47 protein-coding genes and 1 riboswitch (2 of these 48 cut by a window edge) are annotated in these 57671 nt (G+C 68.2%); of the genes, 13 read left to right on the top strand and 34 right to left on the bottom strand.

The genetic code is table 11. The annotated features are described in order from the left end of the window. On the top strand, positions 1 to 947 hold the 3' portion of the coding sequence (locus tag MSM1_RS15950) for an NAD(P)/FAD-dependent oxidoreductase (protein WP_213444236.1). 433 nt of this gene lie to the left of the window's left edge; 947 of the gene's 1380 nt are visible here — the last part of the coding sequence; the start codon falls outside the window, past its left edge; the stop codon is at positions 945 to 947. Positions 948 to 1064: 117 nt separating this feature from the next. Here MSM1_RS15950 and MSM1_RS15945 read toward each other — a convergent pair whose 3' ends face one another. Beyond that, positions 1065 to 1499 (bottom strand): PaaI family thioesterase, encoded by a 435-nt coding sequence (locus MSM1_RS15945; protein WP_213444234.1) that lies wholly within the window; start codon positions 1497 to 1499, stop codon positions 1065 to 1067. Between the two features lie 161 nt (positions 1500 to 1660). Here MSM1_RS15945 and MSM1_RS15940 point away from each other — a divergent pair, with 161 nt between their 5' ends. From MSM1_RS15940 to MSM1_RS15900, 9 genes are all read left to right on the top strand, one after another. After that, on the top strand, positions 1661 to 2083 hold the full coding sequence (locus MSM1_RS15940) for a BlaI/MecI/CopY family transcriptional regulator (RefSeq protein ID WP_213444541.1): 423 nt from the start codon (positions 1661 to 1663) through the stop codon (positions 2081 to 2083). 4 nt (positions 2084 to 2087) lie between these two features. Next, positions 2088 to 3044: a M56 family metallopeptidase gene (locus MSM1_RS15935; RefSeq protein ID WP_213444232.1), complete on the top strand. Its 957-nt coding sequence runs from the start codon at positions 2088 to 2090 to the stop codon at positions 3042 to 3044. Between the two features lie 41 nt (positions 3045 to 3085). Further along, positions 3086 to 4543 (top strand): NADP-dependent phosphogluconate dehydrogenase, encoded by a 1458-nt coding sequence (gene gndA, locus MSM1_RS15930; protein WP_213444230.1) that lies wholly within the window; start codon positions 3086 to 3088, stop codon positions 4541 to 4543. A 30-nt stretch (positions 4544 to 4573) separates the two neighbouring features. Then, positions 4574 to 6010 carry a GuaB1 family IMP dehydrogenase-related protein gene (locus tag MSM1_RS15925; RefSeq protein ID WP_213444228.1) on the top strand — a complete coding sequence of 479 codons (1437 nt, stop codon included), beginning with the start codon at positions 4574 to 4576 and terminating at the stop codon, positions 6008 to 6010. A 167-nt stretch (positions 6011 to 6177) separates the two neighbouring features. After that, positions 6178 to 7542, top strand: a complete 1365-nt coding sequence (locus tag MSM1_RS15920) for a hemolysin family protein (protein ID WP_213444226.1) — start codon at positions 6178 to 6180, stop codon at positions 7540 to 7542. After that, positions 7539 to 8591, top strand: a complete 1053-nt coding sequence (locus tag MSM1_RS15915; RefSeq protein ID WP_213444224.1) for a hemolysin family protein — start codon at positions 7539 to 7541, stop codon at positions 8589 to 8591. The genes MSM1_RS15920 and MSM1_RS15915 overlap by 4 nt, the downstream gene beginning before the upstream one ends. Before the next feature lie 287 nt (positions 8592 to 8878). Further along, on the top strand, positions 8879 to 11065 hold the full coding sequence (locus tag MSM1_RS15910) for a malate synthase G (RefSeq protein ID WP_213444222.1): 2187 nt from the start codon (positions 8879 to 8881) through the stop codon (positions 11063 to 11065). A 111-nt stretch (positions 11066 to 11176) separates the two neighbouring features. Continuing rightward, complete coding sequence (locus tag MSM1_RS15905) at positions 11177 to 13045, top strand: substrate-binding domain-containing protein (RefSeq protein ID WP_213444221.1); 1869 nt, start codon at positions 11177 to 11179, stop codon at positions 13043 to 13045. A gap of 94 nt (positions 13046 to 13139) precedes the next feature. Further along, on the top strand, positions 13140 to 14012 hold the full coding sequence (locus MSM1_RS15900) for a haloalkane dehalogenase (RefSeq protein WP_213444220.1): 873 nt from the start codon (positions 13140 to 13142) through the stop codon (positions 14010 to 14012). Here MSM1_RS15900 and gcvP read toward each other — a convergent pair. From gcvP to MSM1_RS15840, 12 genes are all read right to left on the bottom strand, one after another. Beyond that, a complete protein-coding gene (gene gcvP, locus MSM1_RS15895) occupies positions 14005 to 16875 on the bottom strand; it encodes an aminomethyl-transferring glycine dehydrogenase (protein WP_213444219.1) in 2871 nt (956 codons plus the stop codon). The two genes, MSM1_RS15900 and gcvP, sit on opposite strands and share 8 nt — an antisense overlap. 229 nt (positions 16876 to 17104) lie before the next feature. Continuing rightward, positions 17105 to 17202, bottom strand: a riboswitch (glycine riboswitch). 323 nt (positions 17203 to 17525) lie between these two features. Next, positions 17526 to 18185 (bottom strand): MerR family transcriptional regulator, encoded by a 660-nt coding sequence (locus MSM1_RS15890; RefSeq protein WP_213444218.1) that lies wholly within the window; start codon positions 18183 to 18185, stop codon positions 17526 to 17528. Positions 18186 to 18435: 250 nt separating this feature from the next. After that, on the bottom strand, positions 18436 to 18930 hold the full coding sequence (locus tag MSM1_RS15885) for a bifunctional nuclease family protein (protein ID WP_213444216.1): 495 nt from the start codon (positions 18928 to 18930) through the stop codon (positions 18436 to 18438). Positions 18931 to 19033: 103 nt separating this feature from the next. After that, positions 19034 to 19777, bottom strand: coding sequence for a MerR family transcriptional regulator (locus tag MSM1_RS15880; RefSeq protein ID WP_213444213.1), 744 nt, complete (start codon positions 19775 to 19777; stop codon positions 19034 to 19036). Further along, the gene (gene garA, locus MSM1_RS15875; RefSeq protein WP_213444211.1) at positions 19777 to 20250 is read right to left on the bottom strand and encodes a glycogen accumulation regulator GarA; all 474 of its coding nucleotides are present in this window, start codon (positions 20248 to 20250) and stop codon (positions 19777 to 19779) included. Before garA ends, MSM1_RS15880 begins: the two co-directional genes overlap by 1 nt. A gap of 151 nt (positions 20251 to 20401) precedes the next feature. Continuing rightward, entirely contained in the window at positions 20402 to 20797 is a 396-nt protein-coding gene (gene gcvH, locus MSM1_RS15870) for a glycine cleavage system protein GcvH (RefSeq protein ID WP_213444539.1), read from the bottom strand. 26 nt (positions 20798 to 20823) lie between these two features. Further along, positions 20824 to 21705: a DUF881 domain-containing protein gene (locus MSM1_RS15865; protein ID WP_213444209.1), complete on the bottom strand. Its 882-nt coding sequence runs from the start codon at positions 21703 to 21705 to the stop codon at positions 20824 to 20826. A 51-nt stretch (positions 21706 to 21756) separates the two neighbouring features. Further along, positions 21757 to 22089 carry a small basic family protein gene (locus MSM1_RS15860; protein WP_213444206.1) on the bottom strand — a complete coding sequence of 111 codons (333 nt, stop codon included), beginning with the start codon at positions 22087 to 22089 and terminating at the stop codon, positions 21757 to 21759. Between the two features lie 102 nt (positions 22090 to 22191). Then, positions 22192 to 23118 carry a DUF881 domain-containing protein gene (locus MSM1_RS15855; protein WP_213444204.1) on the bottom strand — a complete coding sequence of 309 codons (927 nt, stop codon included), beginning with the start codon at positions 23116 to 23118 and terminating at the stop codon, positions 22192 to 22194. After that, positions 23111 to 23797 (bottom strand): CDP-alcohol phosphatidyltransferase family protein, encoded by a 687-nt coding sequence (locus MSM1_RS15850; RefSeq protein WP_213444202.1) that lies wholly within the window; start codon positions 23795 to 23797, stop codon positions 23111 to 23113. The genes MSM1_RS15855 and MSM1_RS15850 overlap by 8 nt, the downstream gene beginning before the upstream one ends. Before the next feature lie 13 nt (positions 23798 to 23810). Next, positions 23811 to 26147, bottom strand: a complete 2337-nt coding sequence (gene secA2, locus MSM1_RS15845) for an accessory Sec system translocase SecA2 (protein WP_213444200.1) — start codon at positions 26145 to 26147, stop codon at positions 23811 to 23813. Between the two features lie 43 nt (positions 26148 to 26190). Continuing rightward, on the bottom strand, positions 26191 to 27834 hold the full coding sequence (locus MSM1_RS15840) for an acetolactate synthase (RefSeq protein WP_213444198.1): 1644 nt from the start codon (positions 27832 to 27834) through the stop codon (positions 26191 to 26193). Between the two features lie 155 nt (positions 27835 to 27989). Between MSM1_RS15840 and MSM1_RS15835 the strand changes: the two genes are divergently transcribed. Continuing rightward, entirely contained in the window at positions 27990 to 29912 is a 1923-nt protein-coding gene (locus MSM1_RS15835; RefSeq protein ID WP_213444537.1) for an ABC transporter ATP-binding protein/permease, read from the top strand. 81 nt (positions 29913 to 29993) lie between these two features. On the opposite strand, the gene MSM1_RS15830 is transcribed toward MSM1_RS15835, so the two are convergent. From MSM1_RS15830 to MSM1_RS15820, 3 genes are all read right to left on the bottom strand, one after another. Then, complete coding sequence (locus tag MSM1_RS15830) at positions 29994 to 30707, bottom strand: S1 family peptidase (protein ID WP_236056439.1); 714 nt, start codon at positions 30705 to 30707, stop codon at positions 29994 to 29996. Positions 30708 to 30849: 142 nt separating this feature from the next. Then, complete coding sequence (locus MSM1_RS15825; RefSeq protein WP_213444196.1) at positions 30850 to 31431, bottom strand: LysM peptidoglycan-binding domain-containing protein; 582 nt, start codon at positions 31429 to 31431, stop codon at positions 30850 to 30852. A gap of 480 nt (positions 31432 to 31911) precedes the next feature. Then, positions 31912 to 32688 (bottom strand): hypothetical protein, encoded by a 777-nt coding sequence (locus MSM1_RS15820; RefSeq protein ID WP_213444193.1) that lies wholly within the window; start codon positions 32686 to 32688, stop codon positions 31912 to 31914. A gap of 49 nt (positions 32689 to 32737) precedes the next feature. Between MSM1_RS15820 and MSM1_RS15815 the strand changes: the two genes are divergently transcribed. After that, positions 32738 to 34255: a plasmid pRiA4b ORF-3 family protein gene (locus MSM1_RS15815; RefSeq protein ID WP_213444191.1), complete on the top strand. Its 1518-nt coding sequence runs from the start codon at positions 32738 to 32740 to the stop codon at positions 34253 to 34255. 27 nt (positions 34256 to 34282) lie between these two features. On the opposite strand, the gene MSM1_RS23025 is transcribed toward MSM1_RS15815, so the two are convergent. After that, positions 34283 to 34474: a DUF5615 family PIN-like protein gene (locus MSM1_RS23025; protein WP_374101736.1), complete on the bottom strand. Its 192-nt coding sequence runs from the start codon at positions 34472 to 34474 to the stop codon at positions 34283 to 34285. A gap of 257 nt (positions 34475 to 34731) precedes the next feature. Between MSM1_RS23025 and MSM1_RS15805 the strand changes: the two genes are divergently transcribed. Continuing rightward, positions 34732 to 36471, top strand: a complete 1740-nt coding sequence (locus tag MSM1_RS15805) for an IS1634 family transposase (RefSeq protein ID WP_213440569.1) — start codon at positions 34732 to 34734, stop codon at positions 36469 to 36471. Positions 36472 to 37402: 931 nt separating this feature from the next. Here MSM1_RS15805 and MSM1_RS15800 read toward each other — a convergent pair. From MSM1_RS15800 to eccB, 17 genes are all read right to left on the bottom strand, one after another. Then, a complete protein-coding gene (locus tag MSM1_RS15800; protein ID WP_213444187.1) occupies positions 37403 to 38128 on the bottom strand; it encodes an MgtC/SapB family protein in 726 nt (241 codons plus the stop codon). Positions 38129 to 38701: 573 nt separating this feature from the next. Next, on the bottom strand, positions 38702 to 38932 hold the full coding sequence (locus MSM1_RS15795) for a hypothetical protein (RefSeq protein ID WP_213444185.1): 231 nt from the start codon (positions 38930 to 38932) through the stop codon (positions 38702 to 38704). Positions 38933 to 39170: 238 nt separating this feature from the next. After that, complete coding sequence (locus tag MSM1_RS15790) at positions 39171 to 39455, bottom strand: WXG100 family type VII secretion target (RefSeq protein WP_213440445.1); 285 nt, start codon at positions 39453 to 39455, stop codon at positions 39171 to 39173. A gap of 41 nt (positions 39456 to 39496) precedes the next feature. Further along, on the bottom strand, positions 39497 to 39793 hold the full coding sequence (locus MSM1_RS15785) for a WXG100 family type VII secretion target (RefSeq protein WP_213440446.1): 297 nt from the start codon (positions 39791 to 39793) through the stop codon (positions 39497 to 39499). A 90-nt stretch (positions 39794 to 39883) separates the two neighbouring features. Further along, a complete protein-coding gene (locus MSM1_RS15780) occupies positions 39884 to 41161 on the bottom strand; it encodes a PPE family protein (protein WP_213444183.1) in 1278 nt (425 codons plus the stop codon). A gap of 13 nt (positions 41162 to 41174) precedes the next feature. After that, complete coding sequence (locus MSM1_RS15775) at positions 41175 to 41471, bottom strand: PE family protein (RefSeq protein ID WP_213440448.1); 297 nt, start codon at positions 41469 to 41471, stop codon at positions 41175 to 41177. 707 nt (positions 41472 to 42178) lie between these two features. Next, the gene (eccA, locus tag MSM1_RS15770) at positions 42179 to 44011 is read right to left on the bottom strand and encodes a type VII secretion AAA-ATPase EccA (protein WP_213444181.1); all 1833 of its coding nucleotides are present in this window, start codon (positions 44009 to 44011) and stop codon (positions 42179 to 42181) included. Then, positions 44008 to 45210 carry a type VII secretion protein EccE gene (gene eccE, locus MSM1_RS15765; RefSeq protein WP_213444179.1) on the bottom strand — a complete coding sequence of 401 codons (1203 nt, stop codon included), beginning with the start codon at positions 45208 to 45210 and terminating at the stop codon, positions 44008 to 44010. Before eccE ends, eccA begins: the two co-directional genes overlap by 4 nt. After that, positions 45207 to 47021: a type VII secretion-associated serine protease mycosin gene (gene mycP / locus MSM1_RS15760; RefSeq protein ID WP_213444177.1), complete on the bottom strand. Its 1815-nt coding sequence runs from the start codon at positions 47019 to 47021 to the stop codon at positions 45207 to 45209. The genes eccE and mycP overlap by 4 nt, the downstream gene beginning before the upstream one ends. After that, the gene (gene eccD / locus MSM1_RS15755) at positions 46999 to 48507 is read right to left on the bottom strand and encodes a type VII secretion integral membrane protein EccD (RefSeq protein WP_213444174.1); all 1509 of its coding nucleotides are present in this window, start codon (positions 48505 to 48507) and stop codon (positions 46999 to 47001) included. Before eccD ends, mycP begins: the two co-directional genes overlap by 23 nt. Positions 48508 to 48794: 287 nt before the next feature. Further along, positions 48795 to 49697: an ESX secretion-associated protein EspG gene (locus MSM1_RS15750; protein WP_213444172.1), complete on the bottom strand. Its 903-nt coding sequence runs from the start codon at positions 49695 to 49697 to the stop codon at positions 48795 to 48797. A 93-nt stretch (positions 49698 to 49790) separates the two neighbouring features. After that, on the bottom strand, positions 49791 to 50075 hold the full coding sequence (locus MSM1_RS15745; protein WP_213444170.1) for a WXG100 family type VII secretion target: 285 nt from the start codon (positions 50073 to 50075) through the stop codon (positions 49791 to 49793). 50 nt (positions 50076 to 50125) lie between these two features. Beyond that, the gene (locus MSM1_RS15740; protein WP_213444167.1) at positions 50126 to 50422 is read right to left on the bottom strand and encodes a WXG100 family type VII secretion target; all 297 of its coding nucleotides are present in this window, start codon (positions 50420 to 50422) and stop codon (positions 50126 to 50128) included. A 108-nt stretch (positions 50423 to 50530) separates the two neighbouring features. After that, positions 50531 to 51745, bottom strand: a complete 1215-nt coding sequence (locus MSM1_RS15735; protein WP_213444165.1) for a PPE family protein — start codon at positions 51743 to 51745, stop codon at positions 50531 to 50533. An 18-nt stretch (positions 51746 to 51763) separates the two neighbouring features. Beyond that, positions 51764 to 52063 (bottom strand): PE family protein, encoded by a 300-nt coding sequence (locus MSM1_RS15730; protein WP_213444163.1) that lies wholly within the window; start codon positions 52061 to 52063, stop codon positions 51764 to 51766. Between the two features lie 423 nt (positions 52064 to 52486). After that, on the bottom strand, positions 52487 to 56686 hold the full coding sequence (eccCa, locus tag MSM1_RS15725) for a type VII secretion protein EccCa (RefSeq protein WP_213444160.1): 4200 nt from the start codon (positions 56684 to 56686) through the stop codon (positions 52487 to 52489). Further along, a protein-coding gene (eccB, locus tag MSM1_RS15720; protein ID WP_213444158.1) for a type VII secretion protein EccB crosses the window boundary here: on the bottom strand, positions 56683 to 57671 show its 3' portion. Its footprint extends 538 nt past the window's final position; only the last 989 of its 1527 coding nucleotides appear in the window; its start codon lies off the right edge, out of view; its stop codon occupies positions 56683 to 56685. Before eccB ends, eccCa begins: the two co-directional genes overlap by 4 nt.

Raw genomic sequence — 57671 nt, 5'->3', positions numbered from 1 at the left:
TGCGCGGGAGGATCCTGAGCGCGTTCGAACAGGCGGAGCGCTCCCGCGATCCGCAGCGCCGCGAAAAGCTGCTGACCTTCACCGTCATCGGCGCCGGGCCCACCGGGGTGGAGATGGCCGGGCAAATTGCCGAGCTGGCCCGCCATACCCTAAAGGGGGTTTTCCGGCACATCGATCCCACCAAGGCGCGGGTGATCCTGCTCGACGCCGCGCCCGCGGTGCTGCCGTCGATGGGCGACAGGCTCGGCCGGAAGGCGGCCACACGGCTGAAGAGATTGGGCGTGGAGATCCAACTCGGCGCGATGGTCACCAATGTCGACCGCGACGGTATCACGGTCACGGACTCCGATGGCACCATTCGCCGCATCGATTCGGCGTGCAAGGTGTGGTCGGCCGGTGTTTTGGCTAGCCCGCTGGGTCGTGACCTCGCCGAGCAGTCCGGAGCCGAACTGGACCGGGCGGGGCGGGTCAAGGTGCTGCCCGACTTGACCATTCCGGGTCACCCGCAGGTGTTCGTGGTCGGTGACATGGCGGCCGTCGAGGGGGTACCGGGGGTGGCGCAGGGAGCCATTCAGGGAGGCAAGTACGCCGCTAACACGATCAAAGCCGAACTCGCCGGCGCCGATCCGGCGCAGCGGGAGCCGTTTCGGTACTTCGACAAGGGGTCGATGGCCTCGGTGTCGCGGTTCTCAGCGGTCGCCAAGATCGGCCGACTAGAGTTCAGCGGCTTTCTTGCCTGGTTGGCCTGGCTGGTGCTGCACCTGGCGTATTTGGTCGGCTTCAAGAATCAGCTCACCACGCTGCTGTCGTGGACCGTGACTTTCCTGAGCAACCGGCGCAGCCAGCTGACCATCACCGAACAGCAGGCGTTCGCCCGCACCCGGCTCGAGCAGCTGGCGGTACTGGCCGCCGAGGAGCGCCGCGGCGAAGCGCCGAAAGCCGGCTAACCGAACGGCTTTCCGGCTTGCCGGCTTTCCGTGCTTTCCGGCTTCCTGGCTTTCCGAAACCCGGCTGCCTGATCACGGGACCGGCTGGCGCACGCGAGCGGTCGCAGGCGCCTCCGCTCAGCCGTTGGCGAGCTGCCGGTGCAGGTTCTGCAACCGCACCTGACCGCGGGCCACCACCCGATCGGTGGCGTCGCTGATGATCACCAGCCAAAGCTGCTGACGGCGCCCCCGGTGCAGCGGTGTGGCGGTGCCATACACCGTGCCCGAGCCGATGGCGCGCAGAAAGTCGGTGTTGTTGTTGACGCCGACGACGTTGCCGCCGCCCTGAGTCGCCAGCCAGGCGTAGGCCGCGGCGCTGGCCAGGCTCTCGATCATCGAGCAGTAGACCCCGCCGTGCACGATGCCCATCGGCTGCAACAGCTTGGGTGTCACCTCCAGCTGCGCCCGGGTGGCGTCGGGACCGATCTCGGTGAACACCAGCCCCAGTTCCCGGTCGAACGGCGTGGGGAAATCCGGGGGACCGACCGGGGTAAGCGACGACGGCACGCCCATGTGTTTACACCTCGGAGGCTCGAAGCGCCGCAGCCGGGTTCACCTCCACCCCGATGATCAGATCGGGCAGGATTGCCGGTTGCGAGTGCCCGCCGATACGACCGCCGGTAGTAACCGGGTAGGCTGGTTGTCACCGACCGGAAGATGAGTGAACTATGCCCATGCCCAAGCTGACGCGGTTGGGAGACCTGGAACGCTCGGTGATGGATCACCTGTGGTCCGCGCCGGCACCGCAGACCGTCCGCCAGGTCCACGAAGCGTTGTCTGCGCGCCGCGACCTGGCATACACGACCGTGATGACGGTGCTGCAACGGCTGGCGAAGAAGAACCTGGTTTCCCAGATCCGCGACGAGCGGGCGCATCGCTACGCGCCGGTGCACAGCCGCGACGAGCTGGTCGCCGGGCTGATGGTCGATGCGCTGGATCAGGCGGCGGACTCCGGCAGCAGACACGCTGCGCTGGTGCACTTCGTCGAGCGTGTCGGCGCCGACGAAGCCGACGCACTGCGGCGCGCGCTGGCCGAACTGGAATCCGGCCACCGGCAATCCCGCAGAGCGCCGGGTCTGGAGACCGAGGGAGGCTGACAGCGTGTCTGCGCTGGCCTTCACCGTCCTTGCGGTGCTGCTGGCCGGCCCGGTGCCGGCGGTGCTGGCGCGGGCGGCGTGGCCGTTGCGTGCCCCGCGGGCCACGGTGGTGTTGTGGCAGGCGATCGCGCTGGCCGCGGTGCTGTCGGCGTTCAGCGCGGGCATCGCGATCGCCAGCAGGTTGCTGATGCCGGGCGCCAACGGCAGGCCTACCGCCGGCGTCATCGGTGACATCGCCGGGCTCGGCTGGCCGCTGTGGGCGCTGTATGTCGGGGTCTTTATGCTCACCGTGCTGATCGGCGCGCGGCTGGCGGTCGCTGTTCTTCGGGTCGCCGTCGCCACCCGGCGGCGGCGAGCCCATCACCGCATGCTCGTCGACTTGGTCGGCGTCGCGCACGACGCGGCGCCCGCCTTGGGCGCCCGCACCCGAAGCACCCGCGACCTGCGCGTCTTGGATGTGGCGCAGCCGCTCGCCTACTGCCTGCCCGGGGTGCGCAGCCGCGTGGTGGTCAGCGAGGGGGCGCTGAGCAGCCTCACCGACGACGAAGTCGCCGCGATCCTCAGCCACGAACGCGCCCACCTGCGCGCTCGTCATGACCTTGTGCTAGAGGCCTTCACCGCGGTGCACGCCGCGTTTCCCCGAGTGGTCCGCAGCGCCTGCGCGCTGGACGCGGTGCGGCTGCTGGTCGAGCTGTTAGCCGATGACGCCGCGGTGCGCGCCGCCGGACGTACCCCCCTGGCTCGGGCATTGGTCACATGCGCGGCCGCGCAGCCCCCGGCGGGCGCGCTGGCCGCCGGGGGCCCCACTACCGTGCTGCGGGTGCGCCGACTGTCGGGCCGCGGCAACAGCGTGGCGTTGTCGGCGGCCACCTACCTGGCTGCGGCGGCGGTGCTGGTGGTGCCCACTGTGGCGCTGGCCGTCCCGTGGCTTATCGAACTGCGCCGGCTTTTCACCGGCTAGCCGACATGGAGGCCACCTCCGAAGGAGGCGCGACAACATACATGGGCTCGACGCAACCGGGCACTGACGCCGCCACCGCCCAGATCGGGGTCACCGGTCTGGGTGTGATGGGCTCTAGCATCGCCCGTAACTTCGCCCGGCACGGCTACACCGTGGCCGTGCACAACCGGTCGGTCGCCAAAACCGATGCGCTGCTGGCCGAGCATGGCTCCGAGGGCAGCTTCGTGCGCGCTGAGACCATCCCCGACCTGTTGGCTGCGCTGGGAAAGCCGCGTCGTGTGCTGATCATGGTCAACGCCGGGGAGGCCACCGATGCCGTCATCGACCAGCTTGCCGCGGCCATGGATCCCGGCGACATCATCATCGACGGCGGCAACGCGCTCTACACCGACACCATCCGCCGCGAGAAGGCGATGGCGCGGCGCGGTCTGCACTTCGTCGGCGCCGGCATCTCCGGAGGCGAAGAGGGCGCGCTGACGGGGCCGTCGATCATGGCCGGCGGATCCGCGGAGTCGTATGCATCGCTGGGCCCCATGCTGGAAAAGATCTCCGCCCACGTCGACGGTGTGCCGTGTTGTGCCCACGTCGGCCCCGATGGGTCCGGGCATTTTGCGAAGATGGTGCACAACGGCATCGAGTACTGCGATATGCAGCTGATCGGCGAGGCCTATCAACTGTTACGCGACGGCCTGGGGCTCAGCGCACCGCGGATCGCCGATGTGGTCGCCGAGTGGAACACCGGCGATCTGGACAGCTATTTGGTGCAGATCACCGCGGAGGTGTTGCGACAGCCCGATGCCAAGACCGGCAAACCGCTGGTGGACGTCATCCTCGACGAGGCCGAGCAGAAAGGCACCGGTCGTTGGACCGTCCAGTCGGCGCTCGACCTGGGCGTGCCGGTGACCGGGATCGCCGAGGCGGTGTTCGCCCGTGCGCTGTCGGGCGCGGTCGGGCAACGCCGGGCCGCCGTCGGGCTGGCGGCGGGCAGGCTGGCCGAGCGTCCCGGCGACCCCGACACGTTCACCGAGGACATCCGCCGGGCCCTGTTCGCTTCGAAGATCATCGCGTACGCGCAGGGCTTCAACCAGATCCAGGCCGGCAGCGCCGAATACGGCTGGGGCATCGCGCCCGGCGATCTGGCGACCATCTGGCGCGGCGGCTGCATCATCCGCGCGAAGTTCCTCGACCGCATCAAAGCGGCCTTCGACGCCGACCCCAACCTGGCCACCCTGATCGTCGCGCCGTATTTCCGCAGCGCACTCGAATCGGCGATCGACAGTTGGCGGCGCGTGGTGTGCACCGCGACCCAACGGGGTATCCCGATCCCGGGCTTCGCCTCGGCGTTGTCGTATTACGATGCGCTGCGCGCCGAGCGGCTGCCCGCCGCGCTCACCCAAGCCCAGCGCGACTTCTTCGGGGCGCACACCTACCGGCGGATCGACGAGCCTGGCTCGTTTCACACGCTGTGGAGCGGGGACCGCAGCGAAATACCGGCGTAGCCGATCTAATAGGGGGCGCGAGCGCAACCAATGAGGTTTTTGGACGGGCACCGGCCCGGATACGACCTGACCTACGATGACGTGTTCATCATGCCCAACCGCTCGGATGTGGCATCCCGATTCGACGTCGACCTGTCGACCCACGATGGCTCCGGGACCACTATCCCGGTGGTGGTCGCCAACATGAGCGCGGTGGCCGGGCGGCGGATGGCCGAGACCGTTGCCCGACGCGGCGGGATCGTGATACTGCCGCAAGACCTTCCGATCACCGCGGTCAAACAGACGGTGGATTTCGTCAAAAGCCGTGACCTCGTCGTCGACACCCCGGTGATCCTGGGGCCCGACGACTCGGTGTCCGACGCGACCGCGCTGATCCACAAGCGGGCGCACGGCGCGGCGGTGGTGGTTTCCGACGGCCGCCCGATCGGCCTGGTGACCGAGGCGTCCTGCATGGGGGTGGACCGCTTCACCCGGGTGCGCGATGTCGCGGTCACCGACTTTGTGACCGCCCCGGCGGGTACCGATCCGCGTAAGGTTTTCGATCTGCTCGAGCACGCCCCGATCGACCTCGCGGTGTTAACCAGCGCCGACGGCACGCTGGCGGGGGTGCTGACCCGCGCCGGGGCGATCCGCGCCGGCATCTACACGCCGGCCGTCGACGCTACGGGGCGGTTGCGCATCGGCGCGGCGCTCGGCATCAGCGGCGACGCCGCCGCCAGGGCCCAGGCCCTGGTGCAGGCCGGTGTCGACCTGGTGGTGATCGACACCGCGCACGGACACCAGGAGAAGACGCTGGAGGCGATCAGGGCGGTCAGCTCGCTGGAGCTGGGCGTGCCCCTGGCCGCGGGCAACGTGGTGTCCGCCGAGGGCACCCGAGACCTGATCGGCGCGGGCGCGAACATCGTCAAGGTCGGTGTCGGCCCCGGTGCCATGTGCACCACCCGCATGATGACCGGGGTGGGACGGCCCCAGTTCTCCGCCGTTCTCGAATGTGCCCGTGCAGCAAAAGAACTCGATGCCCACGTGTGGGCCGACGGCGGCGTCCGCCACCCGCGGGACGTGGCGCTCGCGCTGGCTGCCGGTGCGTCGAACGTGATGATCGGCTCGTGGTTCGCCGGCACCTACGAATCCCCCGGCGACCTGATGCGTGACCGTGACAACCGTCCGTACAAGGAGAGCTACGGAATGGCGTCCAAGCGGGCGGTGGTCGCCCGCACCGCCGCGGACAGCGCCTATGACAGCGCTCGCAAAGCGTTGTTCGAGGAAGGGATTTCGACGTCGCGGATGGGACTGGACCCCGACCGTGGCGGCGTTGAGGATCTGATCGACCACATCACCTCCGGGGTGCGCAGCACCTGCACCTACGTCGGCGCTGCGACGCTGGCGGAATTGCACGAGCGTGCCGTGATCGGCGTGCAGTCCATCGCGGGTTTTGCCGAGGGCCATCCGCTGCCCTTCGGCTGGTGACCCGCTCGTGGCGGAGGTTGGCGGTGGCGGCGGTGGTCTTCGCTAGCATGTGAGCTTCAAGCCGCAGCAACGCGCTGTGCGGCATCGAGCGAAAGGGATCACGTGCCGCAGGCACCCGTTGAGGCCGTGGGCTTCCGGGCCAAGCGGTCGCCCGGGTTATTGCACCGATGAACATCACCGTCACCGTGCTCAGCCTGATGGCTATCGCGGTGCTCACCGCGGGCACCGCGATGTTTGTTGCCGCCGAATTCTCGCTGACCGCCCTGGAGCGCAGCACCGTCGAAGCCAACGCCCGCGGCGGTGACCGCCGAGGGCGCTACCTCCAGCACGCACACCACACGTTGTCGTTTCAGCTGTCCGGTGCCCAGCTGGGGATTTCCATCACCACTTTGGCGACGGGCTACCTCACCGAGCCCATGGTTGCCGACCTGCCGCACCCGGTGATGGATGCCCTGGGGGTACCCGACCGGGTCGCGGACGGGATCACCGCGTTCGCGGCGTTGGCGGTCGTCACGTCATTGGCCATGGTGTTCGGCGAGCTGGTGCCGAAAAACCTCGCCGTGGCGCGCCCGCTTCCCGTCGCCCGTGCCGTCGTGGGCCTGCAGCTGGCGTTCGCCTGGCTCATGACGCCGACCATTCGGCTGACGAACGGAACGGCGAACTGGATACTGCGACGGCTGGGTGTCCAGCCCACCCAAAAGCTGCGGTCCGCCCGCTCGGCGCAGGAGCTGTTGTCGCTGGTGCACACCTCGGCGCGCAGCGGCACCCTGGACCCCACCACAGCGGGGCTGGTACGCCGATCACTGCAGTTTGGCGCGCTGACAGCCGAGGAGTTGATGACACCCCGGTCGAAAGTTGTGGCGCTGCAAACCGGCGACACCGTCGCCGAGCTGGCGGCCACCGCCGCGGAAACGGGGTTCTCCCGCTTTCCGATCGTGGACGGCGACCTCGATGACCCCGTCGGCATCGTGCACGTCAAACAGATTTTCGAGGTGGCTCCCGAGGAGCGCGCCCACACGCCGCTCACCGCTATCGCCAAGCCGGTGGCGGTGGTGCCGTCGACGCTGGACGGCGACGCGGTGATGGCCCAAATCCGCGGTAGTGACCTGCAGGCCGCGCTGGTGGTCGACGAGTACGGGGGCACCGCGGGCATGGTCACGATGGAGGATCTGATCGAGGAGATCGTGGGCGACGTCCGCGACGAGCACGACGACGCCACCCCCGATGTGGTGGCCGCCGGCGGCGGATGGCGGGTCTCCGGCCTGTTACGCATCGATGAAGTGGCCGCGGCCACGGGCTATCGGGCTCCCGAGGGCGAATACGAGACGATCGGCGGGCTGGTGCTGGCGCGGCTCGGCCACATTCCAGCCGTCGGCGAGACGGTGGAACTGGTGGCATTCGACCCGCAGGGGCGTGCCGATCACCCAGCGCACTGGCTGGCGACCGTGGTGCGGATGGACGGCCGGCGCATCGACCTGCTCGAGCTCCGGCCGGGTGGCGGGGGGAGCCGGCGCGAGCGGAGGCACCGATGACGGATGTGCTGCGCGTGCTGCTGACCGTCGTGCTGATTGGCACCAACGCGTTCTTCGTGGGGGCGGAATTCGCGCTCATCTCGGCGCGCCGCGACCGGCTGGGAGCGCTGGCCGAACACGGCAAACGCCGCGCCGTCACGGCGCTGCGAGCCGGTGAGCAACTTCCGCTGATGTTCGCGGGCGCCCAGCTGGGAATCACGGTGTCCTCGATCCTGCTGGGCCGCATCGGCCAGCCCGCGGTGGCCGATGTGCTGGAGCGGCCCTTGCGCGCGGCGGGGCTCTCCGATGGGCTGCTGCAACCGGTGTCGTTCGTGGTGGCGCTGGTCGTCGTGGTGACGTTGCACGTGCTGCTGGGCGAAATGGTGCCGAAGAATATCGCCATCGCCGGCCCGGAGCAGGCCGCAATGCTGTTGATCCCGCCCTATTTGGCCTACCTGAGGGTGGCCGGCCCGGTTATCCGGTGGTACAACTGGTGCGCCCGGGTAACTTTGCGGGCGCTGCGGGTGGCGCCCAAGGACGAGTTCGACGTCACCGTCTCCACCGTCGAACTCAGCGAGATGATCGCCGAATCGGTGTCGGAAGGGTTACTGGATCGCGAGGAGCACACCCGGCTCACCCGGGCGCTGCAGATTCGCAACCGCGTGGTCGCCGACGTCGCGGTGCCGCTGGCCGATGTTCGGGCGGTGCCGGTGGCCACCGAGGGCTCCGGACCGATGGTCGCAGCGCTCGAGCGAGCGCTGGCCGAGACCGGCTACTCGCGGTTTCCGGTGCAGGGCGCAGACCGCAACTTCGTCGGGTATGTGCACATCAAGGACGTGTTGGCACTCGCCGACGATCGGCACGCCGTGGTTGATCTGGCGGCGGTGCGCCCGCTGCCACTGCTCGGCGAGTCGACGCCGCTGGCGGAAGCCCTCTCGCAGCTACGCCGCACCAATAGCCATCTGGCGCTGGTGACCGCCGCGAACGGCGCTGTGGTCGCGATGGTGGCACTCGCCGATTTGGTGGGTGAGCTGGTCGGCGCCGCGGGTGACGGAACGCGCCAGGTCTGACGTGGCACGGGCCGGACGTGTCTCGGGTCGGGCGGAACTCCGCACCCGCTGCGGGCTGGATGACGTCAGCAACGACGAGTACCCTCCGATGGTCGCCGACCGGTGGGAACCCCGGAGGCGCCCCGACGGAGCGTTGCCAGCGGCCGGTTACAGAACATGCCCCGCCCCTTGGGGCGGTATCGCCGCCCGGTGTGACCTGCCGGAGCGGGGTTGCGAAACGTGGTGGTCGTGCCGCGGCCGGTAGGCTGAGCTAGTTGCCGGTGAGTTGCCGACGAGGAGGGTACTTGATGACCGATCGCGTGCCGGTGGGAAACCTGCGCGTCGCCCGCGTGCTCTACGACTTCATCAACAACGAGGCTCTGCCCGGTACCGACGTCGACCCGGACGGTTTCTGGGCGGGCGCGGACAAGGTCATCACCGACCTCACCCCCAAAAACCAGGAGCTGCTGGCTCGCCGCGACGAGCTGCAGGCTCAGATCGACCGGTGGCACCGCCACCACGTCATCGAGCCGCACGACTCGGAGGCCTACCGTCAATTCCTCACCCAGATCGGCTATCTGCTGCCCGAACCCGACGACTTCACCATCACCACGTCCGGTGTCGACGACGAGATCGCCGTGACGGCCGGCCCGCAGCTGGTGGTGCCGGTGCTCAACGCGCGGTTCGCGCTGAACGCGGTCAACGCCCGCTGGGGCTCGCTGTATGACGCGCTGTATGGCACCGATGTCATCCCGGAGGCCGGGGGCGCCCACCGGGGTGCCGGCTACAATCCCGTGCGCGGCGAGAGGGTAATCGCCTATGCCCGCAAGTTCCTCGATGACGCCGTTCCGCTGGGCAACGGCTCCTGGTCGGAGGCCACGGGTCTGTCCGTCGAGAGCGGCCAGCTGGTCGTCGCCTTGGCCAACGGGCTGCGCACCACATTAGCGACCGGCGGCCAGCTCGCCGGCTACACCGGCGAGCCCGAGACACCGGCGTCGGTGCTGCTGGTCAACCACGGCCTGCACATCGACATCCTCATCGATCCGCATTCGCCGATCGGCACGACCGACCGCGCCGGGATCAAAGACGTGATCCTGGAGTCGGCCATCACCACGATCATCGACTTCGAGGACTCGGTGGCCGCCGTCGACGCCGACGACAAGGTGCACGGCTACCGCAACTGGCTGGGCCTGAACAAAGGCGACCTGACCGCAGAGGTCACCAAGGACGGCAGGACCTTCACCCGCGTGCTCAACGGCGATCGCCGCTACACCGCGCCCGACGGCAGCATGTTCACCCTGCCCGGGCGCAGCCTGATGTTCGTGCGCAACGTGGGCCACCTGCTGACCAACGACGCCATCGTTGACAGCGACGGCAACGAGGTGTTCGAGGGCATCATGGACGCGTTGTTCACCGGCCTGATCGCGATCCACGGGCTGAAGGCCAGCGATGTCAACGGGCCGCTGGTCAACAGCCGCACCGGTGCCATCTACATCGTCAAACCGAAGATGCACGGCCCCGAGGAAGTCGCGTTTACCGGCGAGCTGTTCAGCCGGGTCGAAGACGTGCTGGGGTTGCCGCAGACCACCCTCAAGGTCGGGGTGATGGACGAGGAGCGGCGCACCAGCGTCAACCTGAAAGCCTGCATCAAGGCCGCGGCCGACCGGGTGGTGTTCATCAACACCGGTTTCCTGGACCGCACCGGCGACGAAATCCACACTTCGATGGAGGCCGGGCCGATGGTGCGCAAGGGTGCCATGAAAACCCAGCCGTGGATCCTTGCCTACGAAGACAACAACGTCGACGTCGGGCTGGCGGCCGGGTTCACCGGCCGCGCTCAGATCGGCAAAGGCATGTGGACCGCAACCGAGCTGATGGCCGACATGGTCGAGCAAAAGATCGCTCAGCCCCGCGCCGGCGCCAGCACCGCGTGGGTGCCCTCACCCACCGCGGCCACCCTGCATGCGTTGCACTACCACCAGGTCGACGTGCTCGCGGTGCAGCGGCAACTTGCCGGCCAGAAGCGCACCACCATCGACCAGTTGTTGAGCATTCCGCTGGCGAAAGAACTGGCCTGGGCTCCGGAGGAGATCCGCGAAGAGGTCGACAACAACTGCCAGTCGATCCTGGGCTACGTGGTGCGCTGGATCGACCAGGGCGTCGGCTGTTCGAAGGTGCCCGACATCCACAACATCGCCTTGATGGAAGACCGTGCCACGCTGCGGATCTCCAGCCAATTGCTGGCCAACTGGCTACGCCACGGGGTGATCACCGCCGAGGACGTGCGGGCCGGTCTGGAGCGGATGGCCCCGATGGTCGACCGGCAGAACGCCGGGGACCCCAACTACCGGCCGATGGCGCCGCACTTCGATGACAGCATCGCGTTTCTGGCTGCTCAGGACCTGATTTTGGCCGGGGCACAGCAGCCAAACGGCTATACCGAGCCGATTCTGCATCGGCGCCGGCGGGAGCGTAAGGCCCGCGACCACGCGTGATCGCTGGGCGCGGCGGGCCGGCCCGCCGCCTGGCTAGACTCGGAATGCAGCCGACAACGGGGCGAGCGATGGTGGGTCGACGGCGTCAACGGAGAGGAGTCGGACACCGGCATGGGTAGGCACAGCATGCCCGAGCCCGGGGATTCGGCCGGCGAGCCGTTTGACGCGGACCCGGATTTCCCCAACCCTGCCAACGGGCCGTTCCCGGCCGCGGCGCGGCCCACCGGCGGTCATCGCAGCGGTGCGCAGTGGCGCGGCGGCCACCGCGGCGAGGGCGGCCGACGCGGGGTCAGTATCGGGGTGATCGCCGCCCTGGTTGCTGTGGTCGTGGCGGTGGCGACGGTGATTGCCTGGCGCTTCTTCGGGATGGCGCTGTCCAACCGCGCCCAGCTGGCTGCCGGGCGCTGCGTCGGCGCCAAAGAGACGGTGGCCGTCATCGCCGATCCCGCCATCGCCGAAGCGGTCCAGGAATTCGCCGAACGGTACAACACGACGGCAACCCCGGTGGGTGACCGCTGCGTCGCGGTGAGCGTCAAACCCGCGGGCTCCGAGGCCGTCGTCAATGGCTTCCTCGGCGACTGGCCCGCCGACCTTGGCGCCCGCCCCGCGCTGTGGATTCCGGCCAGCTCGGTTTCGACGGCGCGGCTGACTGCCGCCGCGGGCCGGCAAACCGTCAGCGACAGCCGCTCGCTGGCAACCTCGCCGGTGCTGCTGGCGGTCCGGCCCGAACTCCGCCGAGCCCTTGCCCAGCAGACGTGGGCGACGCTGCCCGGCCTGCAAACCGCACCCGATGCGCTGGCGGCTTTGCACCTGCCGGGGTGGGGATCGCTGCGGCTGGCCTTGCCGGTCAGCGGGAACGGTGATGCCGCCTTTCTGGCCGCGGAGGCGGTTGCCGCGGCATCGGCGCCTCCCGGGGCACCGGCTACCACCGGGACCGGTGCGGCGCGCACCCTGGTTGACGCGCAACCGAAACTGCCGGACAACTCCCTGGCAGCGGCTTTGAACGCGCTGCTTGCGCCCGGTGACCCGGCCGTCGCGCCGGTGCACGCGGTCGTCACCACCGAGCAGCAGCTGTTCCAGCGCAGCCAGGCGACGCCCGAGGCTGAGAGCACGTTGAGCTCCTGGCTGCCGCCCGGGCCGGTCGCGGTTGCCGACTATCCGACGGTGCTGCTGCGGGGTTCGTGGCTATCGCCCGAGCAAGTCACCGCCGCCAGCGCGTTTGCCCGGTTCATGCACAAGCCCGACCAGCTCGCGGTGCTGGCCAAAGCCGGCTTCCGCGTGCCCGGCGTGAAGCCGCCCCCCAGCGACGTCACCAGCTTTGCGGCGCTACCCTCGACGCTGGCGGTGGGCGACGACCCGCTGCGCGCCACCCTGGCCGACGCGCTGACCGCTCCGCCGAGCGGGCCCGCCGTGATCATCATGCTGGACCAGTCGATGGCCACCGAAGAGGGTGGCCATACCCGGCTGGCCAATGTGATCGGCGCGCTGGGCGACCGGATTAGGGCGCTGCCGGCGACGTCGGTGCTCGGGCTGTGGAGCTTTGATGGCATCGAAGGGCGCACGGAGGTGCCCAGCGGTCCGTTAGACGAGCCCGTACACGGTCAGCCCCGCTCCCAAGCGCTGCTGGCCGCGCTGGACAACCAGCATTCCATCCCCGGTGGAGCGGTGTCGCTTACCACTTTGCGGTTGGTTTACCGCGACGCGCTGGCCAATTTCCAGTCGGGCCGCCCTAATTCGGTGCTGGTCATCACCGCCGGACCGCACACCGACCGAACGCTGGACGGGCCGGGGCTGCAAGCCTTCATCCGCCAAAGCGCAGACCCGGACAAGCCGGTGGCGGTCAACATCATCGACTTCGGCAGCGACCCCGACCGACCGACCTGGGAGGCGGTGGCCCGGCTCAGCGGCGGCGGCTACCAGAACCTGGCGACCTCGGCCTCTCCCGAGCTGGCCGCGACGGTGGCCCGCTTCTTGGGCTGACAGCCAGCGGCTCTCGCCCCCCGGTGCGCCGGTCTCGGCCGATCCGCCCCGCCGCGGGGTCGCTGATAGCATCGCAGCGACACCTAGGAGCGCGATGAGTGTCGATTTCACCCCCGATCCTCGGCTGTATCCATTCGTGTCACGCTGGTTCGACAGCACCAGGGGCCGCCTGCACTATGTCGACGAGGGCCCGACTCGTTCTCAAGGCCCGCCGATCCTGCTGTGCCACGGCAACCCGACCTGGAGCTTTTTGTACCGCGACATCATCATCGCGCTGCGCGACCGCTTCCGCTGTGTCGCACCGGACTACCTCGGTTTCGGGTTGTCCGAGCGCCCGGCGGGATTCGGATACACGATCGCCGAGCACGCGGGGGTGATCGGCGAGCTGGTCGATCATCTCGGCCTCGACGGCTACCTGACGATGGGTCAGGACTGGGGCGGGCCAATCAGCATGGCGGTCAACGTGGCGCGGGCGGATCGGGTGCGCGGCATCGTCTTGGGCAACACCTGGTTCTGGCCGGCGGACACGCTACCGATGAAGGCCTTCGGCGCACTCATGTCCAGCCGCCCGATGCAGTACGCGATTCTGCAGCGCAATTTCTTCGTCGAGCGGCTGATTCCCGCGGGCACCGGCCGCCGGCTCAGCGCCGCGGTGATGGCGCACTACCGGGCGGCCCAGCCCAGCCCGCAGGACCGGGTGGGCGTGGCGCGCATGCCCACCGAGATCCGGGCCGCCCGGCCGCTGCTGGAACGGCTCGCGCGGGACGTGCCCGCCGCGCTGGGCGCCAAGCCCGCCTTGCTGGTCTGGGGTATGAAGGATCCGGCATTCCGGCCCGGTCCGATGATTCCGCGGATGCGCGCCGCCTTCCCCGACCACGTCGTCGTGGAGTTGCCCGGCGCGAAGCATTTCATCCAGGAGGACGCCCCCGACGCGATCGCGGCGGCGATCGCGTCGCGGTTCAGCTGAGCTGTGAGGCGTACGACGGCGCCTGCGGCCGCACGCAAATGAGGTTGCGGTCGCCGTAGGCGTTGTCGATGCGGCGCACCGGCGGCCACACCTTGGGGCGGAAGGCTTTGCCGAGCGGGTAGGCGGCCTCTTCCCGGGTGTACGGGTGATCCCAGTCGGACACCAGCAGGCAATCGGCGGTGTGTGGCGCGCCCCGCAGCGGGTTGTCGTCGACGGGCCACCGCCCCGCGGCCACTTTGTCGACCTCGCCGCGGATCGCGATCATGGCCTCGCAGAACGCGTCGACCTCGGCCAGGCTCTCGCTTTCGGTGGGCTCCACCATCAGCGTTCCAGGCACCGGGAAGCTCATTGTTGGTGCGTGAAAACCGTAGTCCGCCAATCGTTTGGCGACGTCGTCGACGGTCACGCCGGTGGCCTTGGTGATCGGGCGCAGATCCAGGATGCACTCGTGGGCGACCATCCCGTTCTCCCCGGTGTAGAGCACCGGGTAGTACCGGTCGAGCCGGCGGGCGATGTAGTTCGCCGCCGCGATCGCGGTCAGCGACGCTGCCCGCAGGCCGGCGGCACCCATCATCCTGATGTAGGCCCAGCTGATCGGCAGGATCGACGCCGACCCGTAAGGCGCCGAGGCCACCGGGCGACCCGGCGGCAGCTCGGGGGCATACGGATGACCCGGCAGAAACGGCGCCAGATGCGCGCGGGCCACCAGCGGTCCGACGCCCGGGCCCCCGCCACCGTGCGGGATGCAGAACGTCTTGTGCAGGTTGAGATGACTGATGTCGCCGCCGAATTTCCCGGGCCGGGCCAGGCCGATCAGCGCGTTGAGGTTGGCGCCGTCGACGTAGACCTGCCCGCCGGCGTCGTGGACGGCGGCGCAGATCGCGGCGATGTCGCGTTCGTACACGCCATGGGTGGACGGGTAGGTGATCATCAGCGCGGACACCCGGCCCGCGTGCTCGTCGATCTTGGCACGCAGATCATCAAGGTCGACGTCACCGTTGCCGCGGCAGGCCACCACGACCACCCGTAGCCCGGCCAGCGCCGCCGACGCGGCGTTGGTGCCGTGCGCGCTCGACGGAATCAGGCAGACATCGCGGTGCGGTTCGCCGCGGCTAGCATGATAGCCGCGGATCGCCAGCAGGCCCGCGTACTCCCCCTGCGAGCCGGCGTTGGGCTGCAGCGATACCGCCTCATAGCCGCTGAGCTGTGCGAGCCAGCTGCCCAGCTGGTCGATGAGCTTACGCAAGCCCACGGTGTCGCCCGCCGGGGCGAACGGGTGCAGCCGCGCGAACTCCGGCCAGGTGATCGGCTCCATCTCGGCGGCGGCGTTCAGTTTCATGGTGCACGAGCCGAGCGGAATCATGCTGCGGTCCAAGGCGATGTCCTGATCGGCAAGCCGGCGCAGGTAGCGCATCATCGACGTCTCGGTGCGATAGCTGGTGAACACCGGGTGCGTCAGAAACTCCGACGTGCGGGTGGCGATATCCGGGCCGTGGAACTCCCGCGCCGGCCGGGCCCCGAACGCGGCCAGCACGGCGGTGACATGCTCGTCGGTGGTGGTCTCGTCGCAGGCGACCGATACGTGATCGTCGTCCACCTTCCACACGTTGATACCGCGCTCTTTGGCGGCGGCCTGCACCTGGGCGGCCCGCCCGGGAACCCGGGCCAGCACGGTATCGAAGAACGCCGGATGCGCCACCTCGATCCCGGCTTCGGTCAGCCCGGCGGCCAGGTGACGAGCATGCGAGTGTACGCGGCGCGCAATGGCGGTCAGGCCCTCGGCGCCGTGGTAGCTGGCATACATCGCGGCCATCACCGCGAGCAGCACCTGCGCGGTGCAGATGTTGCTGGTCGCCTTGTCCCGGCGGATGTGCTGCTCACGGGCCTGCAACGCCAACCGGTAGGCCGGCGTTCCGGCGGCGTCGACCGAGACGCCCACCAGCCGGCCGGGAAGCTGACGGGTGTAGGCGGCGCGCACCGCCAGATACGCGGCATGCGGCCCGCCGAACCCCATCGGCACCCCGAACCGTTGCGTCGTCCCGAACGCGACGTCCGCCCCGATCTCGCCGGGCGGGGTGATCAGCGTCAGCGCCAACAGGTCCGCGCCGACGGCGACCAGTGCGCCGCGGTCATGTGCCTGCGCCACCAACCCGGACCAGTCGGTGATCCGGCCGCTGGCGCCCGGCAGCTGGACGATGACGCCGAAGAACTCCTCCCCTGTCGGCAGGCCAGCACGCAGATCGAGGGTGACGATCTCGATGCCCAGCGGCTCGGCGTGGCCGGCCAGCACCGCCGCGCTCTGGGGGAACAGGTCCACGTCGACGGCCAGCCGGTGCGACCCGCCCCGCGCGCTGCGGTGCATCAGCGTCATCGCCTCGGCGGCCGCACTGGCCTCGTCGAGCAGCGACGCGTTGGCGACCTCCAGGCCAGTGAGGTCGCACACCATCGTTTGAAAATTCAGCAACGCTTCCAGCCGACCCTGGCTGATCTCCGCCTGGTAGGGCGTGTACGAGGTGTACCACGCCGGGTTTTGCAAAATGCCTCGCCTCAGCACCGGGGGCGTAATGGTGTCGTAGAAGCCCTGCCCGATCATCGACACCGCGACGGTGTTCTCATCGGCCATCGCACGCAGCTCGGTCAGCGCCTGGGCTTCGCTGGCAGGCGGCGGCAAGTGCTCCAGGCCGGGTGCCGCACCGGTGTCGGCCGGGGTGTCGAGGATGCTCGCGGGCAGCGCTTTGACCGCCAGGTCGTCGAGGGTGTTAACGCCGATGACGGCGAGCATGGCCGCGATTTCCTCACTATCCGGGCCGATGTGCCGGTCGGCGAATGCGCGGGGGGCGGTGACAGAGTCCGGGTCGGCCATCGAAACTCCTGACGTCAGAGCGGAACCACCACCGGCTGGCTACCCGGCTCGCCCCCCAAGCGGGGATACCCGCGGGCCGTGCGGCCCCCGGGTTCGCCGAGTGCGCCGTGTCCCTCTCCCTCTGTCGTCGACCCGCGCCGGGTGCCTGAGAGATTCGACCACTGATGCCTGGTCTTTCCCCATCGGCGGGTGACCCGAGCACGCGGGCCACCGCTTTCCAGAGGCATCGAAGTCTGGTGCGGTCCGGGTGCCTGAGAGGTTGACGGAGAGGTGCTGCTCCTTCGGCGTCCGTGGCTGGCCGTCACGGAACTCTCCCGCACCAGCGCGATGCGAAGGCGATTTTACCCACCGGTGGTGCCGGCAGGACTGGGCGGCGGTATAGCAGCGGTCCGCCGCCATGCCGGGCTGACCGCGCTGAAGACGGGAACCGTGCTCACGGGTACCCCCTCCACCGGATCGGCTCCGACGCCGTGGGTTTGCTACGGATCATCACCCAAGACGGCGCGCAGCACGCAAGAGCGGCAGCGATCCGCCGGGTAGCCGATTGCGGGCGATCGGCCGGCGCAGTCGGCCACCGTCGTGCCGACATCGTCGAGGCGGCGTTCGTCACCCAGTGCGAAATCCAGTACGGCGGCGTCCGCCGGCCATCCTCAGCCGATCTTGCGGTCGCGGTGTTTGCGCCGCGACGCGAGCTCATCCTCTGGGGCCGCGATCGACTCGCCGCCGTCGGCGCGTTCTCCGGGAAAGTCCGCAATCACACCGGTGAGCTCGCGCATCGCACCAGACACCGCGATACCGAAGACTCCCTGCCCGCCCTGCAGCAGATCGACGACCTCCTCCGCGGACGTGCACTCGTAGACGGTCGTGCCGTCGGAGAACAGGGTGATGTTGGCCAAATCCTGGACGCCACGCCGGCGCAAATGATCGACGGCGACCCGGATGTTGTGCAGTGAGATCCCGGTGTCGAGCAGCCGCTTGACAATCTTGAGGACCAGCAGGTCCTTGAACGAATAGAGCCGCTGGCTGCCAGAACCTGCCGCGCTGCGGATCGACGGCACGACCAGCGAGGTGCGCGCCCAATAGTCCAACTGGCGGTAGGTGATTCCGGCTATCTGACAGGCACTCGGGCCTCGGTAGCCGACCAGCTCATCAGGTATCGAATCGTCGGGGAACAGGCCGTCTTGCACGGGCTCGCTCGGGACCGGGGCGGTCCCGTCACGGTCGGCCGCGGTGTCCTCGGGGCTGGGTCCGGCAGCGGCGTCTGAGTGGTCCGCAAACTCGAGCTGGTCTTGATGTGGTTGCTCGCCCACGGTGTTTCCTCTCGGCGATCGCGCTCATCGTCACTGGCTGCCCCGGCAGTTGCTCAGGCCCGAGTGCTTGAGAGCATACGCTTTCCGACGAGCCGTCTGCTCATCATCGCCCTCAAAGTATGGCGATCCTTCGGGTTGCTCACCGCTATCCGCGGGGCGTGTCGGCTGCGCTGTCGCATCTGAGACCCATCCGTGATGCGGCGCGTGGGTTTGTCCGCGACCCGCACCCCGCCGTTCGGTGGCCAGGGTGTTAGGTGGCCTTGAAATCGTCGGGCGACACGCTGTCGAGGAACTCCTTGAACTTCTCCACCTCGTCCTCCCGGACAGCTCCAGCGGACTCCGCGTCGGTACTGTCCGGGATAAGTAGGCCAGCCTCGGCGAGTACCGCCTCCTCAACATAGATCGGCACACCGACCCGCAGCGCGATCGCCACCGAGTCCGACGGTCGCGCGGACACCCTGATGTTCCGGTCGAAGATCAGATCCGCGTAAAAAGTGCCCTCCTGCAAATCGACGATCCGCACCTCCTTAAGCGAATGCCCAAGCGCGGCAATAACATCGCGGATCAGGTCATGTGTCAGAGGCCGGGGCGGCTCCACGCCCTGCTGCTCGAGCGCGATGGCTGCGGCCTCCGCCTGGCCGATCCAGATCGGCAGGTACCGGTTCCCATTAGCCTCGCGCAGCAGCAGCACTGGCTGGTTCTGCGGCTGCTCGACGCGAATGCCCACCACGCGAACTTCACCCATCTGTGCCCTCCGCATATGCTGCCTGTCCGAGTCTGACCTGGTGTCGCGGTGCGGCGCACTCACCGAACCATCGAATACCAAGCCGTCACACGAAGTCTAGTCCTCAGCGGTGAAGAACGTCGCGAACAGCCGACTTGATCAGCGCCGTGTGCAACGTGATGGTCAGCGCGGCGACCTCACGCGCCAACTCATCGGCACGGTCACGCGCACCGGCCTTGCCGGCCTTGACCACCGGCCCGACGATCTGCGCGATCAGGTCGGATTGCCGATCGGCCGCCGAGCGAAACGCCCGCAGGTGCCGTGGCTCGACGCCGTATTCCGCCAACGCCCGGGCGCATTGCAGGATGACGACCGCGTGTTCGTCGAAAAACCCGGCCGGACCCGAGGTGACCACCCCCGCCTTCAGCAGTGCGCTCAGCAGCGCCTCGTCCACCCCGGAGCGCGCCAGCAGGTCTTCCCGGCTCAACCGCGTGCGAGCGGGTGCCACCGCCGCGGCGTCGGATCCGGCGTCCGCGCGCGAACCGCCCGCCACCGATACCAATCGCGGCATCCCATACGATGATCCGGTTGGGGGTAGCTCACCGTCGGGCTGGGCATCCAGTTGCGCTTTGATCACCTTCAGCGGCAGGTAGTGGTCTCGTTGGGCGGTGAGGATGAAGCGCAGCCGCGCGCAGTCGTATGCGCTGAACCGTCGATATCCCGACGCGGAACGCTGGGGTGTCAGCAGCCCCTCGGCTTCCAGGAAACGAATCTTGGACACCGTGATATCCGGGAAGTCCGGGCGCAGCAGCTCTAGCACCGCCCCGATCGACATCCCGGCCAGTGCGGGGCCGTCGGGAGCGGTCACTAGTGTGCGGATCCCTGGTCGTCGGCGGGCTTCGGGCCGGTCAGAAACACCAGGCGGAACTTACCGATCTGCACCTCGTCACCGTTGGCCAGCACTGCCGAATCAACCGGCTCGCGGTTGACGTAGGTGCCGTTGAGGCTGCCCACGTCGACGACATGGAACTCGTTGTTCTCCAATCGGAATTCGGCGTGACGACGGCTCACGGTGACGTCGTCGAGGAAGATGTCGCTATCGGGGTGCCGGCCGGCCGAGGTAATCGGTTGGTCGAGCAGGAAGCGTGATCCCGCGTTGGGCCCCCGCTTGACGACCAGCAGCGCCGAGCCCGGTGGCAGTCCCTCGACCCCGGATACCGCGCTTTCCACACCGGCCTGCGCGGGCGCCTCCAGCTCGCTGAGGAAATCGGCGCGGAACACCGATGTCGTCTCCACGGTGACTTCCTCGGAGGTCCGGTCGCTGTCTTTCTTCTCCGTCACCCGCTGCTCCTTACTGACCGCCTCGGCGTTGTCTGCCGGGTCCCTCGGCTGGCTTCCCATCGGCTTTGCTGCCGATGTGTCGACCGTACCGCGCGCCGGTGCGCAATGTGCCCACCACCACACGACCGGCGGCCGGCCGGGTCTGCGCTGCTCATTCGGTCAGCGTGCCGCGGTAGGCCTCGGCGTCCAGCAGGCTCGCGATACCCCGCTCGAGGGTGTCGCCGTCGGCTTGCAAGTCGATCAGCCAGCCCGCGCCATACGGGTCGGAGTTCACCAGTTGCGGGCTGGTTTCCAGATCGCTGTTGACGGCAACCACTTTCGCGGTGACCGGTGCGTAAAGGTCCGAGACCGACTTGGTCGACTCCACCTCACCGAACGATTCGCCGGCCGTCACCTGCGTGCCGACCTCGGGCAGCTGCACGAACACGACGTCGCCAAGCGCCGATTGCGCAAAATCGGTGATCCCAACCCGCACCGTGTCCTCGCCGGTGCGACGAACCCACTCGTGTTCGGCGGTGTAGTAAAGGTCGGGCGGGATAGTGGTCACGGTGATCCTGTTCTGGTCGCTGGTACTCACTTGACGGGCTGAGCGTATTGGTGCGATTTCGGTTGCCGCAAGGCGGTCACGTCCACTCGGTCTGCCTGCTGTATCGACATGTGCCCACCGACACGTTTCACGTTATCGACCGCGCCGCCGGGAATGTTCATCGCCGCGGCCAGTGTCGGCGGATCGCCAATCGCCAGAATCGAATACGGCGCGACCAGCGTCTTCCCGTCGATCCTCAGCGCGCCGGCGGCGCCGCTCACCCAGGTGTCCACGCCCACGCGCACGGCCTGGTGCCGGTCGCCGATCTGGATTGCCTCGGCGCCGGCGGCCCGCAGCTCGTTGATCACGTCGAGCATGGTCTCTGCCGACACGCCCGATCCCGGGTCGGTGATCGTCATGCTCACACCGCGCCCGGTGGCGCCGACGGTACCCGCCAGGATGGACAGGGCGGCCAGGCGCGCCTGGGCGTGTTCGATGGCGGCCTGATCGCTGCTGCCCGCCGCCCGCAGCGAACTCAAGGTGCGCTGCAGCTCGGCCACTTCGGTGTTCAGCGCGGCCTCCCGTTGCCGCAGCGAATCCAGCAGCACCAGCAAATCGGCTGGCCGCGCCGTTTGCAGGGCATCACCGGAGGCGTTCTGGCGGACTTGGGTGACAATGGCGATGCCCAGGATCAGGCACAGCAGCACCACCAGCGCGCCGAACACCGGCCGAGAGCGGCGCGCCGCGCCGGGCAATCCGCTCCACCGCAGGCCCCGAGGCGCGGCCCGCGGGTAATCCGGGGGCAATTCGTGGCGACCATGCTGCGGGCCCGCCGCATCGGGTGTCGCGCCGGCGCGCTGCCGGACAGCGCCGTCGCCGTGCTCATCGTCGGGTTGCGGGCCATCCGGTGGCCCGGCTTGCTGGCTCATGGTGGGCTCACTTCTCTCCCGTTGCGCTCACGTCCCTCACGCCCCAAACACTCACGCCCCAAACAGCCGGCGCCGCAGCGCTGCGGTGTTACCAAAGATGCGGATTCCCAGCACCACGATGATCGCCGTGGACAATTGGGTGCCGACTCCGAGCTGGTCGCCGACGTAGACGAGCAATGCCGCGACCACGACGTTGAACACGAATGACACCACAAAGACCTTTGAATCGAAGATCCGCTCCAGGTAGGCCCGCAGCCCGCCAAACACCGCGTCCAAAGCCGCCACCACCGCGATCGGCAGATAGGGCTGGATCGCCTCGGGAACGCCGGGGTGGAACACCAGGCCCAGCACAATGCCGGCGATAAACGCCGCTAACCCGATCACCGCGGCCGACCCCGCTGCCCGAGGTGACCGTCTCCGCCCTTGAACCCCGCCGGCGGCGGGTGGCACATGGGTGTCATGCGAATCACTTTCACGCGGTTTCTCTCACCGAGGCACAATCTGTTCGGCGAACTTGACATCCCGGTTCGCTCCGGCCGGGAGCCTGAGGTCCGGCCCGACACTCACGTTGACACCGACACCGTAGGAGACCTCCAGCAGCCGCAGGCGCTGCAACCCGGAGCTGCGTTCGAAGACGTCCGGCATAGTATGCGGCGGGCCGACCGCGAGAATCGTATACGGGCTGCTGATCGCGGTATTGTCCACCAGGATCGCCCCACCCGCCTGGCGAATGGTCACGTTCGGCCCGATCCGGACTCCGCCGACGGAAATGGCCTCAGCGCCACTGGCCCACAACGAGTTGACGACAAGCTGCAAATCCCGGTCCAAAATGACCAACCGACTACCGGCCACGCGCTGTTTGGACACATCGGAAAGGGTCGGGCCCACGCCCGGATCGGTCACGGTCACCTTCAGGCCGGGGCCGATGACGCGGGCGGTGGCGCCCGCCAGACGCAGCGTGTCGAGGCGGGCCAGCAGCCGCTGACCTGCGGTGTTGGCGGCGAGCTCCTGCCGTTGCAGATCGTCGACTCGGGCTGCGAGGGCGCCGCGACGCGCGGCCAGCTCATTGGTGGCCGACTGAGCGGAGCGCACGCTTTGCCGCAACACCTGCTGCTCCGCGCGCACCCCCGGAGCCATCGAGCGCGCCTGCGCGGCCGCGGCGGCGACGACCGCGGCCACCAGCAACGCGGCCAGGGCCTGCCAGCACCACTCGCGCACCCGGGCCCGCCCGGCCGGGGCTGTGTCAGCCCGCTGGCGCCGAGCGGCCGCCGCCTGGTAGCCGGGATCAAGGTGCTGCGACAGCAGGGCCCGCAGCAACGAGGGCACCGGGAGCCGCCGCGACCGTGCGGCCTCATGCGCCCCACGGCCAGCAGCTGAGTCATAGCCGCCAAGCATCGGGTCCGGGTCAGCCATCGTCATTGGGTCCTTCCCGTCGGCCCCTCGGCCCCGGATGCCGGCGGGGCGCAGCGCCCGGATGTGCCGGGCGACCAGGCCGCCAGCGGGTGCGGGCGGCCACCGTGGGCATCGTGCGCACGACCGCGACCACCTGCGTCGCATACAACACCAGCGCCCACAGATACATATACAGGCCCCAGATCAGCGCCGCCCAACCACAGGCCAGCAGCACCCGGCTCCACAACCCGTCCAGATGACCCAGCAGGATCAGGGGGAAGGCGCTCATCAGCCCGAAGGTCGCTGCCTTGCCGACATAGGTCACCGGCAATGCGACGAGCCCACGGCGGCGCAGCGTCGGTAGGGTCGCGGCCAAAAGCCCGTCTCGTGTCAGCAGCGTGATGACGATCCACCACGGAACAAGGCCGCGCATCCCGAACGCGATCGGCACGGTCACCAGGTAGAGCCGATCGACCGCCGGGTCCAGCAGCACCCCCAGTCTGGAGGCTTGGCCCAGCGCCCTGGCGATTTTGCCGTCCGCCCAATCGGAGACACCGCTGACGGCCAGGATCACCACCGCCCACACGTCGGCGTGCGCGACCAGCAGCGCGTAGACCAACACCGGGATCAGCGCCAGACGAACCGCGCTGAGCGCGTTAGGCACCGTCAGCACCCGGTCGTGCACGGGCCCGGGCTCCATCGGCAATCAGGCCTTAGCGGAATACCCCGGGCAGACTCAGCACCGACAGCGCGTCGTCGGCCAGCGGGTTGTCTCGCACCATGTAGGTCCACGTTGACGTGGGCCGCGCCAGCTTGGAGAGATCCACCCACGGCTCGTCGTCCAGCACATTAGCGGTTTCGAACGTCTGCTGGGCGGCCTCGATCGCGTTGGCGGCCAGGGAGGCGAACGCGTCGACCGCCATCCGGTGAAACTCGTCAAGCGGGTTCTGCCTGCCCAGGGCGCGCAGATGGATGCTCTCCCGGATATCGGCCAGATACGCCAGATGATCCGCCCAGCCGCGGTCCAGGTGATAGAGCATGATCAGTCGGCAGACCTTCTCCAGCTGGTCTTCCGACAGGTGCTCGGCGAGTTCCCGGTACCGCTCGGCTGACAGCTCGGCGAGTTCCTCACGCGCGGCGGGCGTGCGCAACAGGGTGTCGCGGCGCTCGACGATGATGGCCCGCTGCTGGGCGATCAACTGGTTGTAGCGCCAGGTGTTGGCGTGCACGTCAAGCAGTTTGCCCTCCGCGACACGCTGGGCATGGTCAAGCAGGCCCGCCGCCTTGGGGCTGATGACCCGGCCGTTCTCGTCGGTTTGCCGCGGCAGCTTGTGCTGCTCGAGGTTGGCCGCGGCGACGTCGTCTTCCCAGCTGGAGAAGAACACCGACGAACCCGGGTCGCCCTGGCGACCGGCCCGGCCGCGCAGCTGATTGTCCAGCCGCTCGGTGTGGTGGCGGCCGGTGCCGACCACGTGCAGCCCGCCCAGTTCGGCCACCCGGTCGTGGTCGGCCTCGTCGGAGCCCCCGAGCCTGATGTCGGTGCCGCGCCCGGCCATTTGGGTGGACACCGTGACGGCGCCTAATTTGCCGGCCTCGGCGATCACCCGCGCCTCCTCGGCATCGTTTTTGGCGTTGAGCACCGCCGCGGGCACCCCGCGACGCAGCAGCCGCCGGTGCAGTTCCTCGGATTCGGCCACGTCGCGGGTGCCCACCAGCACCGGCTGCCCGGTCTGGTGCACCTCGATGATGTGCTCGACGATCGCGTCGTTCTTGGCGGCCGCGGTGATGTACACCCGGTCGGGCTCGTCCTCGCGAATGTTGGCGGTGTTCGGCGGTATCGGGGACACGCCGAGGCCGTAGAACTGGCGTAGCTGCTCACCGGCGGCCAGCGCGGTTCCTGTCATGCCGCACACCGTCGGGTAGCGGTTGATCAGCGCCTGCACCGTGATGGTGTCCAGCACCTCGCCGGTCTCGGTGGTCTCAATGCCCTCCTTGGCCTCCACCGCGGCCTGCAGGCCATCGGGCCAGCGCTGCAGCGCCGCGATGCGTCCACGGGACGCGTTGATCAGCTGGACCGCGCCGTCGCGGACGATGTAGTGCACGTCGCGCTGCAACAGCACGTGGGCGTGCAGCGCCACGTTGACCTCGGTCAGCGTGGTGCCCACGTGCTCTTCGGAATACAGATCGATGCCGCCGAGGGCCGCCTCCACCCGCTGCGCGCCGGCTTCGGTGAGGTGCACGTTGCGGTTGTCGGCGTCGGTGGCAAAGTATTTGTCGGCGTCGGCATCGCTGACCAGCTCCCCCACCAGCCGGATGATCTCCGGCCGTGGTGTTTCCCGGTGGGTGGTTCCGGCCAGAACCAGCGGCACCAGCGCCTCATCGACCAGCACCGAGTCGGCTTCGTCGATCAGCGCCACATCCGGGTTGGGCGACACCAGGTCGGCGACGTCGGTTACCAGCTGATCGCGCAGCACATCGAAACCGATCTCGTTGACCGAGGCATACGTGACGTCGCAGGCGTAGGCGGCGCGGCGCTCCTCGGCGGTGGAGTCGGCGGCGATCCAGCCGACCGTTAGGCCCAGCGCCGTGATCAACGGGCCCATCCATTCGGCGTCGCGGCGGGCGAGGTAGTCGTTGATGGTGACGACGTGCACGTGGCGGCCCGCCAGGGCATAGCCGGCGGCCGCGATGGCGCCCGCCAGGGTTTTGCCTTCCCCGGTGGCCATTTCAATCACGTCGCCGGCCAGCATTCGCAGCGCGCCCAGCAGCTGCACGTCGAACGCCCGCAGCCCGGTGAACCGCGCGCCGGCTTCCCGGGCGATGGCGAGGAACTGGGGGATATCGGGGGATTCGGCGAGCGTGTCCAGCTGCAGCAGCTGCGCCGCCTTGCGCAGCTGCTCATCATCAAGCTCTGCGGCCTTCTCACCGTATTCCGCCGCAGCGCTTACCCGGGCGAGGGAACGGCTGAGATTCTTCTCCGTGGTGGCGCCGAGCAGCCGCCAGAATCGGCCGCTCAGCCGCCCCGGCAGGACGCTGGTGGTCTTGGGCACAGCACAACGGTACGCGGGCCCGCCGGGCGGCCGCCGCCGGCCGTCAGGCGAGGGTGGACCGGCGCGGGTAGGCCACGGCGGGGTCGGTGAGCACGTTGACGACGGCGGGCCGGGAGCTGGCGAAGGCGCGTTCCAGCGCGGGGCGAAGCTGCGCGGGGGCCGTGACCAGCTCGCCATGGCCGCCCAGGACGCGCACCACCTCGTCGTAGCGGGTTCCCGGGCGCAGGCCGGCAACGACCGAGTAACCGTAGAGCGCCTCCATCGCGTGCTTCTCCAGGCCCCAGATGCCGTTGTTGCCGATCACCGACACCACCGGCACGCCGTGGCGGACCAGGGTGTCCCATTCCATGCCGGAAAATCCGAAGGCGCCGTCGCCCTGCAGCAGCACGACCTGACGCTCGGGGCGGGCCAGTTTGGCGGCCAGCGCGTAGCCCGGTCCGGAGCCCAGGCACCCGAACGGGCCGGGATCCAGCCAGCATCCCGGGACATAGCTGTCGATCACCCGGCCCGCGTAGGACCCGAAATCGCCGCCGTCGATCACCATGATGGCGTCGCGGTCCAGCAGCGGCGCCAGCCCGGCGTATACCCGCATGGGGTGCAGCGGAATCCGCTCATCGGACAGCTCGGCCCGCTCCAGGTTGCGCGCGGCGGTCTCCGCCTCCCGCAGCTCGCCGATCCAGTCCCGGTGGTCGCCCCGGCCGCCGTCGGCCAGGGCCGCAAGGGTCGCGGGCAGGTCACCATAGAGCGCGGCCGCCACCGGCCGCGGATGCTCGCGGCCCGGGTGGGTGCGGTCGGCGACAATGAGCTGGGTCTGTGGGCCGAACACCCCGCCAAAACCCAGCCGAAAGTCCATCGGCGCCCCGACCACCAGGGCAACGTCAGCCTGGCTCAGCGCTTTTGCCCGCACCCGCGAGAACGCCAACTCGTGATCGGCGGGCACCGCACCGCGGGCCATCCCGTTCATCAGCACCGGTATGCGGCGCTCCTCGGCGAGCCGCCGCAGCGCCGCCTCCGCGTGGCCCCACCAGACGTTGGTGCCGGCCATGATCACCGGCCGGCACGCCCCGGCCAGCAGGCTTGCCGCGCGGTCGAGAGCGTCGCCGTCGGCTGCCGGCGCGGGCGCCAGCTCGGCCAGCGCCCCGGGACGGGGGTCGGTAGCGCAGGGCGAGAAGACGTGATCCAGCGGGAAGTCGACAAACGCCACACCGGACGGGGCGGTGACCGCTGCCCGCAGCGCCTCGTCGACCAGCCGCCCGGCGTCATCGGCGGACTGCGCGGTGGCCGCGAACCGCGCCAGCGGCGCGACAAACGGCACGTGGTCGACCTCCTGGAGCGACCCCATGCCCCACCGCGCCGCGGGCGCCCGGCCGCCGAGCACCACCAGCGGGGAGGCGTTCTGCTGAGCGGCCGCCATCGCGCTCATCCCGTTGGTCACACCGGGTCCGGCGGTCAGCGCCACCACGCCGGGGGTCCGCGTGATCTTGGACCAGCCCTCGGCGGCAAAGCCCGCGGTCTGCTCGTGGCGGGTGTCGATCAGCCGGATGCCCTCGCTGCGGCAGCCGTCGTAGATGGCGAACAGGTGGCCGCCGGATAGGGTGAAGACCGTGTCCACACCGCTGGCCCGCAACCGCTGCGCGATGAGCCGGCCGGCGTGCACGGTCTGGGTGGGTGCGGTGTCGGCAGTCATTCCCGCAGCCTATCCACTCGCGGCGGCGTTGCTGTTTGAGAGCGGCGTTTGCTAACGGCCGGCCCGCTCGGTGACGGTACCTTCGCCCCTGGATGATCGATAAGGCGCCGTGTTGACGCCTAACCCACCCGGACAGCCACGAGGAGATGTCGAAGTTGGGCACCAAGCCGTTCACACCGTCCATCGACTGGGGCCACGCTCTGGGCGACTCGTTGTGGTGGATCGCCCAGGCGTGGGCGATCAGCGCTGCCTGTGTTTTCGCGGTACTGGTTGCGCTCCGGTATGCGACGCGGTGGGGCCGGCAGTACTGGCGGATCACTCGCGGCTACTTCACCGGCGGCCCACGCGCTGTCGGCGTGTGGCTGATGCTCGGCGTGCTGTTGCTGTCGGTCATCGTGGCGGTTCGCCTGAGCGTGCTGCTCAGCTACCAGGGCAACGATTTGAGCACCGCCGTGCAAAAAGCCGTCCAGGGTTTGGCCTTAGGCGATGATGACGTGAAACGCTCTGGGATCCACGGCTTTTGGATGTCGCTGGAGATTTTCTGCGTGCTCGCGGCGATCTTCGTGGCCCGGGTGATGGCCGATATCTATTTGACCCAACGTTTCATCATCGCGTGGCGGGTCTGGCTGACCGATCATCTCACCAACGACTGGCTGGACGGCCACGCCTATTACCGAGATCTGTTCATCGACAACACCATCGACAATCCCGACCAGCGCATCCAGCAAGACATCGACATCTTCACCGCAGGCGCTGGTGGCACGCCGAACATCCCGTCGAACGGAACGGGAAGCACGCTGCTGTTCGGCGCCGTCCAATCCGTGGTGTCGGTGATCTCGTTCACCGCGATCTTGTGGAACCTCTCGGGGCGGCTGAGCATCCTCGGCGTCGATATCCCGCGGGCGATGTTCTGGGCCGTGCTGGTCTACGTGCTGGCGGCGACGATCATCGCGTTTTGGATCGGGCGCCCGTTGATCCGGTTGAGCTTCCGCAACGAGATGCTCAACGCCGCGTTCCGGTATAGCCTGGTGCGGTTACGGGATTCCGCTGAGGCCGTGGGTTTCTGGCGTGGCGAGCGAGCCGAGCGCTCCCAGTTGTGGCAACGTTTCACCCCCGTCATCGACAATTACCGCCGCTACGTGCGTCGCACCATCGGATTCAACGGCTGGAACTGGTCGATGACGCAGATCATCGTTCCGCTGCCATGGGTGATCCAGGCACCGCGGTTGTTCGCCGGAAAGATCCAGTTCGGCGATGTCACCCAAACCGCGATGGCATTCGGAAACATCGAGGAGTCGCTATCCTTCTTCCGCAACAACTACGACGCGTTCGCCGCTTTCCGCGCGGCCATCATCCGGCTGCACGGGCTGGTCGACGCCAACGCCCGGGGCCGCGAACTGCCGGTGCTGGCCACCGCGGCCAGCACCGATGGCTCCGTTGAGCTCGACCACGTCGAGGTGCGCACGCCCACCGGCGTGCAGTTGATCGATGGGCTTGACATCCGCCTCGAGCCGGGCGAATCGCTGGTGATCACCGGCCCCTCCGGGAGCGGCAAGACCACGCTGCTGCGCAGCCTCGCGGAGCTGTGGCCCTACACGTCGGGGACGTTGCGCCGCCCCGACGGCGACAATGAGGCGATGTTTTTGTCCCAGCTGCCGTACCTGCCGCTGGGCAACCTGCGTGCGGTGGTGTCCTACCCGAGCCCCCCCGGGGCTATTCCCGACGACGCCCTGCGTGACGCGCTGGTCAAGGTGGCGTTGGCTCCCCTGGCCGACCGCCTTGACGAAGACACGGACTGGGCCAAGGTGCTCTCCCCCGGCGAGCAGCAGCGCGTCGCGTTTGCCCGCATCCTGCTCACCAAACCCAAGGTGGTCTTCCTAGACGAGGCCACCTCGGCGCTCGATGAGGGGCTGGAGTTCGCGCTCTACCAGTTGCTGCGCAGCGAATTGCCGGACTGCATCGTCGTCAGCGTCGGCCATCGGCGCACCCTCGAGCAGCACCACGAGCGCATGCTGACGCTGCTCGGCGCGGGCGAATGGCGGTTGAGCAGGGTCGAGGAAGAGCCGGCGCGGGTTTAACCGGCCCGCGCCCGCGATGCCTGGGATCTGGGTCTGTAGACCCCGCCGGCCGCGATGATCTCGCGGGCCGGGTGCGAGCGGCTAACGCCCGGCTAGGCTTGGCTCGGACGGCGCGGGCGCCCGGCGCAAGCCGGTCAACACCCCGACATCCTCACGGACCTGCTGGGAGACCGTCGACCAGGACACCGCCGCGGGAAACTGGCCCCACACACTGTTGAATATTCCGACGATCCTGGCGGCACCGGCGCCGTTGGTCACATAGACCGGTCCGCCCGAGTCACCCTTCTGGCTCACGATGCCGTGCGCCATGGTGAACCACCCGTTGTTGACGCGTTCGACAGTTCCGCAGCTCTCGCCGGTGATGACCCCGAAATGGCAGACGCCTTCCCCGGGCTCGACCACCAGACCCGGCTCGGACTCCAGCGGCCGCCCGACGGGCAGGACGTTGTTTGCCGTCACATCGTCAACCAGCACAATCGCCTCATAGTCGGCGATCAACTGATCACTGCCCACGGTCGAGCCGCTCGGCGTATTGTCCCGGAAAGTCGCGAGGTGGCCGATGATATGACCGTCCTTGTCGGCCACCTGCTCGCCACCGCGGCAGTGACCGGCGGCGAACGCGACCTTCAGCCCCGGGTCGACGTAACCCAGGGTGCACACCTGGTTGCCCTGGCGGATTTCCATTCCCGGGAAGACCAGCACGGCATCGGCGTTGACCGGCGTCGCTGACACTGCGCCCGCGAGCAGCGCCGCGGTCAGTGCCACCGCGGATGCATGCGTCGCCGGGCGACCCATTATCGACTCCATTGCGTCGGGGCCGGCGCAGCGACCGGCCGAATGGCCACCGGGGTCACGATTCCCCACGTTAGCGCCTTCAGCCCGAACCGGCGTGAGCATCCGTCCCGGTTTGGCTGGGTCGGGCAGCAGCGATACCAGGTCAGGGAATGGTCAGCACCTGTCCGGGGTGAATCAGATCAGGGTTGGCGATGCCGCTGGCGTCGGCGATCACCTGATACTTGCTGCCGTCGCCGTAGAAGCGTTCCGAAATCGCCCACAGCGTGTCGCCGGCGACGACGGTGTACGTTCGGGGCGCGGTGGGCTCGGCCGCGGGTGCCGGCGCCTCGGGTTCGGGGGTCGGCTCTTCGGCGGCGGGGGCTTCGGCTTCGGGCTCCGGTGGCGGCGGGGCATCGGTCTCGGTCTTGGTCGACCATGCGGGCCCGTCGGCGGCGTAGAGCACCAGGTTGCGGTCGTCCTGCAGGACGAGCCTGACGTCCTTCTTGCCCTTGGTGTTCGTGGCCCAGACCGGTTTGCTCGCGGTGTACAGGACGAAGTTGCCGTCGGGCTGTACCTCGGCGCGCACCACGTCTTGACCGTTGGTCCCGGTCGCCCAGATGGCTTTGCCGCGCACGGCCAGCACCAGGTTGCCGTCGTCTTGCAGGGTCAGCGTGTAGGCGCCGTTGCTCGAGGTGAGAGATTCTCCTTTGACCAGCTTATGTCCTTGAGTAAGCGTGTCTCCCACGGCATTTCCTCCTTGTCGGCGCAATCCGGCCAACTACCGGCCAGGCGTCGTTGCTTATGCACGACCATGGCGAGCTTACTGATGTCGCCAATCCCCGGGATGGTTTCGGCTCGATGCAAAGGAAACCGGCCGCCACACGGTTGATGAACATTGGTTGATGAACATTGGCGGTGCGCCGGCGGCGCCGTATCCGCGACAACGAGGCCGGCTTGAATGACGCCGCGTCCCGCTCGCCGACGTCCGGGTGGGGGTTGCGCTGATGCCCCGGTTTCGGGCGCGGCGATATCGGACTGCGCCACGCGGCGGGTGTGCAAACTCGGGACCCGGCGCAGCGCCTTGCGATGGAACTCGCGTGGTTGCAGATAACGCCCAGACGACCGCACCGAAGCCGGCGGATCCCAGCGACAAGCGACGCGCGCGTGAGACACCGTCCCGCCGGGGAAGGCGCCTGCCAGCAGCGCCAGCAGCGAGTCGAGCGCATCAGTCGAACAGGCTGCCCTGGGTGCCCTTGTCGGCGACTTGCCTGGATGCCCACCCTCGGATGGACGCGTCTGGATCGTTTTCCGCCAGCGCCTGCACCAGCTCCTCCTGGCCGTCGGCAAGCAGCCATTCCAGGGCTGCTTTGCGGGGCGCTTTATGTCCCCACGCGAGCGCCGCGTTCAGCACTGCGTCCGCCTGATCCGGCTCGAGATGGTCGACTACGCGTACGGCTCCGGTCACCACGGCCGCCGCGTCGCGCGCTGGCAGTGACCGCGCATGATCGAGCACGTCGCCTGCGCGCGCTCGGTGTCGCGCGAGCAAACGGCCCGCTGCCCAGGCCCGTAGCGGCGGCCACACGTTACGGTGCGCGGTCACGGGGGTGTTCGGATCCACGAGGATGATCCGGCCCGGTCCCGGTGCGCCGAGGTCGTACTCGACGACGCTGGTGCCGACCCACCAGAACGGGTGCCGGTAGCGCACTACCCGTTCGCTCCACAACAGCAGGTCGGCAAGCCGGTCCTGGTCATCATCGTCGAGAATCCCCGAATCCATGATGCCGGCAACCACTTTCTCGCTCCCGTGGGACCACCGCCAGTCGGTGCACAGCAGTAAAGCGGAGTCGAAGGCGCCCGGCTCACCGCCGTGGTGGAGTCGCCGGAAGGCATCGACGGCGACCGCTGGTGGCACCCGGCGTCCGCCCGTACCGGCCACCAGCAGCCGCCACAGGCTCAACGGGTCGGTGATATCGGCGATCTCCATCGACACCGGTTCAGCCATCCGTCCATCTTGACAGCGCCGCGCACGACAATGAACTACCGTCGTCGGCGTGGCGAACGACGACGAAGTCCAGCGGATCATCAAGGAGGCCCTGTCGGAACTCGGGCCCACCGATGTGCAGGCGCTCGCACAGCGCCTAGCCTCGGCTGGCATGCCGTCGGTCGAGCAGGTGCTCGCCGCGACCAAGCCACCGTCATGCCGCAGGCCACGCCGCGGGGAGCCGGTGACGCTTCGGGTCCGCGTCGATCTGGTGGGAACCACGCCGCCCGTATGGCGGCGGCTCGAACTCGCATCGGATCTCTTCCTTGACGAAGTGCATGAGATCATCCAGGCCGCTTTCGGCTGGACGGATTCGCACCTGCACCAGTTCGGTTGCGGCCCACATTATTACAGCCGTGAGACGGAGTACTATCTGTGCCCGTTCTCGGTCGCCGACGGTGACGCCGAGGGCGTGCCGGAAGAAGAGGTGCGGCTCGATGAGGTGCTGGTCGACGTCGGCGACAAACTGTTCTACACCTACGATTTCGGCGATGACTGGCAGCACGTCATCCGGCTCGAGGCCGTGCTGGACCGTTACGAGTCGACTCCGCGGTCGATCTGCACCGGCGGGCGCCGCCCCGCTCCCGCCGAAGACTGCGGTGGCATCGGCGGTTACGCGCTGCTGGCCGCGGCCACCGATCCAGCGCACCCCGATCATGCGGCAGTCCTTGCCGAGTACGCCGAACTCTATGGCCCCGATGCTGATCCGTACGGCTGGGCGCCGAAACCGTTCGATGTGGACGTGGTAAACGGTGTATTGGCCGATCTCGGTGCTATCGCCTCCCGGCACGAGATCCCCAGCCCGTTACGGGATCTGCTCGATGCGATGCGGATTATGGATGGGCGGCATCGGCTGCGTCGTCTGCTGGGCAGCGCGCGACTGGGCGATCCGGTGCTCATCGGCGCCGACACCGCCGCCGCGGCGGTACGCCCGTACGCGTGGCTGCTCGAGCGCGTCGGCGACGACGGCATCAAACTCACCCAGGCTGGCTACCTGCCACCGGTACATGTCGCAGCCGCATTCACCGAACTCGGGTTCGACGACGTGTGGATAGGCGCGGGCAACCGCGAGGACCTCACCTATCCGGTGTTGGACCTGCGGCGGTCTGCGCAGCGGATCGGGTTGCTGCGCAAGCGTCGTGGCTGGCTGGTTGCGACCGCGCGGGGACGGGCGCTGCGTACCGACCCGGTCGGGTTGTGGTGGCACCTCGCGGAGCGGACACCGGTCGCGTCCAGCAACCGGTGCGTGCACCAGGCCGGGCTGCTTTACCTGGCCGCGGTGGCGGCCGGGATCGCCGGGGACCACGAGAGGATCGTCGCGGAACTGCTCGGCGCGCTCGGCTGGATGCGCGGCGACGGCTCTCCGATCACGGCGGCGTCGGCGGCTGCGGTGACCTCCGAGGTCGCTGCCACGCTGCGCCGGATGGGCTTGTTGCGGCGTGGAGGATCCGCCCTGGACCAACCGGAGCGGCCGACCAGGACTGCGGTTGAATTTGCCCGCGCCGCGCTGACAGCATGGCCGCGATAAGCCGCGATAAGACAATCCCCGGGACCTTCACGGTGTGATCGCGTCCAGGCATCGCGGCCTGTGTTGCTGTCGGCGCGCCAGCAAGGTGCCAAAATCAGTGTCAGCGCTGATCAGCACGCGCCCCTCGGCGGCAGCCAACGCGATGACCGCATCATCGGTCGCACTGGCCAATCCACGATCACGAAGATGAACGACGTCGGACCGGCCTCGATGAGAAATCTGGACAGTGCAGGCGAAGATTCTCGTCCAGCAACGGTTTCATGCGCTCGGACGCAGCGGCGACTCTCGCTCCCGCACTGCCTCAGCCGCGTAGCACAGACCCGACTTCCGCAGTTCGTAGGCATATTTCGGGGTAGCGCGGAGCGATTGTGCTGGTAGGAGGCTTGCAGAGTCACCGAAACGGCGGATTCGTGTAGGCACACGAGTTCCGGCGTGTCGCTGGACTTCACCAGCGAATATGTGCTAGCAGTGTAGGGGTGTACCTGCGGGAGACGAAGCGGCGCAACCGCGACGGGTCGACGGTGTCGTATCTGCAGCTGGCGCACAGCGAACGCCATCCGGTCACCGGGGTGCCCTCGGCGAAGGTGATCCACAACTTCGGCCGCGCTGACACCGTGGACCGCGACGCGCTGGCCCGACTGGTCGCCTCGATCTCGCGGTTCCTCGACCCGGCACAGGCGATCGCGGCCGCGCACACCGGCGAGATCGAGATCTTGGACTCGCGCCGCTTCGGCGGGGCATGGGTGCTCGACCAACTCTGGGACCGGCTGGGTGTGGGCGCGGCGCTGCGCCGGGTCGCCGCGGACCGGCGCCTGGACGCCGCGACCGTGGAGCGGGTGCTGTTCGCGCTGGTGGCGCAGCGGGCGCTGGAACCGGGCAGCAAGCTGGGCGCCACACGGTGGGTCGCCGAACGGGTCGCGATCGCCGAGTGCCCCGGGTTTTCCGATGACGCGGCGTATCGGTCGATGGACTTTTTGCTCGCCGCGCTAGGCGAGATCGCCGCGCAGATCTTCGATTCGGTCGCGCACCTGCTCAACCTGGACGTCGACATCGTCTTCATCGACACCACCTCCACCTACTGGGAGGTCGATGTGCCCGACGAACTGGCCGACCTGGCCCCCGAACCCGAGGTCGACGACGGCACCGCGAAAGCGGTCGAGCGGGCCGCGCGCCGGTTCGGCAAGTCCAAGGACCACCGCGACGACCGGCCTCAGGTGGTGATCGCGATGGCGGTGACCCGCGACGGAATCCCGGTGCGCTGCTGGACCTTTCCCGGCAGTGAGAGCGATCAGCGGATCATCCGCACGGTCAAAGACGATCTGGGATCGTGGAATCTGCACCGGCTGGTGTGGGTGGCCGACGCCGGGTTTGCTTCCGCGGCCAACCGCGCCTATCTCACCCGCGGCGGCGGGCACTACATCCACGCCGAGAAGCTGCGCCACACCAACGCCGAGGCCGCCGACGCGCTGGCCCGCCCCGGCCGTTACCACGACGTGGCCGACAACCTGCGGGTCAAGGAGATTCGGGTGGCACCCGGCGGCGGCAACAACGAGGGGGTGCGTGCGGAGCGGTTCGTGGTGTGCCACAACCCGGATGCCGCCGACCGTGACGCAGCAGTGCGTGAGCGGCTCATCGAGCACCTCTCCGGGCTGATCGATGGCTCGGACGCCTGGCCGAAACGCAAGCGCGACGAGTTCGTCGGCTCCTTGAAGGGCAAGCCCGGGCTGCGCAGGCTGTTGCGGCGCACCAAGACCGGGCTGCTGCGCATCGACCGCGCCGCCGCCCAACGTGAAGCCCACTACGACGGCAAGTGGCTGCTGCGCACTTCCGACCTCACGCTTACCGCCGAGGATTTGGCCGCCGCCTACAAGCAGCTGCTCGCGGTGGAACGCGGCTGGCGCGACGCCAAGAGCTCGCTGGGGCTGCGCCCGGTCTACCACCACCGCGAGGACCGCATCCGCGCTCACGTCCAACTGTGTTGGCTGGCACTGCTTCTCATCCGCGTCGCAGAAACCCGCACCGGCGACACCTGGCGCAATCTGCGCCACGAACTCGACCGCATGCACCTGGTCACCTTCGCCACCGCCGACGGCCGCGTGGCGCAACGCTCCGCCCTCACCGGCGATCAGAAAACCATCCTCGCCGCGCTCGACCTACCCGAACCACCCAAGTACCTCGCCTTCACACCCGGCATCGACGCCGCCGTCGCCGACTGACGAACCCCGCCCGGATCGCTGGCGTCGTGTAGTAACACGACCCAAATCGGCTCATCCCACGTTTGCGCTAGTAAACGCCCAAATCCGGCGATCCGTGTGCCCACTATCTGCGGAAGTCAGGACAGAGCTTCGGCGACATCCTCTTCCTCGCTCTTGCGCATCACCTACGTGGCCTCGCCCAGCGCCCTGCTCCCCAGGACCGGTCAACGCTATCGTGCTGGCCACCAAGCCGACCGGCGTCTAGGTCATCTGCGAGCTGGCAGGCCAGCTCGATGCGATGGTCCCCTCGGGTTTCCGGCATGGGATGTCATCCCGGACGGTGATCGAAAGATGCTGTTCGGACAACGGAATTGAGACCAGAACCGGGATGTGCGTAAGGGGGCGGGCAGCGCCGCGCGTCGCTGTCGTTGAGACAGGCAGGCGGCGAGGGGATCCCTGGTGTGGTGCGCGGGTATGACGACGGCTCGCTGATCGCTCAGCGACCGGTGGTGCGCTATCGGCCGGTCCGGGTAGCGGTCCGATGACTATCTGTGTGTCGAGGGCGTGCTGTTGGTGTTCGCAGCCGGCAATGTGGCCGCCGCGCGCATGGAGGAGAAACACCTATCGGTGACGCCGTGTCAGCAAGGGGCGCCCGATGCGTCGTCGCTACGCTGGCCCCAATGTCATCAGCGACCTGTTCGCTAGGCCGACGTTACCGCTGCGGATTGCTTGGTACGTCAGCGTTCTCGATCGCGACTCGGCGGGTGCGGTATACACCGGGGGCTGCAACCGCGAAGTACTGGCTACTGGCGTGCGGAGCGAGCGGCAAGACGCCGAAGACGACCATCAACACCCTACCGATCTATCCACCCCTGCCCCGCGACCGTGCGGCCTTGCCGGCGACCGCCGCGCTGGCTCTGCAGGAGCGACCGACGCTTGGACCTGACTGCGGTTAGCCCGGATGCACCGGTGGCGGTGGGTCGCTTGAATCACCCGCATACCACTGCACCGCGTAAATGCCGGGCTGCAGGGAGAGCTCCGCGACGAGTCGCTCAAGCTTGGCCGGAGCGTGGCCGTCCATAAGCAAATGCGCTGTCAATGCGACGTTTTCATCGTCCGCGCGGCCGGTATGGATACCGCGCAAGATGAGGTCGTTCGCGCTGGTGTGCTGCACGATCTGGGCACGCGCATATTTTTCGGATTTGGGGCGACAAATCAGCTGCACCTGGTACGGCTGCTGCTCCTCATCTTCATCGACGGGGTTGCCAGGGTCGATCAGCCGGCCCAGCGGGCGTCCCAGCAGGTGCACGGCGATGATGGTCCCGGTGGCGATCAACGCGAACGCCAGGTGCCCGCCGGCAGCCAGCACGCCGACGGCGGCCGAGCACCAGAGAGTGGCCGCGGTGTTGAGCCCCCGAACGGTGAAGCCTTGACGCAGGATTACCCCGCCGCCGAGAAACCCGACGCCCGACACTACATAGGACGCCACCCTGGTGGGGCTGCTGTCATTGGTTGCGGCAGCGTAGAGCACGAATAAGGTCGCTCCCGTTGCTACCAATGTGTTGGTGCGCAGCCCGGCCATCCGAGCGCGCCACTGGCGTTCGAGTCCGATGAGCGCGCCGCAGCCCAGCCCCACCGCCAGGCGTAGCGCGAAATCGACGACGCTCAGCGTATGCATCGGACGCTTTCATTTTCGGCCCACAGCGCGGTCTGCCCACCGTGCGGCATGCGGGCGGTTGCTGGCTCACGCCGGTTGTGCGCGCATCCATTCATGCTATCGTCACCGAAAGTTCATTTCGCGGTCACCACTTCCGGCGGCTTAACCGACCGCCGATGGTAAGTCCTAGGCAGACAAGGCTTTTGGTGGAATTTCAGCATGGTCGCAAGGCGATTGTATTTTCGGCACTCGTCTGACATCGTAGACCCGGGAACGCAAAGATCGCAGCCCGTCACACAGCACCGCGGCTAGTGATCACCCGAGGCCGGTGTCGAGCCAAAGTCTCAGGCAACATACACGTCGCCGATCACATGGTGTACCGGCTGCGGGTGCGGCGCCGTGACAGCGACAACGCCGAATCTATGGCGGCTACGCAACGGGAATAGTTGGGCAAATAGCGCGTAAACTCCCTATGCGGCAAAGGTATTTGGGAATAAAACGGTTGAGCCGATTGATGGGTGCCATCAATCGGCCCGGTTGGGTGTGTGGTTGTGGGTGCGGCGCCTGCGGGTGTGGCCGGCGGTGTTGTGACGGTTAAAGGGTGAAGGTTTGCGGTCCCACCATGGGCCAGGGCGAGGCCGGCACGACGCTGCGTTCCACCCGGTGCACCACCGACTGCCAGGCGCTGGGTGAGTAGTGGGTGGTGGTTTCCTCAAAGCCATCCACACGTGACACCGTCACCACACCGGTGGCCGGGTTCAGGTCGAAGACATCGCCTTTGGATTCCTGGATTTCTGACCCATCAAGCAGCCGGATCACATACATGGGGGTGTTCCTTCTTTCTTGCTTACTGGCTTTTTGGCTTTTGCTTTTTGGCTTTCTGGTTTTTGTTGTGTTCGTGGTGCCGCGGTTGGGTGCTGGTGGTGCTCACCCGCGGTGGGGCCCCGGTTTTCGCCCCCGGTGATGGTGAGGCGCCCGCCGCGGCGATTGTGGTGGTGTGGCGCTGTGGTGGCGCGCTCGCCGCGGCGGGGCCGTCTGGGGGCTATGCGGGTGCCCGCCGGGGTTAGGCCCAGCTGGCGCCCACCGCGCTGTCGGTGCTGGCCATGTTGGCGCTGGCGGCTTGCACCTTGGCGCCGTGGGCGTTGGCCTGGTCATAGATCACCTGAAAGTTGCGGCCCAACTGGGTGATGAACTCCTGGCAGCCCGCCGAGCCCGCGCCGCCCCAAAAATCCCCGGCGGCCAGCACATCGCGGATGATGGCCTGATGCTCGGCCTCCATGGCGGCGGCCTGGGCGCGAATCAGCGCCCCGTGGGCGTCCACATCGCCGAACTGGTAGTTGATCGTCATGGGTGTTCTCCTAACGTGTTAGTGGGTTACTCGGTGGGCTACTAGCTGCTCAGCAGGCGCTGGGAGGCCAGCTCTTGGGTCTCGTAGTTGTTGGCGTCGCGGATCAACCCGTCACGCACCCCGTGCAGCATGGTGACGATGTTGTTAAACGCCTGGTTCATCTGCCCCATGGTGTCGTAGGAGGCCACCTCGGCGGCCCCGCTCCAGCCCGCCCCGGCGATGCTTTGGGTGGAGGCCCACATCTTGGCGGCCTCCCCCTGAACGGTTTGCGCGTGGCCCTCAAAGCGGGCCGCCATCGCGCGCATCTGGTCGGGGTCGGTCATAAAACGCATCGGCATTTTCTTATCTCCTTATCGTGTTGAGAAATCGATTCGACAGTTTCGACAGTGACGACGTGTGGATTGGCTCGAACTGGATGACCCCCTTCCTCATCCGGCCGCCGGCGGGTGCGGAACCACCGACAGCTGGAACCCGTAGCGAGGCGCCGGACCCCCGGCCACCCCCCGCCCAAGCCCCCCCACCAGCGGCACCCCGCCGAGCATGTCGGCCGGCCCACCCGCGGCCTGCGGCACCCCCGAGGGGAGGGCCTCCGGCAACGCCGTGGCCGGTCTTACCTCCGCCGGGATCGCCGCGGCCCAACTGCGCGGCACCGACAACGCCCCGATCGAACCGGCCCGGCCCAACCCGGCCGCCACCGGCAGCCCACCGGCCACCCCGCCCAGCCCGGTGATCGGGGGCATGTTGTTGACGATGCTGGGCAGCGCCGCAGCCGCCTTGGCGGCCGAAGCCGCTGGCTTAAACAGACTCTCACCCTGGCTAAGCTCCCACCCCAGGTCGTTGATGACGTTGTGCTCATCGCCGATCAGGGTGCTGCCCATCGCCGCCGGGCTGGAAAAGCCCAACTGATTCATCAGCGAATTAGAGCCAAACAGCGAACCCAGCAGCGAAGAGGACGCGGCCGTCTTAGACGCGGTGGAGGCCGCCGTGGAGGCCGTGGTGGCGGCGCTAGTTGCCGCGGACGAGGCCGTGGTGGCCGCCAGCGGCGCGGTGGATGCCGCCGTGGTGGCCAGCGGGGTGCTCATCGCGCCCAGCGTGGCCGGGGCCGCCGACAGCGTCTGGATCCCCGAGGCCCCGGCGGCCTGGCCGGCCGCGGCCGCCGGGGCGGCCAGCGCGGCCCCGGTGGTGGTCTGCGGGGCCGGGCTAAAGGTGGGCAACGCCGACGTCGCGGCCAGCGCGGCCCCCTGATAGGCATACATCGTGGCCGCGTCCTGGGCCCACATCTCCAAATACTGGGCCTCGGTGGCCATGATCGCCGGGGTGTTTTGCCCCAAGAAATTCGTGGCGATCAACGCCATCAGCAACGCCCGATTGGCCGCGATCACCGGCGGGGGCACCGTGCCCAAAAACGCCGCCTCATAGGCCGCCACCGCCGCCTGCGCCTGCGCGGCGCTCTGCTCGGCCTGCGCGGCGGTGCTGCTCATCCAGCCCACATACGGGGCGGCCGCGGCCGCCATCGCCGCCGACGCCGAACCCTGCCAGGCGCCACTGGTCAACCCCGAGACCACCGACCCATAACCGGCCGCCGCCGAATACAACTCACTGGCCAGCCCATCCCAGGCCGCCGCCGCCGCCATCAGCGGGCCCGCCCCGGGACCGGCATACATCAACCCGGAATTAATCTCTGGGGGCAACACCGCGAAATCCATCCCCAACACCCCCTCACAACGCCGCGGTGTTGGCGGCCTCGGTGGCCGCATACGAGCCCGCGCTGGCCCCCAAGGTGGCCACGAACAACTCATGCACCGCCGCGGCCTGCGCCGCCACCGCCTGATACATGCCCGCGTGCGCGACGAACTGGGCCGCCGTCAACACCGACACCTCATCGGCGGCCGCCGGCACCACCGCGCTCGTCGGGCCCGCCGCCGCGCCGTTCGCGGCGGCCACCGCCGACCCGATACCACCCAAATCACCGGCCGCCCCAAGCATCATCTCCGGCTCGGTAAACACAAAAGACATCGCAGTTCCTCTCCTTAATCATCCAGCGCCCATCTGCCAAATTCGGTTGCGCTATTCAAGTAGTCGCCCCCCACCACCAAAGAGTTCCCCACCCAAACACCACCACCCCCACACCCCGCAAACCACGCGACAAAAAGGCGCGAATTAAACTGCACTACAACCGATTTCAGCGACAACGACGGGTGCTGGATACTGGCCGAAAAGGGCCAACAATTACGCCCTGTCCGTTAATTCGATGACCACCCGCCATCAAATAGTAAACGTCAATAAAACGTCGGGATAAATTCAGTCGACAACGATCTCACGGCAAAAAGGCGGCGGGACCAGTACGGGTGGCCTCACCGCCGCGGGACGATGGCAATTCCGTTATCACCACGCCGGCTCCGTGTTCGCCCGGGCTCACCCCACCAGAGCCGCCGTCGACGAAGCACCCGGTTGATGCTCACCGGCGGAGCGCTCCTGCCGGCTGCTAGCACCCCACTCGTCGTGACCGCCGGCCAGCGACGGCCTCGGGCCCGGTCCGGTTCGCCACCGGGCCGCCGTTCGCCGGAAACGCCGCAGACCCGGCTCACACTCAAATCCAGGTCAAAGCCCAAGCACGTCACGCTGGCAACCCCTGTCTGCCAGCAGCCCGCTGACAACAACTTTTAGGAAGCCTTCAGGCTTGAAGCACCCCCTAGGCACCGGCAGGCACCCGGTAGGAGCCTCTAGGTGTTCTTCTTCTCGGCCACGGCCGCGGCGAGGCCTTCGGCGAGATCCTCGCGAGTCAACTCTTTGAATCGGCGCAATTGGTCCTCGCTGAACTCGCTGACATCGCTGGCCAGCATGGCATCGAGGTCCTCGTCGTCGAGGCGGAAGCTGCGGTGGTCGCGGGCCTTTTCCACCACATTGCGCACAAACCCGGCATTGCCGAGCACGTCGATGCCCCGGATCAGGTCCCCGTCCTCGGAGATGCTTTCGTCGAGATAGAACTTGGTGTACGACGGGCGCAACACCTCGACCGCCTCATCGGTGACGACATCTTCGTTTTCCCGGCTCATCAGCTTAGTCAGCGCGATCAACTCGTCGGGGGTGTAGCTGTAGAACTCGATCACCGTCGAAAACCGGCGGCGCAGCCCGGGATTCACCTCCAGCATCCGGTCCATCGCCTTGGCGTAGCCCGCCCCGAACACCACCAGCTCGTCGCGATGATTCTCCATGTAGAGCAGCACGGTGTTGATGATCGCGTTGCCATAAGGGTCGCCTTGGTGATAGCCGCGCTCGTGCAGCGTGTGCATCTCATCGAAGAACACGGCGCCGCCCAGCGCCTCCTCGAGCATCTCCTCGGTGTTCTTCTCGGCATCGGCCATGTAACGGCCCAGCAGCTTGGAGCGGCTGGTTTCCACCACCATCGGCTTTCTCAGCACGCCCAGCCCGCACAGCTGCTTGGTGAACGCCCGGGCCACCGACGTTTTCCCGGTCCCGGGCGGGCCCAGCAGCAGGGTGTGCCGCGAGGTCACCGGCACCGGCAGGCCCATTTTGGCGCGGGCCAAATTGACCTTCGTCGTCGACTTGATGAGCCGGATTTCACGTTTGGCTTTTTCCATGCCCAGCATCGCGCCCAGCTCGGCATCTCCTTCGGCCAGGTACTTTTTGGCCATCTCGGCGTGCCGGGCGGCCTCGGTCTGCTCCCGGGTGGGCGCGGTAGCGGGATCCCAGGGATCGGTGCGGGCCTCGATCGTTTCCGGGTCGGTGAGCACCAGCCGATAGTTGGGGTTGTCCAACGCTTCACGGGCGGGGCCGAACTTGGCGTCACGTGAATATACCCGCCGCAGCAACTCGACGGCCTCGTCCTCGCGGCCCAGATGCCGCAGGCACATGCCCTGGGTGTACATGGCGACATTGGCCGCACCGGGCACTCGATCCCCTTCGATGGCCTCCTCCGCGCGCCGGCAGGCTTCCTCGAAGACCCCCAATGAGGCCAGCGCCGTGGTGGCCATCGCCGCCCCCGCCGCTTTCAGCTCCGGCTGTCGCCAGGGTGTGGCCGCCGGAAACTGCGCGAGCACATCCGGCCAGCGGCCGGTGCGGAAGTACAGCAGGCCGCGCACATACCTGACCAGTTCGACATCCGTCGGGTTGCGCGGCTCGGCGGCGTCGAGCAGCCGGGACGCCTCCTCATAGCGTTTCGCCTGCGCCAGCACCGCGGCGTAGCCGGCTGCCAGTGACTCCACGGTGGTGATCGCCAACTGCAGGAAAAGCCCGTCGGAAACCTGCGGGTGAAACTCCAAATCCGTGAGCCCCAACCGGCGGATCTCCCAACCGAACGTTTTGACCGCCGCCCAGGCGCCGGCCAGCACCTCGAGGCTTTGGTCACCCGCCAGCACCCGCGCCAACCAGGCATCACACATGCCCGGATCGATGCTGGTTGCGGTGGTGAACATCTGCAACGCTACTTGCGGGTTGTTGCTGGGCCGTAGCCCGTTGACGGAAATACCGGAAGCCAGCAAACCCGCCACCATGGCGTTGCGGGCATCTACCGCGGCCATCTGGGGGCTGCTCACCGGCGCGTTCCCACCCCACTCATCGACTGTGCCGTACCCACCGGCACAGCCAGCTCATCGTCGGCGCCTAGTGTCCGCGCCGGCACCGCCAGTCGCGGACGCCATGCGGGAACCGGCAGGCTGGCGCACACCGCCGCCAACTGGCGGCCGCTGAGCCGATTCAGCCCCTCCCAGACCGTCCTGGGCAGTGGCTCGCTGCTGTGATAGCGCACCCACGCGGACACCTCGGTCTGGCCATCGGTGGGCGTGAGCCGGACCGTCAGCACCGTGGCCTCGGCGTCGGGCGCCCACAGCTGAGCCAGCGTCTCGGAAGTGATGTCAGGCGGTGAGACCCAGAAGCTGGCCACGAACTGCGTCGACCGCGCCGATACCGTGGAGTTAAGGCGGCTTCGACGGGCGCGAACGTGCGCCGGTTGCAAACCCGCGAGCACGGCGACGTCCACGGCGGCGATCTCCTCGGCGGTCAGGGGCCGGGCCGCACATCCGCTCCTGTCGAGTTCGTGCGCGAGGCGCTCAGTGGCGGCGGCCAGCGTGGATGCCACCGAATCCCGGGCCACCACCGCGGCAAGGTTGCGCTGCGGGTCCATTCGCAACACCAGCCAGGTGCTCCGCTGATCCTGCGGCGAGGGGTTTTCTCCGGTACGAGGGCCATCGGAGCCAGTGCGGTCCGTGGTGGCGGGCCGTGTGTCCACCGAGATGATGTCGATGCCGTCCAGGAGCAGATCGAACTGGCGCAGCCCGTCGGCGACCGCCGCCACCGGCAACGTGCCCGACGACGCCTTCGGTTGGCGATGACGCCCCGCCGGCACGTCGTAGCGTCCCTGCACGGCGATCACCGCGGCCAGCCGCCCCCGGTATTCGCGTATCCCCACCACGTCGCGGGCGAAGCGGTGCCGATGATCGATCGGGGGGGTTCGCCCTGCGACCAGCATCACCTCCGGGTCGGCGAACCGATCGAGCGCCCGCGCGACCATCACCGAGCTGAGCGGGTTACCCCGGTAGGTGACGGTGGCAACACCCGTCACCAGCACCGCGAGCCCCACACCCGCCCACCACGCGATGTGGTGGGCCTGCCAGGCGTCCGGCAAGTGGCTGACCAGGGCCAGCAGTGCCACGTCGATAAGAAACACCGCCGTGAGCCGGGGCCACGACAGGGCCAGCCCCCACCCGTGCTGCGCTTTTCTTCTTGGCTCGCTCATCGGCTCCTCGCTGATCGCCGCATCACCATCGCACCACCGAACACCACACCGGCCACCAACACCACGGCCCCAAGCCCCCCAGCGGCCACCCACACCGGGGTCATATCCCGGGCGGGCGCCGGCGGCGGAAGCTTCAGCGGTGCCGACAACCGGTTCGGCGGCCGGATCGGACCGTCGGGCACATCCCAGGTCAGGGCCGCGACCGGGTCTACAACCCCGTAGCCGACCTGGTTGTCCACCCCGCGGGCCGGCGGCCTGGCCGTGCGAATTAACCGGTTGATGACCTGATGTGACGACAGCTGCGGATACTTCGCGCGAACCAGCGCCGCCACCCCCGACACGATCGCGGTCGCAAAGCTGGTGCCCGCCGGCACCAGTAAGGAGTTGTTGGGACCCTCGATCGCGTTGATCAGGCTGTCGTCGCGGGGTGAGAACCCTTCGATGTCATCACCCGGCGCGGCGATGGACACCCACGGTCCGGCCATGCTCACATTGCTCATCGGCGCGCCGGTCGAGTCCACCGCCCCCACCGTGAGCACATAGTCACTGAACCAGGCGGGGGTTACCACCGTGTCCACACCGCTCCAGTCCCGCGGATCGTCCGGCCGCAACGGGTTGTAGACCGGGTTCTGCTTGCAATCGCGCTGGCTGGTGTCACCGGCAGCGGCCACAATCACCGCGTCTTTATCGACCGCGGCGTACCGCACCGCAGCCCCCAGGTCCGGGTGGTGGATGATATTGCGCACGCTCATGCACGTCACCCCGGAAATGTTGATCACCCGGGCGCCCATGTTGGCCGCATGCACGATCGCCCGCGCCATGGTTTCCATGTTGTTGATTTTTTGCGCGGTCTGCGGATCCTGGCTGCCGGTGAACGGGTCTTTGGGGGTGAACGCCGCGCTGGACTGGCGGATCGAGATCACCTCCACGTCCGGGGCTATCCCGGTGAACGCGTCAGTTGGCTGCCCCGGTGTCGCTGCCGCGGGCGCCGCCGGCGGTGCCGGCGATGGCGGGGCGGGAGGTTCGGGCGGCGCCGGGTCACGCGGGTGCGGGTTGTCAACGCCGTGCACGTGCCCGCGCTCGGAATAGCCGGGCAACACCGCCTTGCCGTGCCCGCCATAGGCGCTGGGCGCCTCCTCCTCCGACGGCGGGCCCACCTTCTCCGTCACCGGCGGTGGGGGCGGCAGCCAGGGGGCCGGCGGCGGGGGCTGCGAGATCCGCACCGTCTCGGGCGGGGGTGGTGGCGCCGGCTTCAAGGTGACGGTCTGCGGGGGCGGAGGCGGCGGAGGAGCCTCCGGTGTGGGATAGGTCTGGGGGATCCGGATGTCTGGCGCGGCCGGCACGGCGGTCGCCGGTTCCGCCGCGAGCATCGAGGCCACGAGCGTGCCGTGGGCGTCGCAATCCGAAAGCCCGTCACCGCCGGCCATCACATAGTCCCCACCCGGTACCAGATGCGGCAGTCGTGGATGGGGGGCGACCCCCGTGTCGATGACGGCGACCTTCACTCCGCCGCCGCGGCCGAACTGCCACGCGGCGGGCAAGTTCAGCATGGCCAGGTATTTCGGGGGCACCTGAAAATTGGTGCCCGGCAACACCCCGACTTCGGTGCAGTACGCGCTCTGCCGCATGGGCTGCAGGGGCCCGGGCGGGTCGTCCGGCGGCATCGCGGCCGGATCGATCGTCGGCGGGGCGATCGCGTTCGCCGCCGGAGCGCCGGCCACCGTGCTCGTCACCACCAAAATCGTTGCTGCGGTCGCTGCGGCCGCGCGGCCGTGCCGCAGCCAGCTGCTAGCGGTAGCGGATCGCTGCATAGACATTCATCAACCACAAGGCGAGCGGGAATATTGGCATGAGGCAGAGGTATTCGATCCATTCCACAAACTTGCGGAACAGCGGGCTGTAGATCGTGTTGGGCACCACCGCGGCAGCCGTCAGGCCCGCTGCAGGCAGTAATACCAGGATCGCCACCCCGGCTGAAAGCGTCAGGGGATCCGCCAGGACCATCACGTAGCGGGTCACCACGCCAGCGACAATCAGCACCGCGGTCGCGGCCAGGGTGATCGCCTGCCAGCGGTCCACGTAGGAGCGCCCGCGCAGCAGCAGAAACCCGGCGGTGAACACCGCGAGCAGCACCGGCAGCCACCGCTGACCGGCGTGCGGATCACACAGCCCGGTGAGGCACACCAGCACCAGCACGCCCAGTCCCGCCAGCAGTCCCAGCAAGAATGAGCGCGCACGCTGGGCCTCTAGCACCACGGCACGGACCGACGCCGGGCTTTCCAGTGTCGGGGTGCCGCCTTCGGACTCCACCACGGTGGTCGGCAGGTCCGGGCGGGCCTCGAACACCCAGCGGCTGGTCGCCGAGGGAAACACCGGCAGCCGGATGCCGGCCAAATATCGGGCCAGCGCCGGGGCACCGTGATAGCCGAGCACACAGGCCAGTAGCACACAAGTCATCAGTGTCACGGGGCCGGTCATAAACGCCATTCGCGCCACACCGACCAGCGCCGCCGCCACGCTGATGGTGACGATCGCGGTGTAGAGCCCCAGGCGGCGACCGGTCGCGCGGACTATCGCCAGGGCGCCGACGCCCAGCACCCCGAAGCCCAGCGCCGCCTGTGGCGCGCCAACCGGTCCCGGCGGCGCGGCCGCCGCCGCCACCGCCAGCGCCCCCAGCCCGCTGAACAGGATGACATCACCCACCCGGCGAGCGGGCACCGTCTCGGAGCGCATCAGGATCACCGTGGCCACCGTCAAGGTCAGCGCGGCGATCACTGCGGTGTAACCGGCCGGCAGCCAGGAGTCAAGGTGCCAGCGCCACCAGCCCAGCAAAGCCGTCGCCAGCAGCACCCCGGTCGCTAGCATCGCCGCACCGACCTGCACCGCGACCACCGGGTCGATCGCGGTGAAATGCTTCCTGAGGTTGATCGCCACCGCGGTGGAGATGTGCTCGACGACTTCGGCCCGGCGTTCGGTGTCCTCAACGAACCTCAGCCACAACCGGTCCCCGTCGTAGACGTTCTGCTCGGTCAGTGACTGCGCGGGCCGCAGTGGCGTGCCGTCAACCAGGCACAATGCCCAGCGGCCGCGGCCCTTCGCCTCCAGCGGGGCCACGCCCAGCTCCTGCAGCCGGGTGTTGACCACGTCCCGCAGCGGGTCGATCATCACCGACACCGGGGCGTCGGCATCCAGCAGCACCGGCACCTGGACATCGGCGGCCATGATGGCCAGCATGGTCGCCCGTGGCGACGAGACGGCTTCGGCTCCGGGTTGCGGTGCTTCGATTACCGCGGTCATCGTGCCACCGCCTGGGTCGTAGCGAACGAAGGCGACAAGAAGCGCGGCGCCGTTCGGCCCGGCGGACGGGACACGCCCGCCTCGATGGTGCGCTCCGGCCGCAGGTGCAGGTCGAGAAGGTCTGAGTCCATCTGCTCCGCCTCGTCAGTTGTCCGGTGTGGGGTCTCCCGTGGTGCTTTGCCCTAGGGCATTATGCGCCGTCGGCACCGCAGCCGCATGTTTTGCTCCGGCCTATTCGGAATAGCCGGAGTTTTGCCCTGAACTGTTAATCGCGGTGAAAAGGATTGTTAAACTCTGCGATGCGTTTTCCAGTCGCCGTAGGGCAGTGTGTCCAAAACGGTCTTGACGCCGACTTGCACCAGCTGCGGGGTTGCCGGGCAGATGGCCAGCCAGGCCTCGCCCGATCCCGCGGTGCGGGGTTGCTGGTATAACGCGATACGTCCGGCGGATCCGTCCTTTAACGAAAGCACCGAGGCACTGGGGGCTTTGGCGTCATCGCGGTATTGCCGGGCATAGACCGCCGCCTCGGCCGCCGGATCCGAGAGGGCCTGGCCGAGCGCGGCAACCGTGGCCGCGCTGAGGCCCAGTCGCCGCAAATCCCCAGCGGAGAAGACGTTGAAGCCGGCGTCCTTCCAGGTCTTTGTGACTTCCAGCATTTCGTCCAGCGGCACGTTGACCGCGTTGATCGCGGCGGCGTCGGCGTGATGAATCGACTCCAGGCCGTCGAACACCAGGGCTGCGATCGAGGCGGTGTCGGTGATCGCGACATCGTCGATGGTGATGTCGGACCCGACCCGGACCGCCGACACCCAATGCTGGCCGCGACGGGCCAGCACCACGCGGAACTCGTTGTCCGGGATGTCGCGGGACCCCGGTGGCTGGTCCTCGCCCTCGATAACGCCGTAGAGCAACTTGCCCCGCGACAGCAGGGCGATCACCTCAATATCGGGTGCGGCCAATACCCGCATCCGCGCGGCCACCTGGTCGTTAACCTCGTCGCCGACGACGAGGCCCTCTTTGCGCATCACCGCCATCCCCGGGTGTTCGTTGAGCCAATCGGTGGAGTCGGTAGAGACGTACGGCCGGCACCGCAGCTCCGGGGCGACGTGGCGGATATCCAGCAGCGCCTGCAGCATCCAGAGGCCCTCGACGTTGACGGTGACGTCGGTGCGGGAACTCTGTGGGTCCATCACTGCCTTCCATGATCGGTTTATTCGGATAACGCACAACGCGGCAGCACACCCTACCTCCCCGGTGTGCTGCCGCTGCCGGCGGTTCTGTTGTCAGGCCCAGCTGGAGCCGACAGCGGCGTCGGTGTCGGCCATGTTGGCGCCGGCGGCTTGCACCTTGGCGCCATGGGCGTTGGCCTGCTCGTAGATCACCTGAAAGTTGCGGCCCAACTCGGTGATGAACTGCTGGCAGGCCGTCGAGCCCGCCCCACCCCAAAAGTCCCCGGCGGCCAGCACATCACGAACAATGGCCTGATGCTCGGCCGCCAGCGCCATCGCCTGGGCGCGAATCGTGGCCCCGTGGGCGTCCACATCCCCGAACTGGTAGTTAATCGTCATCTCGAAGTTCTCCTAATGTGAGAAAGCGTACGCAGCCATGGCTTTCGGCGCTAGCTGCTCAGCAGGTGCTGGGAGGCCTGCTCTTGGGCCTCATAGTTATTGGCGTCACGGATCAGCCCGTCACGCACCCCGTGCAACATGGTCACGATGTTGCGAAACGCCTGATGCATCTGGGCCATGGTGTCATAGGAGGTGGCCTGCGCCGCCCCGCTCCAGCCCGCCCCGGCGATGTTTTGGCTGGACGCCCACATCCTGCGAGCCTCATCCTCCACCGTTTGGGCGTGCACATCAAAACGGCCCGCCATCGCCCGCATCTGATGCGGATCGGTCATAAAACGCGTCGGCATTTGACTATCTCCTTTCGCGCGAATCGAGGAACGCTGATTGCTGGGCGCTGTGTTGCCGCACCCGCCGGCCACACAAACACGGATGCTCCCCCTCTCGCGGCCCCGTTCTCAACCGGCGGCCAGCGGGCGCGGCACTACGCTGGGGCGCACATCGAACCGCGGCGTAGCGGCCGTATGGGCGCCGAGGCCCATGGCGCGTCCGACGATATTCGCGAGCGGAGCACTACCAAGCAGGCCTCCGGGGTTGGCTGCCCCGAGCCCCGGGGCAGCGCCAAGGCCGGTGCCCGGCAGCGCCGCGGCGGGGCTGGTCGCAGGGGCGGCCACCGCCCAACTCTGCGGCACCGACAACGCGCCGATCGTGCCGGCCTGGCCCAGACCGGCCGACACCCCGCTGCCAAGGCCCGCCGCGCCCGGTAGCCCCGGCGCGCCCGCCCCGGCACCAAGCCCAGCAGCCAGGGCCGGTCCCAGCACCCCGGACTCGCTGCCGACGGCCGCGACCGGGGTCGCGGCGGCACCTGTGAGCAGGCCCGCCGTACCGGCCGCAAATGACCCTATGCTCGCCGGCGTGCGCGCAAGGCTGCCGAGGTTACTCAGCGTCGACAGCGTCGACGAGGACGACTTTGACCCGCTCCCGGCTAGGGTGCTCAAAGCACTCGAGAGCCCCGACGTGGTTGAGGTCGACGATGCAATGCCGGGCATCGTGGACGCCAGCTGTGACCCCGTTGCCGGCGCCGAGGTGCCGGCGGCCGTCGCGGTGGCCTGAGCCACCGCCGCGGCCTGGCCGCTTAAGCCGCCCGCAGCGGTGGTCTGCGGCGGCGTCGCGAACGGCGTCAACGCCGACGCGGCGGACGAGGACCCGGCATAGCCGTACATCGCGGCGGCGTCCTGGGCCCACATTTCGCCGTAGTGCGCCTCGGTGGCCGCGATGGCGGGGCTGTTCTGCCCGAAAAAGTTGGTGGCGACAAGCGCCGCCAACTGGCTGCGGTTGGCCGCGATCACCGGTGGCGGCACCGTGGCGGCAAACGCCGCCTCATAGGCGCCCGCCGCGGCGCGGGCCTGGGCGGCCGTCTGCTCCGCCTGGGCCGCGGCAGCGTTCAGCCACGCCACATACGGTGCCGCCGCAGACGCCATCGATGCCGACGACGGACCCATCCACGGCCCGCCGGCCAGCCTCGAGACCACTGAACCGTAGGAGGACGCTGTCGAATACAGCTCGGCGGCCAGCGCGTCCCACGCCGTCGCAGCGGCCAGCATGGGCCCCGATCCGGGGCCGGCATACAGGAGCCCGGAGTTGATCTCCGGTGGCAGCGCGCCGAAATCCATCCTCGTCACCCCGGGTCGTCAGGCTGCGGCTAGCGCATTGGCGGCTTCGGTGGCCGCATATGATCCCGCGCTCGCCATCAGGGTGCGCACAAACGCCTCGTGAATCGCTGCAGCCTGGGCACTGACCACCTGGTACATCTGGGCATGCGCGGCGAATCGGGCCGCCGTCAGCGCCGACACCTCATCTGCCGCGGCGGGAACCACTCCGATCGTCGGGCCCGCCGCGGCGGCGTTCTGAGCGCTCAGCGCCGAACCGATGGCCTGCAGGTTGGCCGCCTCGGCTGTCAGCGCCTCCGGCTGTGTGCTCACGAACGTCATCGGTTCCTCCTGGGATCGACAACTTGCAACCGCTTCGGGCCCGAGCGTAAATGGCTTCCCAGGGCCGCGCCCCGGTCCGCGGCCACCACCGACGGTGCCAAGACCATGCCTCGGCGGGTGGTTTCGAGGCACGACGGGCGGATACCGCACACCACGACCGGCTAGCCAGTCGGCTTCTACCTGCGCGAACAGCGCTTGCCTGGGGCCCAAACCGCGCCCGGCCCGACGGTGCGAACCACCGAAACGGCGTCGGCCCGACGCGGCCGCAGCGATAAAAATCGTGCTGCGGTTAAAGCCCTGCGGTTAAAGCCCTGTCCCTGCGCCGCGGCGGCGTCCAGCGGCCAGCAACAGCAACACCGAGTGGTCCCTGGCGGAGTGGCCCTGGCGGAGTGGCCCTGGCCGCCGGCCGGAAACCGCGATCTCTTATTGCCGCAACTCGGTGGCCGCGACGTGGACGAACACGCCAGTGTCCTCGGCCATCAGCAGCCCGCGGCCGCGCGGCAACGGACCACCCTTCATCTTGCCCCGGATGAACCCCTCGTCGGGGTCGGCGTCCATCACCAGCAAGGGGGTGTTGGCCTGGTGCAGCGCGCGCAGAATCGGGTCGCTGCCCGCCGAGGACCAGCCGCCGAAGGTGCGGGCGACGATCACGTGCAAGCCGACATCGGTCGCCCGGGTCACCCATGCGGCGGCCTTGTGCAGCGGCGAATCGAAGCCCGTCGGCAGCTGCTGTAGGTCGTCGATGATCAAGAAGATTTCCGCGCCGCTCCACCAGGACCGCGACAACAGCTCGTCGGCCGACAAGCCCTGCGGCGGCTGGCGTTTGGCCAATGTCTCCGCCAGCTCGTCCATCATTGCGGCGACACCGTCGACGGTGTAGGCGAACTTCTCCAGGTAATCCGGGCCCAGCATCCGCAGCAGCTGACGGCGCGGGTCCACCAGCCACACCTGGGCCGAGGGTCGCCCCGATGCCGGCGGTGCGGTGCTCGCCCCCGGCGCATACACGCGTCCGATCTCGGCCATGATGGTGGCCAGCGTGGTGGTGCGTCCGCATTCGCGCCGGCCGGTGATCATCAGATGGCTGTTCTCGGCGAAGTTCAGGTACACCGGTTGCAGATCCAGCTCCGATATCGCCCAGGCGATTCCGCCTGCTCCGACCCCTTGACGCTGATCGGCCGCGGCCAGTGCCCGCACCTCTTCCAGTCCGAACCGGGCCGGCAGCCGCCGCACGGCGCGCGCCCGGCCCACCGCCACCTGGCTCACCGCGGCGGCCACGCTGTCGGACTCGAAGGCGGACTTCGGTGTGCTGGCCAACGCCGGCCGGGCCACCAGCGTGTGCAGGCCCGCCTGCGGATCGGCGTCCAGACGCACGTAGTTGACCGGGACCATGCCTCGTCCGGGCTTGGCCGGCACGTCTTTGGCGAACCGGGAGCGCACCAGCCGGGCGTCCTCCACCGCGGCCAGGCGCAATTCCACCCGGGAGCCGAAGCCACTGCGCACCGGGGGTCGCAACTCCGATTCCCGGTCGGCGGTGACCACCACGTGCACACCGAACGACGGCCCCTGGTTGATGATCTGGTTCACCTGCTCGATGAGCACTTCGTTTTCTTCGGCCAGCGCCCGGTAGTTGTCGATCACCAGGTAGACATCGCCGAACCCGTCCTCGGGCACACGGCCCGGCTCGCCGCCGAATTTGCGCCGCCGGAACACCTCCATCGACGGGACGTCATACTCGAGGAAACTGCGCTTCCGGTCACGCATCAGCGCGAGGACTTCGGCAACCGTGCGCCGCACCCCGTACGGGTCGGTGGGGCCGACAACCGAGCCCACGTGCGGAAGACCGGCTACCGTCATCAGCGCGGTGCTGCTGTAGGCCAGGCAGTAGAACTGCACCTGCTCCGGGGTATGGGTCAAGGCGGCCGAGCAGATCAGGGTTTGCAGCGCCGTGGTCTTGCCCGCGCCACCGGCACCCAGGATCAGCACGTTGGCCCCGGGTCCCGAGGTGTCCACCGTCCACGGCGGCTGGTCATGCTTGAACGGCCGGTCGATGATCCCGATCGGGAACACCAAGTCCCTGGCGGTGCCGTAATCCTGCTGCCAGGGCCGGCCGAGGAAGCGGCTCACCAATTCGTCGATGGGCACCGGCTGGTCCAGCGGCGGCTGCCACAGCCGGTAGGGCTGGAAGTCGATCTGGCGCAGCTGATCGATGATCACCGTGCCGACTTTCGGTGTCCGCCACTCGTATTCTTCGTCGTACACGTCGGCCTCGGCGACCACTTCGCCGTCGACGACCTCGCCGTTGGTCAGGCCATTGGTAGTCACCTCGCCGTTCCCGGCGGCCGCCGCCTCCCCGTTCGATCCGGCCGGCGCAGTCTCAAGTGGGGTAAACGCGGTGGTAAACAGTTGCGGGCGAATGTAACCGGAGGTGTCCGTCAAACGCGCAGGGCCCTCGTCGAGCGACACGCCACGGCGGTAGTCGCGCCACATGAACTCCGCCTGGAAGCGGATGATGTCGTCACCGCTCTTGCGCAAGTAGCCCAGCCCGGGCTGCGAGGGCAGGTTCACCGCATTCGGTACCCCCGCGGCCTGTGCCGCGCCGGCGGTGCGCGCTTTCAGCACCAACCGGTAACCCATGTTCTCCATGAGCTTTTCGGCCCGGCTCTCGATGGTTTGAGACGCCATCATCAGGTGCACCCAGTAGGCGCGACCCTGCCGGCCGATCGAGTCCAGAACGTCTACCGCGGTCGGCATGATGCGGAACCACTCGTAGAACTCGTCGATCACCACCACCAGCATGGGCAGCGGCGGCAAGTCTTGCCCGCGGGCCCGCATCCTGGTCCGGATCTCGTTGTACTCCCTGGCGCCGTCGACGCCGGCGCTGAAGCAGATTTCCTTGCGCCGGGCGATCTCGCCCCACAGCGCCTCCAGGAAGCGTTCCATCAGCGCCTGGTCGTCTTCCAGGTCGGTGATGATCCGCGATACGTGCGGCACCCCCTCGAACGGCTTGACCGCTGTCCCGCCCTTAAGGTCGGCCAGGACGAATTGCAGGTCTTCGGGCGAGTGGCCGAGCATCAGCGACGCGATCACGGTGCGTACCAGCGTCGACTTCCCCGAGCCGGTTGTCCCCGACATCACCCCGTGCGGGCCGTCGCCACCCTCTTCGATGGATTTCATGTCCAGGAACAGCAACTCGCCGTTATCGGCACGGTTGCCGAACGGCACCCGTAGGCGGTCTCGGCTGAACAGGTCTCGGCGGTCCGACCACAATGCGTCGAAGTCGATCTGGGCGGGATCGTCAATCCCGTAGTAGGACAAGATGTCTCGCGCGCCGATCTGGGTCACCCGCTGCCCGATCTCCTCGTAGGCCTCGGCAAGTCGCCAGCGCGCCATCCGCAGGGCGAACTGTTCGGCCTCGTCCTCGGACATCCGGTCGGCCAGCGCGAAAAACCACGGGCTCTCGTCGATCACCAGCCAGGTGTCACGGTCGCGAGGCAGCGCCTCGATGACTCCGGCGGCATTGGTGAACCGCAGCACCCGCTGCGGCACCGAACTCCACAGCGAGGAGCCGGTCAAATCGAAGAACGTCACCCCGTCGACGCCTTCGGCGCTGATCACATACTCCCACTGCGGGTCATCGATATCGGCGATGATCACGTGATGAGGTGTCGGGGTTTCCGCGGACGAACTGGCATGCCTGGGTGTAAACGATCCGCGTCCGGAGAACAATTCGGTTTGCTCCGTGGCGAATTCCCGTACCGAGCGGTAGACCATCCGGGCATTGCCCGCGGCGTCGTGGCGCCGCGGATCGCCGAAATGCGGAAGCCATTTGACCCAGTCCCAACGTTGCACATCGGACGAGACGACGATCATCCGGAGATGGTCCGGACCGTGGGAGAACGCCAGTTGGCAGATCATCGCCCGCATCAGCCCCAGCACCTGCTCGCGGCTGCCTACCAGGGCGTACCAGGGCTCGACCAGCAGTGAGACCATTTTCGGCAGGTTGTACACGACGCTTTGATAACGCCCGAACTCCTGCAGCGCCTTACCGGTCACCGGCTCCAGTTCGATGTCGGTCGGCATGTTCTGCGGCTCACCCCAAGTCACCTCGGGCCGAGTCATGCCCACCCCCACCCGGACCACACCGAAGTTGAGGTCCTTGCCGTTGGGCATCCGCTCCCACATCCGTGCCGATCCCACCGCCGCCGCCAGTGTGCCCGGCGCCGGGTGAAACCACCGGTAGTTGGCGTCCATGCTGTTGGCCGACTCGGCGGCCGTGTCGCGCAGCATGTCCAGCATCAGCATGAATTGCCCGCGCATCGCGTCCAGTTTCGGCCGGCTCATCTGCTGGGTGCCGCCGAAGCGCCCGCCGAACATCATCATCGCGATCCCGCCGATCATGAAGATCGGGAAGATCGCACCGGCGCCCAGGAACATCCGTGATCCGCTGGCGACCACCGCGGCGATCATGCCGACCAACAGGCCGATCACCAAGACGCCGACCACCACCATCCACCACGGCTTGCCCTCCGGTGGCGGGACACTCAGCGGTGTCGGTAAGACGATGTTCTCCGGCTTGACTGCCGGTGCCCGCTCCGGGGTAGGTCGCGCAAATCCACGTTTCACTTCGGTACCGCCAACTCCTGTGGGTTTGAATCTGTCGGGAGTGCGCCATGTTCGACCAGCGCATCAGAGCGTGAAAGCGTCGGGCCGGGGGTGAGCAACCGCAATGCCACCCACGGCGCCGGGGTCGGAGTGCCTGTGAGCCCCAGCGCGGTGCGCACGTCACGGGTGTTGTCCACCCCAAACCGCACACCGGAATGCGAGAGCCACCACAGCGATTCACCTTTGGTGGCCGAGGGATCATTGCCGGTGATGACGGTGAAGTTCGCATAGTCGGTGCCGAAATACACGTGGTCAGCCTGGCCGCCCGTGTTATCCGTCTTCACCAGCGGCACCACGTTTTTGGGGTCGCTCACCGGAACCGTCGGCCCGGCGACCAGCCGCGTCAGCGCCCGGTTCTCACCGGTCGTCCATTGCCACCACCAGCAGGTCGCCGGGTTGTCTTTCGCGTCCACCACGTTCAGCGGCTGATCCGGGAAGGCCGATAGATCCAGCCCGGTGACCACCGGCATTTTCGCCAGCGCCGACGGCCCCACGACTTTGGGGGCTCCGGCCGCGGGACCGCCCGCGTTCTGCAAAACCTGGGCGACTATCGGTGAGATCGTCTGCACGCCATTGGTCAAAACCAGCGAGTACTGCTGCGGCCCACTGATTTGTGGTGTGACGATCACGCTCCCCACCGGCCCGGGCGCGTCCGGAAACGCCGCGGGACCACCCGAGCCCGGCACCACCGGCACCGACAACTCGGGCCCCACCGCCAAGGCGTCGTATAACGCCTGGCTCATCGGAGGCGCCTGATCAATTTGCTCCGGCGCCAAACCCAGCGGCAGCAACACCGAGCGATCCGCCGCGTTGATGCGCGAGCGGCGCCTGTCACGGATCACGTAGGCGTTGCCGCCGTAGCGCCGCAGCACCGCGTCCTGTTTGCCGAGCACCCGCCGGCGATCCGAAAGCGCGGGCGCGCCGTCGATCACCGTCACCGTTACCG

The sequence above is a fragment of the Mycobacterium sp. SM1 genome, from assembly GCF_018361265.1.
Taxonomy (GTDB): Bacteria; Actinomycetota; Actinomycetes; order Mycobacteriales; family Mycobacteriaceae; genus Mycobacterium.
Note: the sequence above shows the minus strand (reverse complement) of the source record. Positions and strands in the feature narration are given on the sequence as shown.

Coding starts and splice junctions, on each gene's coding strand:
- MSM1_RS15920 (WP_213444226.1), top strand. CDS start 6,178: ATGAACATCACCGTCACCGTGCTCAGCCTGATGGCTATCGCGGTGCTC.
- MSM1_RS15945 (WP_213444234.1), bottom strand. CDS start 1,499: ATGGGCGTGCCGTCGTCGCTTACCCCGGTCGGTCCCCCGGATTTCCCC.
- MSM1_RS15745 (WP_213444170.1), bottom strand. CDS start 50,075: ATGACGATTAACTACCAGTTCGGGGATGTGGACGCCCACGGGGCCACG.
- MSM1_RS15790 (WP_213440445.1), bottom strand. CDS start 39,455: ATGACGATCAACTACCAGTTCGGCGATGTGGACGCCCACGGGGCGCTG.
- MSM1_RS15730 (WP_213444163.1), bottom strand. CDS start 52,063: ATGACGTTCGTGAGCACACAGCCGGAGGCGCTGACAGCCGAGGCGGCC.
- MSM1_RS15865 (WP_213444209.1), bottom strand. CDS start 21,705: ATGAGCCAGCAAGCCGGGCCACCGGATGGCCCGCAACCCGACGATGAG.
- MSM1_RS15785 (WP_213440446.1), bottom strand. CDS start 39,793: ATGCCGATGCGTTTTATGACCGACCCCGACCAGATGCGCGCGATGGCG.
- MSM1_RS15910 (WP_213444222.1), top strand. CDS start 8,879: ATGACCGATCGCGTGCCGGTGGGAAACCTGCGCGTCGCCCGCGTGCTC.
- MSM1_RS15925 (WP_213444228.1), top strand. CDS start 4,574: ATGAGGTTTTTGGACGGGCACCGGCCCGGATACGACCTGACCTACGAT.
- MSM1_RS15840 (WP_213444198.1), bottom strand. CDS start 27,834: ATGACTGCCGACACCGCACCCACCCAGACCGTGCACGCCGGCCGGCTC.
- MSM1_RS15900 (WP_213444220.1), top strand. CDS start 13,140: ATGAGTGTCGATTTCACCCCCGATCCTCGGCTGTATCCATTCGTGTCA.
- MSM1_RS15915 (WP_213444224.1), top strand. CDS start 7,539: ATGACGGATGTGCTGCGCGTGCTGCTGACCGTCGTGCTGATTGGCACC.
- MSM1_RS15750 (WP_213444172.1), bottom strand. CDS start 49,697: ATGGACCCACAGAGTTCCCGCACCGACGTCACCGTCAACGTCGAGGGC.
- mycP (WP_213444177.1), bottom strand. CDS start 47,021: ATGCAGCGATCCGCTACCGCTAGCAGCTGGCTGCGGCACGGCCGCGCG.
- MSM1_RS15820 (WP_213444193.1), bottom strand. CDS start 32,688: ATGGCTGAACCGGTGTCGATGGAGATCGCCGATATCACCGACCCGTTG.
- eccE (WP_213444179.1), bottom strand. CDS start 45,210: ATGAGCGAGCCAAGAAGAAAAGCGCAGCACGGGTGGGGGCTGGCCCTG.
- MSM1_RS15905 (WP_213444221.1), top strand. CDS start 11,177: ATGGGTAGGCACAGCATGCCCGAGCCCGGGGATTCGGCCGGCGAGCCG.
- MSM1_RS15855 (WP_213444204.1), bottom strand. CDS start 23,118: ATGGCTGACCCGGACCCGATGCTTGGCGGCTATGACTCAGCTGCTGGC.
- MSM1_RS15885 (WP_213444216.1), bottom strand. CDS start 18,930: ATGGGTGAAGTTCGCGTGGTGGGCATTCGCGTCGAGCAGCCGCAGAAC.
- MSM1_RS15775 (WP_213440448.1), bottom strand. CDS start 41,471: ATGTCTTTTGTGTTTACCGAGCCGGAGATGATGCTTGGGGCGGCCGGT.
- eccD (WP_213444174.1), bottom strand. CDS start 48,507: ATGACCGCGGTAATCGAAGCACCGCAACCCGGAGCCGAAGCCGTCTCG.
- gcvP (WP_213444219.1), bottom strand. CDS start 16,875: ATGGCCGACCCGGACTCTGTCACCGCCCCCCGCGCATTCGCCGACCGG.
- MSM1_RS15850 (WP_213444202.1), bottom strand. CDS start 23,797: ATGGAGCCCGGGCCCGTGCACGACCGGGTGCTGACGGTGCCTAACGCG.
- gndA (WP_213444230.1), top strand. CDS start 3,086: ATGGGCTCGACGCAACCGGGCACTGACGCCGCCACCGCCCAGATCGGG.
- MSM1_RS15800 (WP_213444187.1), bottom strand. CDS start 38,128: ATGCATACGCTGAGCGTCGTCGATTTCGCGCTACGCCTGGCGGTGGGG.
- MSM1_RS15940 (WP_213444541.1), top strand. CDS start 1,661: ATGCCCAAGCTGACGCGGTTGGGAGACCTGGAACGCTCGGTGATGGAT.
- MSM1_RS15740 (WP_213444167.1), bottom strand. CDS start 50,422: ATGCCGACGCGTTTTATGACCGATCCGCATCAGATGCGGGCGATGGCG.
- MSM1_RS15830 (WP_236056439.1), bottom strand. CDS start 30,707: ATGGGTCGCCCGGCGACGCATGCATCCGCGGTGGCACTGACCGCGGCG.
- MSM1_RS15735 (WP_213444165.1), bottom strand. CDS start 51,745: ATGGATTTCGGCGCGCTGCCACCGGAGATCAACTCCGGGCTCCTGTAT.
- MSM1_RS15795 (WP_213444185.1), bottom strand. CDS start 38,932: ATGTATGTGATCCGGCTGCTTGATGGGTCAGAAATCCAGGAATCCAAA.
- MSM1_RS15780 (WP_213444183.1), bottom strand. CDS start 41,161: ATGGATTTCGCGGTGTTGCCCCCAGAGATTAATTCCGGGTTGATGTAT.